Genomic DNA, 56,491 nt, shown 5'->3' on the forward strand with positions numbered 1-56,491 from the left:
CTTTCAACTTTCAACTCCTTCAGGCTTCGATGAACTGAAGCGTAACCGCTGTCGAAAACTGCGTAACTCTTTGTTTATCAAGGAGTTTTCCGTTTCGACTGCGCCGGAAGTGGGGCGAATTATAGACTTCCAGAATCTGCCGTCAACACTTAATTTGGTATTTCTATCAGAAATCGAAAAACGGCACTCGTTACGGGCTATATATAGAAGCGCCAACAAAGAGTGCGCAGTATATTGCTCAACACCTAGTAGCTAAGCATGATATGCCAGCCGTACACTCTCTCGCCTCTCACTTCGGACGACGCCACGCAATGAATGACCAGCCCCGCAGCCTTGCATCGACTCTGTTCCCGGTTGGCCTGCTATTAGTAGCCATGGCGTCGATCCAGTCTGGAGCCTCCCTGGCAAAAAGCATGTTCCCGATAGTCGGGGCGCAAGGGACGACCACCCTGCGACTGGTTTTCGCCAGCGTGATCATGTTGCTGCTACTGCGCCCCTGGAAGGCCAGGCTGACTGCCAAGTCGCTGCGCACCGTCATCGTCTACGGCATGGCGCTGGGTGGCATGAACTTCCTCTTCTATATGTCGCTCAGGACCGTCCCACTCGGAATTGCCGTTGCTCTGGAGTTCACGGGCCCGCTGGCAGTGGCCATTTATGCCTCACGCAAGGCGATCGACTTTCTGTGGATCGGTCTGGCTATCGTCGGTTTGTTGCTGCTAATACCTACAGACGCGGCAAACACGAGCATTGACTTCATAGGCGCCGGTTATGCACTGGGCGCCGGGGTGTGCTGGGCGCTGTACATCCTGTTCGGTCAGAAAGCCGGGGCTGATAATGGCGTCCAGACCGCCGCGCTGGGTGTCATGATTGCAGCACTCTTCGTTGCGCCTATTGGCATCGTCCATGCCGGATCCGCCTTGCTCACACCATCACTGATCCCCATCGCTATTGGCGTAGCCATTCTGTCCACTGCCCTTCCGTACACCCTGGAGATGATCGCCCTCACCCGAATGCCGGCGCGAACCTTCGGCACACTGATGAGCATCGAGCCAGCTTTCGGCGCATTGTCCGGGCTGCTGTTTCTGCACGAATACTTGTCCCTGGCACAGTGGATGGCAATCACTTGCATCATTCTGGCGTCCGTGGGCGCGACCATGACCATGCGCAGTGAGTCCAAGCCTTTGGTAGCGGTAGATTGATACGCGCTTTTACGAAGGTCTGGTATTTACCGCTCAATTGAGCCATGTTTAGCCACAACTCAATGTCAGACATGGACTTTTTCGGATAGGGATATCACTAACGATAAAAACGAAAGCACATGCTGCCAGACTCGGGCGCCAGACCCGAGACCGTAATAGGGATTGGAATGAAACGATTTTTGGTATTGCTTGTTGTACTGGCCATTACGGGTTGCGCTGCGACCTCCAGGACTGAGGTCAAGCGCGGAAAAAAAGGCCTGCACATTAACTGCTCAGGCCTCTCTTCTTCCTGGGACAAATGCTACGACAGCGCGGCCAACTCATGCGGGGCCAATGGCTACAAGGTGCTCGCCAAATCCGGAGACGCCGTGGAAGACCCGGGTGACTATCCGTTTGGTCTCAACCCTGCCGGCTATACCAGCCGTAGCATGATCGTCATCTGCAAGTAACCAGGCGCGCCCTTATTCAGCGCCTTGACCGCCGATGAGCTCGATAACCAGTCGGCCCTGCGCTTCACCCGCAGCTTGCAGGTCATAGGCGGCCTCGGCGGTTTGCAGCGTGAACCGCCGGGGATCGAGCAAAGGCTTCAACAACCCTGCTTCAATCAACTTCGCGGCCTCGCCAAGAATCTGCCCGTGCCGCTCGCGACCGTTGCCGGTCAGCAAAGGCAGCAACGTGAAGACACCCGAATAACTCGCCGCCCGAAACGACAATGGCGCCAGACTGTGTTGCCCCCAGCCGAGACAGCTCAACACGTGCCCCTGATAAGTGCGCACAGCCTTGAACGACGCATCCAGCGTCTCGCCTCCGACAGTGTCATAAACGATATCGAAACCCTCCCCCGCCGTATGTTGCTGTACGTACTGTTCAACCGATTGTTGGCGGTAGTCGATAAAGGTCGCGCCGAGACTTTCGATAATCGCCTGATGCCTCGCCGCCCCCGTGGCAAATACCTCCGCACCGAATGCCCGAGCCAACTGAACCGCCACATGCCCGACGCCACCAGCACCACCCTGGATCAATACCTTGTGGTCAGTCTGAACCCGGGCGCGATCCAGCAAGCCTTCCCACGCGGTGATCAATACCAGCGGCAGCGCTGCCGCCTCGGTCATGCTCAGATTGATCGGTTTGCGCGCCAGCAACCGCGCATCAACAGCTGCGAATTGCGCCAGTGAGCCTTGCTGACCGCCAATCCCGGTCGCCATGCCATACACCTGATCGCCGACCTGCCAATCGCTGACCCCGTCACCGAGCGCTTCGACAATTCCCGCCAGATCCATCCCCAACACCGCCGGTAATGGCTGACGGGCGTGAGCGGCCTCCCCGGCGCGGATTTTCCCATCCAATGGATTCACCCCACTGGCGAAGATTCTGACCAACACCTGCCCCGCTTCAGGCACGGGCTTAGGGATAGAGGCCAAACGAAGCGGTGCATTGGCCGAGTCGACGATCAGGGCGAGCATTTCAAGTGAGTCAGTCATTTCGCAATCTCATGTCAGTGGAGAGTTGCGTTGATCATCCGCCCGCCAATTCATGCCGATAAGACGCTATATAGCTATAGTGACCATGCCTATTTGGCATCAATGAGAAAACCCTTGGACAAACTCAATGCAATGGCGGTTTTCGTAAGAGTAGTCGAGCGCGGCAGTTTCTCTGCTGTCGCTCGGGAACTGCAGACCAGCCAACCGACCATCAGTAAAATCCTCCGGGCGCTGGAAACAGACCTTGGAGGCAAGCTGATTGCCCGCAGTACTCGCCAGCTGTCGCTGACCGACGAAGGCCAGCGTTACTACAACGAATGCCGACAGATTCTTGCGGCGGTCGACGCAGCCGAACACAGCTTTCAGTCCGGACGGGAAGCGGTCGCCGGGCCTTTGCGAGTGGGCTCCTCCGTCAGTTTCGGGCGATTGCAGATTGCTGCGCGACTGCCGGATTTTCTCGAGCGCTATCCACACGTAGAAATAGATTTACAGCTCAGCGATCAGAATCAGGATCTGGTGAGCGAAGGCCTGGACGTCACGTTACGCATTGGCGAGTTGAGCGATAGTGGTTTGATTGCCCGGCAGATCGGCACCACCCATCGAGTCACCGTTGCCARCCCCGACTATCTGGCTCGCCGTGGCCGACCACACACACCGGAAGAACTGAGCCAGCATAACTGCCTGCTGTTCAACCTGCTGAGCAGCCAGAATCAGTGGATCTACGAAAAAAACGCTCAGCGCTACAACGTGCGGATCAAAGGCAACGCCCAGAGCAACAGTTCGGAGGCCATACGCGAGATGGTATTGGGCGGGCTAGGCATTGCGCTGTCGCCGGTGTGGTTGTTCAGCGAAGATTTGAGGGGCGGTCGGGTGACCGCGATCTTGCAGGACTATCGCGCACAACCGTTGCCGATCCATGCAGTGTCCCCGGCCAATCGTCGCCAGTCGGCCAGGGTCAAGGCGTTCGTCGACTATATGAGCGAAGCACTCGCCCACGCACCCGAGCTTGCGCCGCCGTCCGAAGACTGACGGCGCACCAGCGACTCAGATCGCCGCGGTTCGGGTGTTCAACCACGCCAGTGCAGCACCATCGAGCAACGGACTCAAACGTTCACGAACTTGTGCGTGGTAAGCGTTAAGCCACTCGCGCTCGTCCTGAGTCAGCAACGAAGGCTCCAGACAACGGGTGTCGATCGGGCACAAGGTCAGGGTTTCGAACTTGAGAAACTCGCCAAACTCGCTGCTGCCGGCCTCGCGGTTCAACACCAGGTTCTCGATCCGCACGCCCCAGCGACCTGGACGATAAGTGCCCGGCTCGATCGAGGTGATCATCCCCGGCTGCATCGCGGTTTGCGGCGCCGGTGCGGCTTGGTAGGCAATCACTTGCGGGCCTTCGTGAACGTTCAGGAAGTAGCCGACGCCATGCCCTGTGCCGTGACCATAATCCACGCTCTCTGCCCAGATCGGCGCACGCGCGATAGCGTCGAGCAACGGCGAAAGAATGCCGCGCGGGAACTGCGCACGGGACAAGGCAATCACGCCCTTGAGGACGCGCGTACAGTCGCGTTTCTGCTCGGCGGTCGGCGTACCCACCGGCACCATCCGCGTAATGTCGGTGGTGCCGCCCAGGTACTGGCCGCCGGAGTCGATCAGCAACAAGCCATCACCCTCGATCACCGCGTGTTCTTCTTCGGTCGCGTGGTAGTGCGGCATCGCACCGTTGGCGTTGAAGGCGGCAATGGTGTTGAAACTCAGCGACACATAACCCGGGCGACGGGTACGGGCAGCGGTCAGGTGTTCGTCGATGGTCAGCTCGGTGATGCGTTCACGACCGAGGGCGCTGTCGAGCCAGGTAAAGAACTCGCAGAGCGCCGCGCCGTCCTGTTCCATGGCCTGACGGATGTGTTCGGCATCGGCGAGACTTTTCTGCGACTTGGCGAGGGTCGTCGGGTTCAGCCCTTCAATCAGCTTCACGCCACTGCCGAGGTTATTCAGCAAACCGCTAGTCACCCGCGCTGGGTCGACTTGCAGGCTGGCACCATTTGGCACGGCAGCCAGCGCCGGGGCCACTTCGCTGTAGTCGCGCAGGGTAACGCCGTCCTGCTCGAGGATCGCGCGCAATGGCGCATCGACCTTGCTCAGCGCGACAAACAAGGTTGCCTGCTGCTGGCTGATCAGGGCGAAGGACACGAATACCGGGTTGAACGACACGTCGCCGCCGCGCAGGTTGAACAGCCAGGCGATGTCGTCGAGGGTGGCGATGAAGTGCCAATCGGCACCGCGCGCTTTCAGGCTTTCACGCAATTTGGCGAGTTTCTCGCCACGGCTGACGGTGGCCTGCGGCGGCAAGTGCTGATAGATCGGTTGGTTCGGCAGGCTTGGGCGATCGCTCCAGACTTCGTTCAACAGATCGATATCGGTGCGCAGCCGTGCGCCCCGCTCCTCAAGCTTGCTGCTCAGTGAGCGTGCCGACGCTACGGCCATCACTGCGCCGTCGACCGCAACCACAGCCCCTTCCGGAGTTTGCTCGGCCAGCCAGTCCAGCGGGCCGGGTTGACCAGGCTGCAGTTTTACCAACTCGATGCCGCTGCCCTTGAGTTCCTTGGTCGCCTGTTCCCAGTAGCGACTGTCGGCCCAAACGCCCGCGAAGTCCTGGGTGACGATCAACGTGCCGACCGAGCCATGAAAGCCCGACAGCCATTGCCGCCCCTGCCAGTAACCCGGCAGGTACTCCGACAAATGCGGATCGGCCGACGGCACCAGCAGGGCGTGGATGCCCTCCCGGCTCATCAGCTCGCGGGTATGCGCCAGGCGCTGAGGAACCGTTCCATGGGTCAAAGGCTGCGTACTCATCATGTCTCCTGCTAACCACTTTAATTTTGTTATAGGGCGCTGACTTTTGGTCTGCGCATCAGGATTGGGCGGTAGCCCAGAACGCCGGTGCACTGGCGGTTGCTGCTTTAATCAACTGTGCGGCCTGATCGACGTCCTGCTCGGTGGTGAAACGCCCGAGACTCAAGCGAATGGTCCGCCCCGCTGCCCGCGCGTCATGCCCCAGGGCCAGCAGTACATGGGAAGGCGCATTGCTCGCGGAGTTGCAGGCCGACGTCGCCGAAAAGGCGATCGAAGCACTCAAGGCCTGGGAATTGAACTCACCCTCATTGAAGGTCAGGCTCAGGGTATGGGGAATGCGTTGGGTCGGACTGCCGTTCAAGCGTAGACCGGTAATACCGCTGAGTTGCCCAAGCAAGCGCTCGCGCAAGCGGGCAATAGTCGCCGCCTCTTCGGCAAAGTGTTCTGCGGCCAGCGCAAAGGCTGCACCCATGGCTGCGATCTGATGCGTGGCCAGGGTCCCGGAGCGTAAACCGCCTTCGTGCCCGCCGCCATGGATCTGCGCCTGCAAGCGCTGCTGGGCACGCGGGCCGACGTAGAGCGCACCGATCCCCTTGGGACCGTAGATCTTGTGTGCGGAAAACGACATCAGGTCCACCGGCCATTGGGCCAGATCAATCGCTACCTTGCCCGCGCCCTGTGCCGCGTCAACATGAAACAACGCACCGTGCTCACGCACCCGCTGACCGATGGCCGGGATGTCGTTGACGGTACCGAGTTCGTTGTTGACCAGCATCAGCGACACCAGAAAGGTGTCTTCGCGCAACGCCTCGCTGACCGCTTGGGCAGTGATCAGACCTTCGGCATCCGGCAGCAGATAAGTCACGGCGACCCCGGCATCCTGCAATTGCCTGGCGGTATCGAGGATCGCCTTGTGCTCGATCTGGCTGGTGATGATGTGCCCGCCGGACTGGCCGCGGGCCTGGGCCACGCCTTTGAGGGCGAGGTTGTTGGATTCGGTGGCGCCGGAAGTCCAGACGATCTGCTGCGCTTGCGCGCCCACCAGATCAGCGACTTGCTGGCGCGCCTGCTCGACCGAACGCCTGGCCTGCTGGCCATAAGCGTGGGAGCTGGAGGCCGGATTGCCGAAGTTACCGCTGAACCCCAGACAGTCGACCATCACCTGAATGACCCGCTCATCCACCGGAGTGGTGGCGGCGTAATCAAAATACAAAGGACGTTTATTCATAAAAAAGACTCGCAGAGCTTGTTCCGGGATCAGGTGTATTCGCTGAAAGCGCCGCACTGGAGGTGGTGTAAAAACTGCGGGAAATCAGCAATACCTGATCGGATGCCGTTAAAGAAGTACGACTTCATTTCAAAGTGCGTAGGAACGCTCCTGAAGTCGAGCTTAACAGGCATCGGACACCGGGTTGAAGCGCAAGTCAGCTAAAGCTTTCGTGCAGCATCGGATACAGCGAAGCGACCAGCAGCAGGGCCATGCCCCAGTTGAACACCCGCAACCAGCGCCGATCACGCAGGACATTGCGCAACAGGCTGCCGCAAGCCGCCCAGACACTGACGCTCGGCAGGTTGATGATGGCGAATACCGCCGCGATGACGATCACATTGGTGAAATAGCCCTGCAGCGGTGTGTAGGTGCTGATTGCACCAATTGCCATGATCCAGGCCTTGGGGTTGACCCACTGAAACGCCGCCGCGCCCCAGTAGCTGATGGGCATGGCGTGACCTTGTTCGGCTTCGGGGACAGGGCCCGAATGAGCGATTTTCCACGCCAGGTACAGCAGATAGGCCGCTCCGACATAGCGCAGCACGCTGTACAGCACAGGATAGGTTTGAAACACCGCGCCCAGGCCAAAACCGACGGCGAGCACAAGGACGAAGAAGCCGCAGCTGATGCCGAGCATATGAGGGATGGAGCGGTTGAAGCCGAAATTGACGCCCGAGGCCAGCAACATCGTGTTGTTGGGGCCGGGGGTGATCGAGGTCACCAGGGCGAACAAGGCAAAACCCAGCAGTAAATCCAGCGAGAGTGTCATGGGGCGAGTCCGTCAGGGTCAGTCAGGTGTTGACCCTATCGCAGCCCCCGTGTGAAACCCACGGACAGTTACGTGAAACTTCGAGCAGTACAGTCGCTTAGCTGGCGTGGCCGTGAACAGCCACAGCGCGCTCGGCGTTCATCTCGCCATCCTGGTCAAAACCAAAAGTTTTCTTCGACTGGCCAAGCAATTCGGCTTTTTTGGCCTGGTATTCATCAAACGACAAACCGCGACGATTCAGGGCTTCCATCGCCAGTTCCTGGGTTTCTTCGGCGGTGTACGGGCGCAATTCGGGGGCAGGATGACTGGCACAACCGGCGAGCACCGAGGCAACCAATAACAATGAGGTAGCAAGCAAATGGTTCATGGGGAGGCTTCCTGCGAGCTGGTCTTGGGCAATGGACACAGGCTACTCCCGCCCCCTGAACGACAAAAATCATCGCTCTCGATAGTCGCTATTGATCGATGCATGACCTGCCGCCCTTTTGAACGGGTCATCGAAACAAACCGCCGGTCCATCGTTGATGGCGCAACGGTGGCGATGCTGCAACCCGTCGGCCACTCGGTTGCCTTGATGGGGCTGACCTATAGTGAACCGACCGGAAATCGGCGAAGGATTTGCAACATCTACCCACAAGAATATGGAGAACGGTCATGAGCGTTAAACCCATTCCCGAGGGTTATCACAGCGTCACGCCCTACTTGGGAATCCAGAAGTCAGCCGAAGCAATCGACTTTTACAAGAAAGCCTTTGGCGCTACGGAAGTCATGCGTCTGGCGATGCCCGACGGCAGCATCGGCCATGCCGAACTGCGCATTGGCGACTGCGCCATCATGCTCGGTACACCGTGCGATCAAGGCCCGCTGAGCAACCCCGACAAATCACCGTCCGTGGGCTTGCATCTGTATGTCGAGGACGTGGACAAAAGCTACGCCCAGGCAATCAAGGCAGGTGGCACGGTGGTTTCGGAAGTGAAAGATCAGTTCTACGGCGACCGCTCTGGCACCTTGAAGGACCCCTTCGGCCATGTGTGGTTCCTGTCGTCGCGCAAGGAAAACCTGACTCAGGCGCAGATTGAAGCGCGGGCGAAGGAGATGTTCAAACAGCAGTAACCCCCTCCCCCCGCAGGACGCGGCGTCGCCCGCCCAAAAGCTTCCTCTGTGAAGCCACGGGCGATGCCGTCCGCGCTTACAAAAACCCTCAAGAAAACCTGAAGACCCGAGTGCTAGTCTGCCCAACGCACCCTAGGGATAGACAAGGAACAGGTCTTCAGCATGAGTGACTACATCAAACTGAACAAAGCCAACTGGGACGAACGCGCCCCGTTGCATGCCGCCTCAACCGAATATGGGACTCAGACTTTCATCGACGACGCCTATCACCTCTCCGACGTCGTGCGCTTCGACGTACCGTTGTTGGGGGATATCTCGGGCTTTCGCGGCGTGCATCTGCAATGCCACATCGGCACCGACACGCTCTCGCTGGCCCGCCTCGGTGCGCAAATGAGCGGGCTCGACTTCTCACCGGCCGCCATCGTCCAGGCACGCGCGTTGGCCGAGCGCAGCGGCGCGCTAATCGAGTATGTCGAATCCGAGGTTTACCACGCGGCTTCAGTATTGCCACCCGCCTCGTTCGATCTGGTGTACACCGGCATCGGCGCCTTGTGCTGGCTGCCGAGTATCGACACGTGGGCGCGCACGGTCAGCGACCTGCTCAAGCCGGGTGGACGTTTGTTCATCCGCGAGGGCCACCCGATGTTGTGGTCGATCAACGAAGGCCGCGAAGACGCCTTGTCCGTGGAGTTCCCGTATTTCGAGCGCGAAGAGCCTTTGGTCTGGGATGACGAAGGCACCTATGTCGAGACCGATGTACGGCTCAAGGCCTCCGTCACGCATGCATGGAACCACGGTCTGGGAGAAATCATCACCGCGCTGCTGACCCACGGGCTGGACATCACCGGGCTGGTGGAGCATCAAAGTATTCCCTGGAACGCCTTGCCCGGTCAGATGGTCTGCGATGACCACGGCGAATACCGTTTGAAAGAAGCCCCGTGGCGCCTGCCGCTGAGTTACACCTTGCAGGCGGTGAAACGCCGGGGCTGAGCACGGTGGCAGGTGCGCATTCCGGCCAGGGCGCGTACGTACTGGTTTACCTGCTCTGGAAACGCATCAGCGCTCCAAGGAGTTACACCGTTGGGTGGATGTTCATGAGGGTGGTGCCAGCGATTTCTCCATAGGGATCGCCGTAAGCCCGGCGATGCTGAAGGTTTGTGCACATTGCCGGAACCCAAGGTGCTGGAAAAAGTCCTCGCCGGTACGGGTGCTGTTCAGTCGTGCCTGAGTGAAGCCCTGGTCGAGCAGCCAGCCTTCCAGGCCCTGGATCAACGCCTGCCCGGCACCCCGGCGAAACCATTCGGGCAGAACATAACAAAAGGCAACTTTACCGCTGACAGCGGCCATGGCCACGCCAATCGGTTTGTCGTCCAGCAGCGCGAGGTTCAGGTACAGGCGTGGATCTGCCAGCCAGGGCTGTACATGCTCAACGGTTTTGTTGTGGGTCCAGGCCGCAACGACTTTCGGGTCATTGCGGTGATCTGCAGCGCACCCGACCTTGATCGAGCGCTCGACGATCCGGCTGATAATCCCCGCATCCGCGGGCCCGGCCTTGCAAATATGTACGGAAGCATCCATAGCGCTATCACCTCAATCCATTGAGTCAAAGCTGCGAGGGACGATAGCGCCGCAAGGGCCGGGTGGCTAATGGAGAGAAGTTACATTTGATGTGCGACATCGAACTCATGTGGGAGCGAGCCTGCTCGCGATAGCGGTCTGTCAGTCACATTGATGCTGGATGTGCCGCCGCCATCGCGAGCAGGCTCGCTCCCACAAGGGGGTCTGTGGTGTTTGTCAGGCTGACTGCAACGGCATTGTCAGTTCAACCCGCAAGCCGTCGGCACGACTGTCGAAATGCAACACGCAGCCGCAGCGCTGGACGATCGCCTGGACAATCGCCAGCCCAAGTCCGCAACCGGTGCTTGAGCCGTTGCGCCAGAATCGCTGGGTCAGGTGTTGCAGGTCATCGGCGGCAATGCCAGGGCCATGGTCGCGCACTTGAAAACGCACGCGATTACCCGTGGTTTCAAGGCTCAGTTCCACCGTCGCCTCCGCCGGGGTGTGACGCAAGGCGTTGTCCAACAGGTTGCGCAAGGCGGCAATCGACAGCACGGCGGGCATCTGCACCGGTGCCTGTGAGTAATTCGCCGGCAAGTGCAGTTTGATTCGCTGACGATCACCGCTGGCCGCGTCCTGAATCGCCAAACGAGCCACCTCTTCGGCGCTGCACTGCACGCCGTCGTCGAACGACAGACTGCCTTCAACCCGCGCCAGCAACAGCAATTGCTCAAGCGTGCGGTGCAAGCGATCGGCGCCTTCCTCGGCGCGGGCCAGGGACTGATCGCGGGCGGTGCCTTCGGTCATGCGCGCCACTTGCAGGTGTGTCTTGATCGCCGTCAACGGGCTACGCAGCTCATGAGCGGCATCGCCCGTCAGCCGTCGCTCACGCTCGATGGCCTTGCCGATTCGTTGGAACAGCTGATTCTGGGTTTCCAGCAACGGTTGCAGTTCGCTCGGCAGCGGATGGATTTGCAACGGCTCAAGGGAGTCGGCGCTGCGGCGCATCAAGGCATCGCGCATGCGATTCAGCGGTGCCAGGCCTTGGCCGATCCCCAGCCAGAGCAGCCACAGGCAACCGAGCAACGCAACGCCCACCGGCACCGACGCGGCCAGCAGCACCGACATGTTCAGTGCTTCGCGCTCGACTTGCCGGTCGGCCGTGGTGATGCGTACATCACCGCGAGCCAGGGTGAAACTGCGCCAGCGCGCACCGTCGATCATCTGGTCATGGAAGCCCATCTTTTCCGCTTCCAGGGTTTGCTCGGGAGTGCTGTGACTGCGGGCAAGAATCTCGCCCCGCAAGGAGCTGACCTGACAGGCCATGCCCCCCGGAATATTCAATTGCTCGGCACTGAAATGCGTGCCATCACCCTTGCTCGGCAGTGCCGGTAATTGCTCGAGCAACCCGGCGACCATGCGCGCGGATGCCACCAGCCGTTGGTCGAGGGAAAACATCATCTGATTGCGCAGGTCGCTGAGCATCCAGGCCGCGGCCAGGGCCCAGATCAGCGCGAAGGCCGCGCCGAGGGTCAGACTCAGGCGCAAACGCAAACTCATCACTTCGATTGCTCTCCGCCATCCGCCGGCCCGAGGCGATAACCCAGCCCGCGCACGGTTTCAACGATGCCGTTGCCGAGTTTACGTCGCAGGTGATGGATATGAACGTTGAGGGCGTTACTTTCCAGTTCATCGTTGAATCCGTAAACGCTGTCCTTGAGTTGCTCGGTCGACAGCACCCGGCCACGGTTGTGCAGCAAGGCTTGCAACAACGATTGCTCGCGGCGCGACAGGTCTACCGGTTGACCGGCAAGCAGCGTTTCGCGGCTGCTCGGGTCGTAAGTCAGGGCGCCATGCTCGATCAGATTGACGCTGCGCCCCGCCACCCGTCGCAACAAGGTGTGCAGACGCGCAGCCAATTCACGCAGGTCAAAGGGCTTGAGCAGATAGTCATCGGCGCCCGCTTGCAGGCCATCGACGCGGTCGGTCACCGAATCGCGTGCGGTCAGAATCAGCACCGGAATCTCCAGGCCGTGATGACGCAACTGCTGCAGCAGCTTCAGACCGTCTTCGTCCGGCAGGCCCAGGTCGAGCACCATCACGTCGAACTCGGCAACTTTGAGCATCGCCCGGGCGGCCGAGGCCGTGGCGACATGCTCCACCGTCAGGCCCTGGGCCGTGAGGCCGGCAACGATGCCGCTGGCGATCAGCTCATCGTCTTCGCAAACCAGTACGTGCATGCTGAACTCCATAAAAAGCACGATTCAAACAAGCCGACATTAAGTCGCGATTATGTCCGGGACCGCGGCGGGAGAGAAGCACGAATTCCCAGCCCCGCCTTCCCTGCATTGAAGGTCGAGTGCATGCCATCAACGCCAGGCCCACCCGACAACTAAACATCAATTCAACAGCACAACTAAACTCCTCTTCCAACATCGAAATAAATCCATATAAAAAACAAAACACGGTATCCAGATCTGACGGTAGTCTTAAAACAGAAACATCAAAACAAACACCCTACAGTTAAAGGATACTGAAAGTGCCAACACTAAAAAACTTTGTCGCCGTCGATTGGCGCGCCGGAAAAGACCTCATCTACTTTTTCTTCAAGGATACCAACACCTACTCCCGCTTCAACATTGGCGACAACAAAGTTCCGAATGGATACCCAACAGCGGTCAACGGCCGTTGGGGGGATTTCGACAAACATGTTAAAAACCTTCGCTTTGGATTCAACACCACCGGCATCATGTCAACAACCCCGGAAGCCGACAAAACTGACGCAGACATTTTATGGCTATTCTATTACGAGGGCGACACCCCAATGGTCTGTGAATACAATCAGGACACCGACAGTGTCAATAGCACACGGCGTGTACAAGACTCGCGATGGTGGCAACTGCTCCCTTATTTTGACCGCATTATCACCGGCACATGGTGGCAGCTATACGGTCGCCTTCCTTTATTTCGGTTCCTCATGAATGACGGACACTTCATCAACCTTGATTTTAGTAAAAACAAATTAACACACGAGGCGATTACGAACACAAGCTGGCCGGGACTCCAAGACTACAAAGATCGAATTATTACAGCCGCGCAAAACGATCGAACCTTTGCAGACAGTTATTACTATATTTTCCTGACCCATAATGAATACATAAGATACAACATCCACGAAAACCGGGCCGAGACCGGCCCGCGCGCAGTCGATGAAGAGTCCTGGCCAGGGCTATTGCGAAACTGAGAGTACGTCGGGACCCGCTGCTTGCCAGGCGGGCACTGCCCATGGGTGCGGTTAATCATCGGTTAATCGCCACCCATCATCGTGCACCCTACTTGCACCGCGATAAGGCTTACCCATGCGTCGTCTGTTCCTACTGTTTTTTCTTTTCATCGCAGGGCTGGCCCAGGCGGCGTCGAACCCGTTCGACACCAAACCGGATTTCCTGCCGGTCGGCAAAGCCTTTGTTTTTACCTCCGAACACCTTGAGTCAGGCGAAACCCAGCTCTTCTGGCAAATCGCCGACGGCTACTACCTGTATCAGCAACGGATGAAATTCGACGGTTTGCCCGACGCGCATAAACCGCCGCTGCCGGTGGGTGAAGCCCACAGCGACGAGTTTTTTGGTGATCAGCAGATTTATCGCCAGGGCCTGGAGTTGAAAATCCCGGCCGGCGCCAGTGGCCAGATCAAAGTGGGGTTTCAGGGCTGTGCCGATGCCGGCTTGTGTTATCCGCCGCAAACTCAGGTGATTGATCTGGGTGGCGGCGCAGCGGCGGTCAGCGCAAGTGAAGCACCGGATCAAGCCTTGGCCAACGGTCTGCAACAGCGCGCGTTAGGCTGGAGTTTGTTGGTGTTCTTCGGTCTGGGGCTGTTGCTGGCTTTCGCGCCTTGCTCGTTGCCGATGCTGCCGATTCTCGCCGGTTTGATCGTCGGCAGCGGCGCCAGTCCGAAGCGCGGTTTTGCTTTGGCCGGCAGCTACGTGGTCAGCATGGCGCTGGTGTACGCGGCGCTGGGCGTGCTGGCCTCATTGCTCGGTGCGAACTTGCAGGCATTGTTGCAGAACGTCTGGTTACTCGGCAGTTTCGCCGTGGTGTTTGTGTTGTTGTCATTACCGATGTTCGGTTTCTTCGAACTGCAACTGCCAGTCGCGCTGCGTGACCGTCTGGAAAACGCCAGTCGCAAGCAAGGCGGCGGCAGCCTGATCGGTGCCGGGGTGCTCGGCGCCTTGTCCGGTTTGCTGGTCGGCCCGTGCATGACCGCGCCCCTGGCCGGGGCCTTGCTGTACATCGCCCAAAGCGGCAACGCACTGCACGGCGGGCTGATCCTGTTCGCCATGGGCATCGGCATCGGTTTGCCGCTGTTGTTGCTGGTGACCGTCGGTAACCGCTTCCTGCCTAAACCCGGCACCTGGATGAACTTGCTCAAAGGCATCTTCGGCTTCCTGTTCCTCGGCACCGCGCTGGTGATGGTGCGGCCGGTGCTTGATGAATCACTGTGGATCGGCTTGTGGGGCGCGCTGTTGTTGATCATCGCCTACAGCGCCTGGCGCCAGACCGGCGGATTCGGCCGCGCCGCCCATGTGTTCGGTGGCATGGCGCTGCTTTCCGGGTTGTGGGGCAGCCTGCTGTTGATCGGTGCCGCGGGTGGCAGTGATGACCTGTTCAATCCGTTGCAGGTTTACAGTGCACAGGCGTCGACCCGCGTCGGCGGCACCGCGGCCGACGACGCCTTCATCACCGTCAAGGATCCCGTCGCGCTGCAACGCGAACTCGACGCTGCTCGCGCCCAAGGCCAATGGGTGCTGCTGGACTACTACGCCGACTGGTGCGTGTCGTGCAAGATCATGGAGAAACAGGTGTTCGGCAAACCCCAGGTAGTGGACGCGCTGAAAGATGTCCGCTTGCTGCGTCTGGACGTGACCGCCGACAATGCCGCCAGCCGTGAATTGCTCGGCCGTTATAAAGTGCCGGGGCCGCCAAGCCTGTTGTGGATCGGCACCGACGGCATCGAGCGCCGCAGCCAGCGCATCACCGGTGAGGTCGATGCTGCCGGTTTCCTCCAACGCTGGAACATGACTCGGGACGCTCGTTGATGCTGACCTTTACCCTCGGCACCTTTGCCATTGCGCTCAACCACCTGCTGCTGATCAGTGCCCTGGCACTGGCCACCCTGGTCGGCTGGCGGGTGGCCAAGCGCGGTGGCGAGAACCCCGAGTCGGTGCTATTCAGCCTGTTCCTGCTGGGTTTGCTCGCGGCCAGAGTGGGTTTCGTGCTGTCCTACTGGGCCCACTACCGTAATGACCCGTGGCAGATCATCGACCTGCGCGATGGCGGTTTCCTCGCCTGGCCCGGGGTGATTGCCCTGCTGCTGGCAACACTGTTGCGGGGCTGGCGCCGACCGGCGCTGCGCAAACCGTTGGGCTTTGGTGTCGGCAGCGGCCTGTTGTTCTGGTTGCTGGCGAGTTTCTCCCTGAGCCTTTACGAACAAGGTACGCGCCTGCCGGACATCGTCTTGCGCAATGCCGCCGGCGAAACCGTGCAACTGAGCGATTATCAGGGCGGTCCATTGGTGATCAACCTGTGGGCCACCTGGTGCCCGCCTTGCCGGCGTGAAATGCCGGTGCTGGAGATCGCCCAGCAACATCGGCCCGACCTGACCTTTCTGTTCGTCAATCAGGCCGAAAGCATGCAAAGCGTCAGTACCTTCCTCGCGACCCAGGGCCTGAGCCTTTCCAATGTGCTGTTCGATGGCGGCGGTCGCCTGAGTCAGGCCGTCGGCTCCATGGCGCTACCGACTACGCTGTTCTATAGCGCCGAAGGCCGAATGCTCGGCAGCCACCTGGGTGAATTATCGGAAGCCAGCCTGGCCCGCGCCCTGGAAAACTTCGACTCCCCAACTTCAGCCATACAGGCCACACCCTCAAGGAAACTGCCATGCCCCGCCTCCGCCACCTGCTGACGCTATCCCTGGGCGCAGCGCTGCTGCAAATCCCGATGCTGCAGGCCGAAGAACTGCCTGCGGCGATCCGCAAGATCGAAGAAAAAGGCGCGAAAATCATMGGCAGTTTCGATGCGCCTGACGGTCTGCGTGGTTATGCGGCGCAGTATCAGAATCGCGGCATGGCCTTGTACCTGACGCCCGATGGCCAGCATGTGCTGCTCGGCAACCTGTACGACGCCGATGGCAAGGACCTGAGTGCCGAGCCGCTGCAAAAACTGGTCTATGCGCCAATGGCCAAGGAAGTCTGGGCGAAGATGGAAGCCAGCAACTGGATCGCCGACGGCAGCAAGGATGCACCGCGCACCGTCTACCTGTTCAGCGACCCGAACTGCCCTTACTGCAACATGTTCTGGGAACAGGCCCGGCCGTGGGTGAAGGCCGGCAAAGTGCAGCTGCGGCACATCATGGTCGGGATCATCCGCGAAGACAGCCCCGGCAAATCCGCTGCCCTGTTGGCCAGCAAAGACCCGGGCAAGGCCCTGGAGGAACACGAAAAGGCCGGTAAGCAAAGCTCGCTGAAAGCGCTGACAAGCATTCCCGCCGCGATCCAGGCCAAACTCGACGCCAACATGAAGTTGATGGAAGAGCTCGAGTTGTCCGCCACTCCGGCCATCTTCTATATGGACGACAAGGGTGAGTTGCAACAACAGCAAGGCGCGCCGTCACCGGAAAAACTGGTGAAGATTCTTGGGCCGAAGTAGTTTTTTGCCGTCAGAGTGTTGGTGGTCTCACCGACGCCATCGCGAGCCTGCTCGCGATGGCATCTGGATGATCGACTAAGTTCTCTCAGCCAGAAACTTCAGCAGCGCCTCGGTGACAAACTCAGGATTCTCCAGGTTCGAAATGTGCCCTGCCTCCGGCACCAACAGATAAGGACAACCGATCAACTCGGCCATTTCCCTGGTTTCCGACGGTGGCCGCGGTTTGTCCTGATCACCGCACATCAGCAACGTGGTTTCAGGATTCAGTTCGCCCAGACGCGGCAACAGATCATCACGACCAAACGTAATACGGCCCATCGGCACAATGCTTTCACGCAAACGCTCAGGCGGCAGCGCAGCCAGCCTGGCACGGAAATCCTGATAGAGCGCCGACTGAGGGTCGATGCCCGGGCGGAAGAAAATCGGTACCACGATATCCAGTAACTGCGGCGAGATCACACCACTGTCTTCGATTTGCTTGAACAACGAGAAGTAGTACTGGCGAGTCGGTTCCGGCTCGACACCAACATAGGTGTCCATCAGCACCAGCCCGTTGAGGCGCTGCGGGGCCGACAGCGCCAGACGCACGCCCCACATGCCGCCGACCGAAAGACCGACCAGGCTGACGCGATCAATATCCAGATGATCAAGTAGCGCCAGCACCTGCCGCGCCTGATCATCCAGCGAAGTCATTCCCGCAGGTAGCGGCCCGGACTCCCCGTGCCCCCACAGGTCCAGGGCAATCACCCGAAAGTGTTGCGACAACGCTGCAATCTGCGGTGCCCACATGGCCTGGTCCCACAAATAACTGCCGGCCAACAGCACCGCAGGGCCAGTACCTTGGTCAACGTAGTGAAGCGCTTGTCCATCAATCGTAGCGAAGGGCATCAACTGCCTCCTTTCTGATATGGGTCCATCAAAAAACACGGGCAGCCTGAGCCGGTCAGTTTCTTCAGTCAATGCGCAAGGTATTGGCGATGCGGCGAATCCGCCACTGTTTCCGGGAGCCATTCACCCATGAGAACAGATGACGTAGAGAAATAGTTAGTTCGCTGACTGCTGCAAAACCGCGTTCCAGACCTGTGTGCGTGAGGCCACCAGCAAAAAACAGCCTGGAGGACAACTCCAACTCATTCTCAATTGACAATAATTACCATTAAGCCTAGCTTGTCACTCGATGCGTAGGACGGTTCCGCCCCCCCCTTGGTCGTCCTACTTTCTTTTTGCAGCAAGGTGATTTCCATGATGGAACCAGTAACCACAAGCAGGTGCGACTCACCCTTATTCCAGGCGTTCGTTGATAACCGACTGATTCTGGTCAAAATCGCTGCCCGCATTACCGGCTGCCGATCCCGCGCTGAAGATGTCGTTCAGGATGCGTTTTTCAGGCTGCAATCAGCACCGCAAATCAGCTCCCCATTCAAGGCTCAGCTCAGCTACCTGTTTCAGATCGTGCGCAACCTGGCGATTGACCACTACCGCAGACAGGCGCTGGAACAAAAGTATTCGGGCACCGAAGAAGAAGGCTTGAACGTGGTCATTCACAATGCCTCGCCAGAAACCTCGCACATCAACTTCTCGACCCTGGAAAACATCGCTGACGCCCTCGGCCAGTTACCGAGTCGCACCCGCTACGCCTTCGAGATGTATCGCCTGCACGGCGTGCCGCAAAAGGACATCGCCAAGGAGCTCGGCGTGTCGCCGACCCTGGTGAATTTCATGATCAGAGATGCTCTGGTGCATTGCCGCAAGGTTTCGGGCAAGCGCAGCGATACCTTCGCCCGCAGCTGAAAGATCGCAGCCTGTGTGTTGTGGTTCAGTTTTTTGGACCGTTCTGGAGATACCGCCTTGAACCTTACCGAGCAAGCGCAAGTTTCGGGTCAAAGGGTTGGCCTGACTTCAGCTTTTCGGCACCGGCACGATGGCAATTTTGTACGGATCGAAAATTTTCAACATCTGCCCGTTGTCCCGCAACCCCTGCAGCAACTTGCCGAAGGTTTCTGCGCTGATCGGCGCTTGTGGACGTAACAGCGCGTAATGGTGATAAACCTGATCGATGCGCTGGGATACCAGCAACTGCGGCCCGACCTTTTCATTGCGCAGCAGGTAATCGTAGAGGTACGAACGAGTGACCAGTGCGATGTCGGCACGATCACGAAGGATCATTAGAATATTGCTGTCGTGGGAAGTCGTGAGCGTCGCGTTGTAAGTATTCTTGAGAAATTGCGGGTCGTTATTGAAATTGGCGAATTCATAGTGATAACCGCTGTACAGCGCCAGACGCTTGCCTTTCAAATCGGCGAAGTAACTCTGCTGACGCTCCGGCTTGCTCTGTGCGACAAAGATTTCAGCATCTTCCAGCCCCATGTCGACGGTGCTGTGCGGGATATCCTTCCAACCCCACTCCGGGTTTTCGAAGATCGCCATGTCAGTCCGGCCATCCTGGAAATCACCGAATCGACGTTGCAGGGAGGTCGGCACGAGTTTGAACTCATAGTCGGTTTGCATCTTGTTCAGCGCCTCGACCAACTGCGGCAGCAGTCCGGTATCGTCGCCATTTTCCGGCCGAACGGTATAGGGAGGAAAATGCGCGGCGCCCACCTGCACCACTTGCGCGGCCGAAGCCGGCAGTACGGACAGCGCACCCAGCGCCATCAGCGAAATCCGTAAAGCCTTCCGAACTGGCGAAGACATCAAAACGAGCCCACCTCTAAAAATATATCGACACAACCAAACTAGGCGGTTTTATCCGCTTCGACAACTTGGTGATGGCTATTTAATCAGTTTTTGCGAAACGGTCACTTTTCTTCCAACACCAGAATCAAGGCTTCGTCGGCCAATTGATCGAGGCTCATGCTGCCATCCGCCCGAAACCAGGTGGTAGTCCAGGACAGCGCGCCAGTTAGAAAACGTCGGGTGATAAACACGTCGCCACGAATAAAACCGGCGTCTTTCGCTTCACCCAGCACTTGCAGCCAGATCTGCTCATAGATATCGCGCAGCGCCAGCACCTGGGTCTGACCTTCTTGCGAAAGCGAACGCCATTCGTAGACCAGCACCGCCATCGCTTCGCCGCTGCCGCCCATGATCGACTGCAACTCACAGCGGATCAGCGCCAGCACCCGCTCGCGCACGTTGGTCGCTTGCGCCAGGGAGGCGCGCATCAAGGCGGTGTTGTAGCGAATGGTTTCCTCCATCACCGCCCGCAGGATTTCGTCCTTGCTTTTGAAGTGATGAAAAATGCTTCCCGACTGAATCCCGACCGCACTGGCCAGGTCACGCACCGTGGTGCGCTCGTAGCCCTTGTTGCGAAACAGGTGAGCGGCCATTTGCAGCAGTTTTCCGCGAGCACTGTCGGGATCGGTCAGTTGCCCGTTGTCGACCAACTCGCGCATTACCAGCAGGGCTTTTTGCTCGTCCACCCGTTCTCTCCTACAGTCGCTCAATCAATTGTGCGATCACACCACGAATGCACTGGGTTTGCGCGGGCAATTTAAGCTGACCGGGGCAACCAAGCAAGCGCTTGGGAAGAAGATGTAATCAGCGTTTACAAACCAAGCGCTTGCTTGGTAGTCTCGAGCCACTTCTGTCGGAGGCTTGCAATGAACAAAACCGTTCGTATCGGCTGCGCCAGTGCCTTCTGGGGCGACACCTCGACCGCCGCTGCGCAGTTGGTTGAAGGTGCCCAACTGGACTATCTGGTGTTCGACTATCTGGCAGAAATCACTATGTCGCTGCTGGCCGGCGCGCGAATGAAAGATCCCCAGGCCGGTTACGCAACCGACTTCGTCGAAGTCCTCAGCCCGCTCCTCAAGCAACTTCGCGAACAGAACATCCGTGTGATCAGCAACGCCGGCGGGATCAACCCACTGGCCTGCGCAGCAGCGCTGCAAGCGGCGTGCGATAAAGCCGACGAGCCACTGAAGATCGCTGTGTTGCTCGGTGATGACCTGCAACCGCAGTTCAAACAATTGGCTACCAGCGGTGTGAAGGAAATGTTCAGCGGCGCACCCCTGCCGCCGATGTGCGTGTCGACCAACGCCTACCTGGGCGCCCCCGGCATCGTCGAGGCGCTACGCCTGGGTGCGGACATCGTTATCACAGGCCGGGTGGTCGACAGCGCCGTGGTCAGCGCGGCATTGGTGCATGAGTTCGGCTGGTCGTGGCAGGACTACGACAAACTGGCCCAGGCCGCGCTGGCCGGGCATCTCATTGAATGCGGCGCGCAGTGCACCGGCGGCAACTTCACCGATTGGCAAGAGGTGCCCGACTACGAACACATCGGTTTCCCCATCGTCGAGGTCAGCGCCAACGGCCAGTTCATCGTCAGCAAACCTGAAGGTACCGGCGGCTTGGTCTCACCGCTGAGCGTCGGCGAGCAACTGCTGTACGAAATCGGCAATCCTCGCGCCTATCTGCTGCCCGATGTGGTCTGCGATTTCAGCCTGGTCAAACTCCAGCAACACGGCAACAACGCCGTACACGTTCACGGCGCCAAAGGCTTGCCAGCGCCCCGCCAATACAAGGTCTGTGCGACCTGGCCGGACGGTTTTCGCTGCACCGCCAGTTGCCTGATCGCCGGGATCGACGCGGTGGCCAAGGCGCGCCGGGTGAGCCAGGCGATCATTGCCAAGACCTCGGAAATGTTCAGCCAACGCGGCTGGGCGCCCTACAGCGAAGTGAACATCGAGCTGCTCGGCAGCGAAGCGACCTATGGTCCACATGGCCAGCGCCAGGACAGCCGCGAAGTGGTGATCAAACTGGCGGTGCGGCACCCGGACAAACAAGCGCTGATCCTGTTTTCCCGGGAAATCGCTCAAGCCGCCACCGGTATGGCGCCGGGATTGACCGGAATCGTCGGCGGCCGGCCGAGCGTATACCCGTTGATCCGTCTGTTCTCGTTCCTGATCGACAAAAGTACCTGTGCACTGGAAATCGACCTGCAAGGCCAACGCCATCCCTGCACCCTGCCCGCCCTCGATCATCTTGACGTTGCCGACCTGCCGCTGCCCTTTGATCCGCCCAAACCCCATGGGCGAGCCGACGCCAGTGTGGCGTTGGTGAAACTTGCGGTGGCGCGCTCCGGCGACAAGGGCAATCACAGCAACATCGGCGTCATGGCCCGCGTCCCGGAATACCTGCCGTGGATCGCCGAAGCGCTGACACCTGAGGTGATCGTGGACTGGATGAGTCACGTGCTTGACCCGATCCACGGACGTGTCGAGCGCTGGTATTTGCCCGGCACCCACAGCCTGAACTTTCTCCTGGAAAACGCCCTCGGTGGCGGTGGCGTGGCCAGTTTGCGAATCGACCCGCAAGGCAAGGCGTTCGCCCAGCAGCTATTGGAAATCCAGATTCCGGTGCCGCAAGGCATCGCTGACCAAGTCAAGTAGAGGACGGTTGCCGTGGCCTTCGATTCGATATTCAAAGCCGATCTGTTTGCCGGCCAGACGATTATTATCACCGGCGGCGGCAGTGGCATCGGCCGTTGTACCGCCCACGAACTGGCGGCCCTCGGCGCGCATGTGCTGTTGGTCGGGCGCAAACCCGAGAAGCTGCAAAAGGTCGCGGCAGAAATCACCGAGGACGGTGGCAAGGCGGATTGGCAGGCCTGCGATATCCGCGAYGAGGACGCGGTTACGCAATTGGTCGGGCAACTGATCAAGGACCACGGGCCGATTCACGGCCTGGTCAACAATGCTGGCGGTCAATACCCGGCGCTCTTGGCCTCGATCAATCAGAAAGGTTTCGAAACCGTGCTGCGGACCAATCTGGTGGGCGGGTTCCTGATGGCCCGCGAAGTGTTCAATCAGTCGATGTGCAAGCACGGTGGCAGCATCGTCAACATGCTCGCCGACATGTGGGGCGGCATGCCCGGCATGGGCCATTCGGGCGCGGCACGTTCGGGAATGGACAACGTCACCAAGACCGCTGCGGTCGAATGGGGTTACGCCGGGGTGCGGGTCAATGCGGTCGCGCCCGGCTGGATTGCCTCCAGCGGCATGGACACCTACGAAGGTGCATTCAAGGCGCTGATCCCGACCCTGCGCGAACACGTGCCGCTCAAGCGGATTGGCAGCGAATCGGAAGTCAGCGCGGCGATCGTTTTCCTGCTGAGTCCGGCGGCGGCCTTTATCAGTGGCAGCACACTGCGGATCGACGGTGCGGCGAGCCTCGGCGGTCGCGCCTGGCCACTGCACAAGGCGCAGCACAGTGAATCCTTCAATGGCTTTCACCGCGCGGGCTTACCCGACGTACTCAAGGGCGAGGACTGAGCCATGCCGCAGATTGAATCGCAACTCGACATCCACAGCCCGCAGTTTGCCCAGAACCGCGAAGCGCTGTTGAGCAGCATCGAGCAGATCCGCCAGTTGGAACGCAACCTGCTGAGCAAGGCTGCCGAAGCGAAACCGAAATTCGACAAACGTGGGCAACTCCTGCCTCGCGAACGGCTGAATTTGCTGCTGGACCCCGGTGCACCGTTTCTCGAGCTGGCGAGCCTGGCCGGCTACAAACTGCACGACGACAAGGACGGCAGCCAGGCCGGTGGCGGGTTGATCGCCGGGATTGGCTACGTGTCCGGTGTGCGGGTGCTGGTGGTCGCCAACAACAGCGCGATCAAGGGCGGCACCATTTCCCCCAGCGGCCTGAAGAAGTCCCTGCGGCTGCAACAGATCGCCATGGAAAACAAACTGCCGGTAATCACCCTCGCCGAGAGCGGCGGCGCCAACCTTAATTACGCCGCGGAGATTTTCGTCGAGGGCGCGCGCAGTTTCGCCAATCAGGCGCGGATGTCGGCCATGGGCTTGCCGCAAATTACCGTGGTGCACGGTTCGGCCACCGCTGGCGGCGCGTATCAGCCAGGACTCTCGGATTACGTGGTGGTGGTGCGCGGCAAGGCCAAGCTGTTTCTCGCCGGCCCCCCGCTGCTCAAGGCCGCTACCGGCGAAGTCGCCACCGATGAAGCACTCGGCGGCGCCGAGATGCACGCGCAAATCGCCGGCACTGCCGAGTACCTGGCCGAGAACGATGCCGACGGTGTGCGCCTGGTACGCGAAATCGTCAGCCTGTTGCCGTGGAATGCGCAGTTAGCGCCACGCAGCACCGAACACTGGGACGAGCCGCTCTACCCCATCGACGAACTGCTGGGGCTGATTCCCGACGATCCGAAAAAGCCCTATGACGTGCGCGAGATCATTGCGCGCATCGCCGATGGCTCGCGCTTTCTCGAGTTCAAGGGCGAGTTCGATCAGCAAACGGTGTGCGGCCATTTGAAGATCCAGGGGCGGCCCTGCGGTTTTATCGGCAACAACGGCCCGATCACTCCGCAAGGTGCCAGCAAGGCCGCGCAGTTCATCCAGCTCTGCGACCAGAGCCAGACACCGTTGCTGTTTTTTCATAACACCACCGGTTTCATGGTCGGCACCGAGTCGGAACAGCAAGGGGTGATCAAACACGGCGCGAAGATGATTCAGGCAGTCGCCAATGCGCGGGTGCCGAAGCTGACCATCGTGGTCGGCGGCTCTTACGGTGCCGGCAACTATGCAATGTGCGGCCGCGGGCTCGACCCGCGTTTCATCTTCGCCTGGCCCAACAGCCGCACCGCCGTGATGGGCGGCGCCCAGGCCGGCAAGGTGCTGCGCATTGTCACCGAGGCCAGGCAGGCCAAGGACGGTTTGGCCCCGGACCCGAAAATGCTCGACACGCTGGAACAGGTCACCGCGCAAAAACTCGACAGCCAGTCCACCGCACTCTACGGCAGCGCCAACCTGTGGGATGACGGGCTGATTGATCCACGCGATACGCGCACCTTGCTTGGCTATCTGCTGGATATCTGCCACGAAGCCGAGGTTCGCCAGCTGCAACCGAACAGTTTTGGTATCGCACGTTTTTGAGGCTCTGATCACCACCAGGTTTAGGGAGAACAATAAAAATGATCTTCACCCAGGAACACGAAGAACTGCGCCGTACCGTACGCAATTTTGTCGACCGCGAAATCAACCCGTACGTCGATGAATGGGAAAAGGCCGGACGCTTTCCGATCCACGAGATTTTCCGCAAGGCCGGCGCACTCGGTCTGCTGGGGATTTCCAAACCGGAAAAATTCGGAGGCATGGGCCTGGACTACAGCTATTCGATTGTCGCCGCTGAAGAGTTCGGGACCATTCATTGCGGCGGGATTCCGATGGCGATTGGCGTGCAGACCGACATGTGCACCCCGGCCCTCGCCCGTTTCGGCTCCGATGAGCTGCGTGAAGAATTCCTCCGCCCGGCGATCACCGGTGAACAAGTCGGCTGCATCGGCGTCTCGGAAGTTGGTGCCGGCTCTGATGTTGCCGGGCTGAAAACCACCGCGCGCAAGGACGGCGGCGACTACGTGATCAACGGCAGCAAAATGTGGATCACCAACTCCCCAAGCGCCGACTTCATCTGCCTGCTGGCCAACACCTCGGACGACAAGGCGCACATCAACAAGTCGTTGATCATGGTGCCGATGAACAGCCCCGGCATCAGCCTCAGTTCGCCTCTGGACAAACTCGGCATGCGCAGCTCGGAAACCGCCCAGGTATTTTTCGACAACGTGCGCGTGCCGCAACGCAACCGCATCGGCCACGAAGGCGCAGGCTTCATGATGCAAATGCTGCAGTTCCAGGAGGAACGCCTGTTCGGTGCGGCGAACATGATCAAGGGCCTGGAATACTGCATCGACAGCACCATCGAGTATTGCAAGGAGCGCAAGACCTTTGGCACGGCACTGATCGACAATCAGGTGATTCACTTTCGCCTCGCCGAGCTTGCAACCGAAATCGAATGCCTGCGGGCGCTGGTCTATCAGGCCACCGAGCAATACGTCAAAGGCCAGGACGTCACGCGCCTGGCGTCCATGGCCAAACTCAAGGCCGGGCGACTGGGCCGGGAAGTCAGCGACAGTTGCCTGCAATACTGGGGCGGCATGGGCTATATGTGGGACAACCCGGTGGCCCGCGCCTACCGCGATGTGCGCCTGGTGTCGATCGGCGGCGGCGCCGACGAGATCATGCTGGGGATCATCTGCAAATTGATGGGCATCCTGCCCGGGAAGAAAAAATGACCACCTTGCCCGTTTGCCAGACCCTGCTGCTGGAACTGCACAACGGCGTTCTGCACATCACCTTGAACCGGCCAGACTGCCGCAACGCCATGAGCTTGCAGATGGTCGCCGAATTGCGCGCAGTACTTGCGGCGGTGCGCGATGACCGGGACATTCGCGCGTTGGTGCTCGGCGGTGCCGGCGGGCATTTTTCTGCCGGCGGCGATTTGAAAGACATGACCAATGCCCGCGCTCAAGGTCAGCAGGCCTACCGTGAGTTGAACCGCGCGTTTGGCGCCCTGCTCGAAGAAGCCCAGCACGCGCCGCAAGTGCTGATCACCGTGCTGCAGGGTGCAGTGCTCGGAGGCGGCTTCGGCCTGGTGTGTATCAGCGACATTGCACTGACCGATCACAATGCCCAGTTCGGCTTGCCGGAAACCAGCCTCGGCCTGCTGCCCGCGCAAATCGCACCGTTTGTGGTCCAGCGTATCGGTCTCACTCAGGCACGACGCCTGACACTGACCGCCGCGCGTTTTGACGGGCATGAAGCGCGACGTCTGGGGCTGGTGCATTTTGTCGAACACGATGCACAAGCCCTGGCTGAACGTCTGGATGCGGTGCTTGCCCATGTTCTGTGTTGCGCGCCTGGCGCCAATGCCGCGACCAAGGCCTTGTTGCTGGCCAGCACCGAACAGCCGCTCGGGCCGTTGCTCGACCAGGCGGCCGAGTGGTTCAGTGAAGCCGTGACCGGGGCGGAAGGTGTCGAAGGGACGATGGCCTTCGTACAGAAACGCAAACCGGGTTGGGCGCCTTGAAAGCATCGCGAGCAGGCTCGCTCCCACATTGGAAATACATTCCCCTATGGGAGCGAGCCTGCTCGCGATGACGGCCCGACAGGCAACACACAACAAAAGGAACAGCCCCATGCCCACCCTGCGCAAAATCCTCATCGCCAACCGCGGTGAAATCGCCTGTCGCATCCAGCGTACCGCCCAGGCGCTGGGTTATCGCACGGTGGCGGTGTTCAGCGACGCCGACGCCGACGCCCTGCACGTGCACATGGCCGATGAAGCGTTCAACATCGGCCCCGCTGCCGTTGCCCAGTCCTACCTGAACAGTGCGGCGATCATCGACGCTGCATTGCGTTGCGGCGCGGACGCGATCCATCCCGGCTACGGTTTCCTCTCGGAAAACGCTGAATTCGCCACCGCCTGTGCCCAGGCCGGCATCACTTTTATCGGTCCAAGTCCTGCGGCCATCGAACTGATGGGCAGTAAACGCCAGTCGAAAATCGCCATGCTCGCCGCTGGCGTGCCGTGCATCGGCGGTTACCAAGGGCTGGAACAGGATGACGCCACCCTCAGCCGCGAAGCCCAACGCATCGGCTATCCGCTGATGATCAAGGCCAGCGCCGGCGGCGGTGGGCGCGGCATGCGCCTGGTGCACAGTGCGGATGATTTGCTTGCGCAGATCCGCACCGCACGCTCCGAAGCCCTGCACGCGTTTGGCAGCGACGAGTTGATTCTCGAACAAGCGCTGATCGAACCGCGCCATGTCGAGATTCAGCTGTTCGGTGACCAGCATGGCAACCTGATCTACCTCGGCGAGCGCGACTGCTCGATCCAGCGTCGCCATCAAAAAGTCATCGAAGAAGCGCCGTGCCCGGTGATGACAACCGAACTGCGCCAGGCCATGGGCGAGGCGGCGCTGAAGGCCGGACGCGCGGTGAATTACGTCGGCGCCGGCACCGTGGAGTTCTTGCTCGATGCACAAGGGCAGTTCTATTTCCTGGAGATGAACACCCGCTTGCAGGTCGAGCACCCGGTGACCGAGATGATTACCGGCCTGGACCTGGTGGCCTGGCAACTGGATGTCGCAGCCAGGTTGCCACTTGCGCTGCGCCAGGAACAGGTCGAACTCAAGGGCCACGCGATGGAGGTACGTCTTTACGCCGAAGATCCGGCGCAGGGTTTCTTGCCCCAGACCGGGCGCATTATGCGCTGGGAGCCGGCCCTCGCGGACGGGGTGCGAATTGACCACGGCCTGCTTGAGGGCCAGCAGGTCAGTCCGTTTTACGACCCGCTGCTCGGCAAAATCATCGCCTACGGTGCCACCCGCGAAGAGGCTCGGCGCAAGTTGCTGCGGGCAGTCCAGGACAGTGCCTTGCTGGGTTTGCAGACCAATCAGCGTCTGCTTGCCGGTTTGCTGGAGCATCCGCAGTTCATCGCCGGGGACTTCAATACCGGATTCATCGCGCAACACTTCGCCGATCACCCCAGCCTTCATCCGCACGCGCCCACGACCGAAGAGTTGGCTATCGCCACGGCGCTGTTCTATCAACAGTCCGCTGGCGCTCATCCGCCAGGACTTGCCGGTTGGCGCAACAACGCCAACGCGCCGCTGTTGCAACAGATCGGCCTTAATAGTGATCGCTGGTCAACCGAAGTGACGGCCCTGCCCGACGGGCAACTGAGCATTCAAGTCGCCGGGGAAACGCTGCAACTGAAACTGCTCGATATCAACGCCCGCTCGGCCAACCTGGAAGTCAACGGCATTCGCCGCCGCTACGCCTATCAACTGGTCGCCGGACAATTGTGGTTGTTCACTCGCCCCGGCAGCTTGCTGCTGCAAGACCAGACATTGGCGCCCGTCAGTAGTCAGGTCGACACCGGCACCGGTACGCTGAAAGCCCCGATGGATGGTGCGATTGTCGACGTACTGGTCAGTGAAGGCTCATCGGTGAGCAAGGGGCAATTGTTGCTGGTACTGGAGGCAATGAAAATGGAACACCCGCTCAAGGCCGGCATCGACGGTGTGATCAAACGGTTGCAGGTCAGCCCTGGCGATCAGGTAAAAAATCGTCAGATTTTGTTGGAGGTTGAATAAGCCGCTAGGCGGATCTGCCGCATTTGGCTACGCTCAGCCTCATCAGGACGCGGACACCAGGAAACCTGCGATGCCTCATTGGCTGGTAATTGATCTCGAAGCGACAACTGATGACGGTGGCTGGCCGGTAACCGAGATGGAAATCATCGAAATCGGCGCCACCCTGGTCAATCGCGAAGGCCGCGAACTGGACTACTTCCAGCGCTTCGTTCGCCCACTGCGACGACCGTTGCTGACCCCTTTCTGTCGCGAGCTGACCCACATCACCCAAGCCAACATTGACGCTGCCCAGCCGCTGACCGAGGTCTGGCCGCTGTTCGAGCGCTGGCTCGGCCAACATCACACGCGCCTCGAAGGCTGGGCCAGTTGGGGCGATTACGACCGCAAACAACTGCTTCAGGAATGGCAACGCCTGCAACTCGACAGTGCCCTGAGCCGGGTCCCCCACATGAATCTGAAGCAGCGCTTTGCCAAGGCCCGCCGACTGGAGCGGCCGCTGGGGCTCAATGGCGCCCTGCAATTGGCGGGTATGCAATTTACCGGTCAACAGCACCGGGCGCTGGAAGATGCACGTAATACTGCGCGGTTGTTACCGCTGATTCTTCCAGTCTGATCCTTGAGGGCAACAGGTGACGGACGAAAAGGCCTTGTGCATACTGGCCAGCCTTTTTAGCCCATTTCGAGGAATCGCCCATGTTTAAAGTCAACGAGTACTTCGACGGCACCGTCAAGTCGATTGCCTTCGGCACTGCCGAAGGTCCGGCCACCATCGGCGTCATGGCACCGGGCGAATACGAATTCGGCACCAGCCAGCGTGAGATCATGCACGTGGTTTCCGGGGCCCTGACCGTCAAACTGCCTGACAGCAGTGACTGGGAAACCTTCGCCGCCGGCAGCCAGTTCAACGTACCGGCCAACAGCAAGTTCCAGCTGAAAGTCGCCGTCGACACCGCTTACCTGTGCGAATACCGCGGCTAAGCGTTTCACTGCGATAAAGAAATGCCCGTGTCGAAAGACACGGGCATTTTTCATTCGGGCATTACAGCGTCATTCGAGGATTTCTACCGGCATGCCGACTTCGAGTCGGCCATTGCCATCGTTGACCAGGTTCTGGCCAAACATCGCGCCTTCCTCTTGCGCACGGTATTTCTGCAGCGTAGCCAGGGGTTCGCGGTCGTCGCTGCGCTCACCGGTTTGCGGGTCGATGGTGGTGAGGATGCAGCGTGAACACGGCTTGACCACACGAAACTCGACATCGCCAATGCGAATGCGCTTCCAGCCGTCCTCGGCAAATGCCTCGCTGCCCTCGATCACCAGATTCGGTCGAAAACGCAACATATCCAGTGGACGGCCAACCCGTTGCGACAAGTCCTCAAGCGAAGCCTGACCAATCAACAACAGCGGAAAACCGTCGGCAAAGGCGACTTTATCGTCCTCCTTGCCGTAGCCGGCCTGAGTGGTGCGGGCCAGCGCCTCGGGCACCTGCACCAATCGGGTAGGTTTGCCAATGAATTCACTGACCCAGGCACCGGCAGCATCCCCCGCATCGGGAACCCGAAGGGTATCGCGCCAGATGGTCACGCCACGCAGTTCTGCGTCGCTGGCAGGCAGGGCAATATCGATCGACGAGTGACCGGGCGCACTGAGCGTCAGGCCACCGGAGGTATTCCACAACGCCGACAACTGGCTCATGCCCGATTCCGCACGTTGTGTCAGGAAACGTCCGCTGGCCTCGTCCACCAGCATCCAGCGTCGATCCCCCTCCAGCCCCAGTTTATCCAGGCTGGCCTGTTGCAGGGTTTCGCCCTTGCCGGACTTGAGTGGATAACGGTAAAGCGCGCTCAGACGCAACATGGCCAGCTCCCTGGTGGGCAAAAGCCCCACGATATACGAGCAGGCAGACGAATCAAAGAAGCACATCGCAGGCAGGCACCCTGCCTGCCCGCGATGCTCTGTCAGGCCGGGACTGCGTCGAGCATCAGGCGCTGGCGCACCACGTCGACCAGTTTGTCTGGCTGGAATTTAGAGAGGAAATTGTCACAACCGACCTTCTTCACCATCGAGTCGTTGAAGCTGCCGGACAGCGAGGTATGCAGGACGACGTACAAGCCGCGCAAGCGTGGATCGTTGCGAATCTCGGTGGTCAGGCGGTAACCATCCATCTCGGGCATTTCCGCGTCGGTGAAGATCATCAGCAGTTTGTCGGTCATGGACACACCCGTATCAGCCCAGGCCTTGAGCATGTTCAGTGCCTTCAGACCGTCTCTGGCGATGTGCATTTTCACCCCGAGCTGACCCAGGGTATCGCGCAACTGGGACAGGGCTACGTTGGAGTCGTCCACCAGCAGCACTTCACGACCGCGGGCGCGCTCCAGCACCGGGTCTTCGAGCTTGTCACGCGAAACCTTGGCGTTGTAAGGCACAATCTCGGCGAGTACTTTTTCGACGTCGATGATCTCCACCAGTTGGTCATCGACCTTGCTGATGGCCGTCAGGTAATGCTGGCGGCCGGCACTGGTTGGCGGCGGCAGAATGGCTTCCCAGTTCATGTTGACGATGCGATCGACGCCACCGACCAGGAAGGCCTGCACCGAGCGGTTGTACTCGGTCACGATGATGGTGCTGTTGGGCCCCGGCACCAGCGGCCGCATACCGATGGCCTGGGACAGGTCGATCACCGGCAACGTCTGGCCACGCAGATTGACCACACCACAGACAAACGGGTGACGCTGCGGCATCAAGGTCAGTTTTGGCAATTGCAGGACTTCCTGCACCTTGAAGACGTTGATGGCAAACAACTGCCGACCGGCCAGGCGAAACATGAGAATTTCCAGGCGATTCTCACCCACCAGCTGCGTGCGTTGATCTACTGTGTCGAGAATGCTGGCCATTGATGACTCCTGGGCTTTTCTGATGAATTCACTAAAGAAAGTTATCGGCGGATCTCACGCAATCTTGACCCGCAAACAAAATGCCACGCAAAGGAATTGATGTCACATTAACATCATGCTCTACTGAAGCGGCTATTTCATCCACCGCACAGCCCTGCGCGCGCCCCCTCTTTGCGTGTCAAGTTCCGCCGCATAAGGGAATCCCCTAGCCGCAATCGGGATCAGCCTGATATTCGCGATATCCAATAGCCATTAATGTGACGCCATTCTCACTGCATGAATGGAGTCAGGCTTTTGTTCGTGATCGAAGTACCGTCGCCGAGCTCTTTTTTCAGCCCGCCGGGTTACGCCGTTCATACCTCACGGCCAATGAGTTCGGCATCTCGCTACGCTGTCAATCAGCCTCGCTCCATCGGGGTATTCGCGTCGAACACAAGCAGACCGTTCATCGTCAGCAGCAAAAAATCAGAACTGCCCTACAGATTCCGGTCGTGGTCCGGCAGTACCTTACGCCCGTTCGCCATACGGCTTATTGCATCACCTGACTTGATGTCGTGGAGAAAAGCATGCTGAACGATCGTAAAAACTGGACTCAGCGACTGCCCGAATTCCTGATCGAGGCAGAAACCCTGCTGGCCAAATCCGAGGAATGCCTGAGCCACCTGCAACTGATCAGCAATGATCAGGACGCCATCGACTGCATGCTGAACACACTGTTCACCCTGGCCAACCGGGCCGATGCATTGGCACTGCGGGCGGTATCCGAGTTCTCGATGTGCATTCACGCCTTGCTCAACGGCGCACGCAATCAAATCGATCTGAACGACCAGGCACTGCGCGCCTTGAAAGAGTGCTTCACATTGATGGCCTGGCAACTTGAACTGGTCGACGTGACTACCGGCCAACTCAGCCTCGATGACGCCGAACAGATATCATTGATCGAAGCCTTCGCAATGGAAATTGGCCGTCCCCCGACGCGCCTGGCATTACCCTCCACGCCACTCGCTTGCGCCATGCTTTCGGCAAGACATGCCTGACCCGCATCAAATAATGCATGGCATCGTTTGATAGTTTTTAACACTTTCAGCAACAACGCTTCGCGTCGCAATTGAATTCTTCATATCTTTTAACGACAGAATCAAGTTAATAACCCAAGCATTAGTTGCCGACTTCCAACCTCCTGAGCTACCCATCCAGAGCGCTGCAAACTGATGAGTACGTAATGACTCACGCTGGACGCTCAGTCACCAGCCCATGACCGCCAACGCGGAGCAGATGTTCAGCAACGGCAAAATTCCTGACCATCTGGGCATATATAGCGAACGCGACCAACGGTATGTTAAGTGGTATTATGCGGCCCAATTAGTTGGTTCTACGCTATGGCACTCTGACTTCAGGCGGGCCTATCCCCTTGCACAGTGCAACATTCGATTTTGACAATCAGACTGCGCTAACTTGAACCCCACTATTCAATTACCAGCGTTTTTCATACAGAGGCCTGTCAGCCACCATGGCCGGTCTGCCCGCAGCGAACCTTCATTGGCTCCATCCGCTATGTACGCCAGCCTCAAGTCAGTCGCCTCTTGGCCACCCTCCCGAAAAAGCATTCGTCAGTTCACTCTGCTGCTGTGCCTGTGCTCAGCGGTCGGTAACCTGCTGGTTTACTGCCTGTCCAGCCAATTTCCAGTCGCACTGCTGATATTGAATCTTGCAGCGGCCACCAGCGTCTGGGTGCAGCATCGCACTTCGCGTAAATCGATCAGGTTCCAGCCTCAGGAACTGGCCGATCGTTTGCTGGAAGTACAGGAAAACGAACGCCATCGGCTCAGCCGTGAACTCCACGACGATATCGGCCAATTGCTGACGGCGGCAAAGCTGCAAAGTGAATGGCTCAAGCGACGTCAGCCCGAAGAACTGCAAAGCCATTGCACCCTGCTCTGCGACACGCTGGAAGAAACCCTGAACAAAGTTCGTGATGTCTCGGCCATTCTCAATCCAAGACAACTCACCAGCCTTGGCCTTGAAGCCAGTTTGCGTGCGCATCTGCTCAAGACGCTGGCCAATACTGCCGTGAACTGGAGCCTTGAATGCCAGCAGCGCCTGACCGGTATTCCGGAAGAAATGGCGGTGGCGGCGTTTCGGATTTCTCAGGAAGCCGTCACCAATATGCTGCGCCATGCCCAAGCCAATAACCTGCTGATTCGCCTGCAACGTCTGCCCCAAGGACTGGCGCTGTTTATCAGCGATGATGGACAGGGCTTTTCTCCTGCCACCCATCCTGGACGTGAAGGGCAACGCGGAATGGCCGGCATGTCGGAGCGGGTCGAACAACTGGGCGGCACCCTGAGTGTCATCAGCGAGCCCGGCAAGGGTACGCAGATCGAAGCACTTTTCCCCTGGGCACCCCGTGCGCTCGAACGAGCCAGTACGAATAAGGTTCAACATTGACTTGTAACTTGCTTCTGGTGGATGACCACTCGCTGATCAGAGCCGGCGTACGTGCGCTGGTTCTGGATATTCCCGGTTACGCCGTCATTGGTGAAGCCAATGATGGTGCACAACTGCTCGAAATGGTCGAGAAGCTGAGCCCCGACATCATCCTGCTGGATATATCCATGAAGGAAACCGGCGGGCTTGAGGCTCTGCAAAGACTCAAGGCCGTGCGCCCACAAAGTAAAGTGCTGATCCTCTCGATGCACACCGACCCGACGCTGATCATGCAAGCCCTGGAGTCAGGCGCTCACGGCTATCTGCTCAAGGACACCACCTCCACAGAGCTGGAACACGCGCTTGAAGCCTTGCGCAACAACGAACGCTACCTGAGCCCGGCCATCGCTCACACGGTGATCAACCAGGCGCTGGTGCGTGCCCAGAAAGGCCAGCCAGAACCCGTCGACACACATAACCTGACGGCTCGTCAGCTAGAGATTCTGCGCTTGATCGTGCGTGGCAAATCCACTCGCGAGATTGCCAATGGCTTGGGCCTGAGCATCAAAACGGTGGAAACCCACCGCTCTCAGATCATGAAGCGCTTGCAGATCTTCGATGTCGCGGGCCTGGTACTGTTTGCCGTGCGCGAACAAATCATCAGTCTCGACGATTAGGCCAGATGCAACGCCCTGCAGTGCCTATCCCTCAGGCACTCAGAAGAGTCCTACATGCCGACTTTTTTCTTACAAGTCATGATGAATATGCCCAATTGACGGTCATTTGGTATTGGTACACCTTGTGACTGCAGTTATCAGGCAACAGCAAAAAACACACAAGGATGTGCACGCAATATGACCAGGGTCTATCAGGCAGGGAGCCATGCACTTAATGCAAAGCCATGACTTCCGATTTCCAGCGAACCGGGGGGCGCCTCCAAACACCGGCCACATCGCTCACCCGACTGAATGCAATTGCACCGTCAACACACCTGGAGGGAGCGACATGGAACCGCGCGTTGTAGAGCTGGAGACCCACCTCAAGTACATCCGCAGAGATATGGAAGAGGTCCGAAACAACGTCAAGTCCATCAAACACAGGCTTGCCTACTCGGCAGGCGCTGCGGCGGTGATCATCAGCCTGCTCGGCTGGATCGCCAACAGTCGCTTCGATCAACTCGTGATGCTGCTTAACGCGTAACCCGCACCACGAAACGCCAGGCCCGACGTGATCCACGTCGGGCCTGGCGCTGGTGAGGCTGTAGTGTGCAACGATCTAGCCCAGCACTTCACTCAGCGGGATGAAGTTCACCCAGTCACCTTCAACCAAGGTGCGCTCTTCCAGCACTTCAACCAGCCCTTCGGCCCAAGCGGCACTGCGCAACACACCCGAGCTCTGATTCTTGTAGATAATTGCCCGCCCATGCTCCAGACGACCGCGCAGGTATTCCCGGCGATTACCGGCCTTGGACCAGACGAATCCTGCCGGAACCTGAAACTGCAGCGGCCGAACCTCTCTCACGCCTTGACGGCGTAACAGATAAGGGCGTGCCAACAAGGCGAAGGTCACCAGTGTCGACGCAGGATTGCCAGGCAGCCCAATCACCGGCACGCCTCGAAAATGCCCGAACGTCAGTGGTTTCCCTGGCTTGATGGCCAACTTCCACAAGGCCAGTTCGCCCTCTTCGCGCAGCGCAATACCCAGGAAATCCGCCTCGCCTACCGATACACCGCCCGTAGAAAGGATCAGGTCGACATCGCCCAGTTCAGCGAGCCGATTGCGAGTGACCTGCAAATCGTCCGGCAGAATCCCCGCATCGATCACTTCGCAGCCTAAACGCTGCAACCAGCTGCACAGCAATACCCGATTGCTGTTATAGATCTGCCCCGGGCCGAGGGCTTGCCCGGGCTCAACCAACTCGTCCCCGGTGGACAGCACCGCAACCCGTACCTTGCGCACGACTTCAAGCTCTGCACACCCCAGTGACGCGGCCAAACCTTGTTCGATGGGACCCAGGCGCGTACCGGCGGTCAATACCTGCTCACCCACCGTGGTTTCCTGACCTTGTGGGCGAATGTTTTGCCCTGCGCGCATCTGCTCGGTAAAACGTACCCGTTGGTCCGCCTGGACCTCGGCGTTTTCCTGCATTTCAACGCAATCTGCCCCCACTGGCACCGGGGCACCGGTGAAGATCCGAGCACATGTACCCGGTGCCAATGGCTCTGGAGCTTGCCCGGCAAAGACCCTCTGGCTGACCACCAGCGGCTCGCCAGTCCAATCGGCCAGGCGCAAGGCATAACCATCCATGGCGCTGTTGGGCCACGGCGGCAGATCAAGGGTCGATACCAGGTCTTCGGCAAGAACACGGCCCTGGGTCGCGGCCAACGGCAATCGTTCGCGCTCAAGGATTGGCGATGCCTCAGCCATTTCCAGCAAGCGTGCCAACGCCACTTCGACGGGCATCAAGCTGCCGGTCTTGCCCGGCTTACCCACGGGATTCACAGGGTGCCGCCTGTTTCAAGTGAGCGACGAAGTTGCACGGACGATGCCGCGAATCCAGTTGCTCCGCGAGAATCCCGTCCCAACCGGTTCGCACCGCATTGGTGGAGCCCGGCAGACAGCAGACCAGCGTGCCATTGGCCAACCCTGCCAATGCACGCGATTGCACCGTCGAGGTGCCGATGTCCGCCACCGAGATCTGCCGAAACAACTCACCAAACCCGTCAACCTGCTTATCCAGCAGGCAACTGACCGCTTCCGGTGTACTGTCACGACCGGTAAAACCCGTACCGCCAGTAATCAGCACCACTTGCACGACATCGTCAGCGATCCAGGTCGCGACTTGCGCACGAATTTTGTAGAGGTCATCTTTAAGCAGAATACGTGCGGCCAGGTTATGCCCGGCGGCACTGAGGCGGTCAACGAAGACCTGACCCGAGGTATCGGTTTCCAGCGTGCGGGTATCACTGACAGTCAGCACCGCAATGTTCAGCGGAGCGAAAGGTACATCAGCCTTGGCTTTCATAGGCTCGTCCAGTTGTAGGAGAAACAGCCCGGTGTTATATCACAGCGCCTCATTTTTTCACCGCACCGATGGAGATGCTGCATGACCTCGAACTTCCAGTTGCCGCCCTGCTCCATCCTGCTTCTGGCGGGGGGACGTGGCCAGCGCATGGGCGGTCAGGACAAGGGGCTACTGGTGTGGCAAGGCCAGCCTTTGATTGCACATCTGCACCACCAGACTCGCGGTTTGAGTGATGACCTGATCATTTCCTGCAACCGCAACCTGGAAAAATACGCGCTTTATGCCGACCAGTTGGTGCATGACGACAATAGCGACTTCCCGGGCCCATTGGCCGGGATTCGCGCCGGGTTGGCGGTCGCGCGACATCCCCATTTGATGGTACTGCCCTGCGACGTGCCGCGCATTGACGCCGAACTGCTCACGGCCATGCGAGAAGCCGCCTGCCAACAGCCGGACAAACCCTTGATGCTACGCCAGGGCGAGCATTGGGAACCGTTGCTGTGCATTATCCCCGTAGCACTGGCAGGCGAGTTTGAAAACGCCTGGAACGAGGGTGAACGCAGCCCCGGACGCATCATGCGCAACCTGGGTGCCGTCGCACTGCAATGCCCCGAAAACGATCGACGCCTGGCCAACCTGAATACACCTGAGCTGTTAAGCCTGCACAGCAACGTGCCAGAATGAGGCCAACCAAGGAACTTGCACGCCAGGCATACGTCTGAGCCCAGTACTCAAAAGAATTCATATTCGGAGAAAACACATGACTCATCGGACCCTCGCCACTCTCATGCTCGCACTGGGCCTCGCTACCCTCGCCGGTTGCTCATCGCCCGCGGTGATCACATTGAATGACGGTCGCGAGATCCAGTCGGTCGACACACCACAATTTGATTCCAAATCGGGTTTTTACGAATTCGAGCAACTGGATGGCAAGCACACCCGCATCAACAAAGATCAGATTCGTACCGTTAAAGACCTGTAAGCCTCACGGCGACAGCCAGGTACATAAAAAGCCCGCCAATGTGCGGGCTTTGTCATCTCTGGCAAAAGCAGACCTCACTTAGCCCAAGCCACTCACTGAATGCCGTGCTTAAGCAGTGCCATCACCACCGTAGGGGAATCACCACTGCAGGGTGATTTCGCTCTCAAAGCTTCGCTCCAGCCCGGTCACCGGATCGATAAAACGCAACCCTTTGGCCAGCAGTTTCAACGGATTGGCGTAATCATCTTCAACATCTTTCAATGCGTCGGGATAAAACGGGTCATTGCAGATACTCGCCCCCAACGCCGTCATGTGGACCCTTAACTGGTGCTTTTTGCCAGTCACCGGATACAACGCATAACGCCAGAGATCGGCATTCTTCTCCATGACTTCAATTGCCGTCTCGGTATTGCTCGCACCGGGCCCCTCTTGCATCCGAAAGAAGGGTTCGCCATCGACCAGGCGGCTCTTGTGCACCAGCGGAAACGACAATTCAGGCAAGGCGCGAGCAATTGCCTCGTAGCGTTTTTCGATCTGTCGAGTCGGAAACAATGACTGATAAGCCGAGCGACTCTGGGGGTTGGCCGAAAAAAGCACCAGCCCAGCCGTGTGTCGGTCTATACGGTGCAACGGCACCAGGTGCGGGTTATCCAGGCGACGGATCAAACGCCGCAGCAGCGTCTGCTCGACGTACTCGCCTGCTGGAGTAACCGGCAGAAAGTGTGGTTTGTCCGCGACTACCAGATGCTCGTCGGCATACAGAATCGTCTCGAGCACCGGGATCGTTTTCTCGTCAGGAACTTCCCGGAAATAGTGAATCCGCAGCCCTTCCTTGTAAGGCAGATCAACGGTAATCGCATGACCCTGGCCATCCAGCACGCGGCCACGGGCAATCCTGTCCAGCCATTGTTCGCGACCTATGGCGCTGAAGTGCTCGCACAGACAGTCGAGAACGGTCAACCAGGCGCCAGGCGGCAGGTACAGCGTGCTGGCCTGGTTCTGTGCGGCGGAAAAAGATGAGGTGGACATACGAAAGCTCTGGCCCTGATGCAGGCGTGCATTATCCAACAAGGACCCGGGCGATGTCGCCCTCATGATTATCACGCGGTCAGCGACGCTCGCTGCGCCGCCGCTTCGGTAAATTCCTTCAGCCAGCGCAATACATCGACAGCCTCCCAGCGGCCGGGATCATAAAGCGCATACAACAACCCTTGATAACCCACGACATCCAGTTGACGGTGGTAACCCGCGCGCTGAAACAAGGCTTCGATTTCAGCGAAGCACGTGTTGAAGTGCAATTTGTTGAATGGCGTTTTCCCTTCCGTAACCAGGCCATCCAGGCGCAACTCCAGTACTGCCTCATGGACCACATCAGCCGACATGCGATTCACGCTGGCTTTCAATTGTTCGACATTGACCATGCACTTCCCTCTAACGCGAATAACTGTATGCACATACAGTAAACGAATAATCGGGGTTACGCCAACGCATTACCTGAGGAGCACGACAGGCGGAACGGCTGTCGCTGAAAACGAGAAGGGGTTTAGCGCAGGAATGCCACGACCTGTTCGGCGTCGAAGGGCCAACCCAACTCGGCCCCTGTATCAACACGGCGCAGCACCGGAATGCGTAAACCGTAGGCTTCGAACAACGCTTCACTGTCGGCAATGTCGACCAGTTCCACCAACAACCCATGCTCGACCAGCGGCATCAGCTCTGCTTCTGCGAGTTCACAGAGATGGCAACCAAGGGTGCCGAACAACTGGCATTCAGGAGTCATGACAAACAGACCAACGAGGATTGGGTGACTATTCTAGGCCCGGGATGAAAAGTCGTCGAGCAACGGGATCCCAGTGACAACAGCCAATTTTAGCTGCCCGGTAAAACCCTGATGTAAATCATTCGGCCTCGGCTCCAACTGCGCGATGCTCGCGGCTTTTTTTGCCTCTACGCTGGGAATGTCCCGGCATCGAAACGGAGCATGTCGTGTTTGCCAATTTGTTGATCATCCTCGCCTCGTCATTAGTGGTGATTGCCCTGTTTCGGCGTCTTCAGCTGCCTCCCGTGCTGGGCTACCTGTGCGTCGGACTGCTGGTTGGGCCCCGCGCATTCGGCTGGGTGAATGACAATCAGGATCTACCTGATCTCGCCGAGTTGGGCGTAGTCTTTCTGCTGTTCTCCCTGGGGCTGGAGTTTTCCCTGTCGAAAATGTTTGCGCTGCGGCGTGTGGTATTTGGTCTCGGCAGCCTGCAAGTGCTGTGCTCGGGGGTACTGCTGGGCGGCTTGCTGATGTTGCTCGGCATGCCCGCCACCCCGGCCATGCTGCTCGGCGCCGGTCTGGCGCTTTCGTCCACGGCGATTGTCAGCAAGGAGTTGAGCAGCCTCGGCGAGATCTTCAGCCGTCACGGCCAGAATGCGATTGGCGTGCTGTTGTTTCAGGATGTCGTTGCGGTGCTGTTGCTGACGCTGGTCCCGGTGTTCGCTGGCAGCAGCGATCAAAGCTGGTACTGGGCGCTGCCGATCACACTGGGTAAAACCCTGCTGTTGTTTGTCGGTCTGTTGCTGACCAGTCGCTGGTTACTGCCACGTCTGTTCCACGAAGTCGCCGCCTCGCGCTCCGCCGAGCTGTTCGTCCTGCTGGCCCTGGTCATCGTATTGCTGACAGCGTGGCTGACTCATCTGCTCGGACTCTCCCCCGCCCTAGGTGCCTTCCTTGCCGGCATGTTGCTGGGCGAGAGCCATTACCGACATCAGATCGAAGCCGATATTCGCCCGTTCCGCGACATTCTGCTCGGGCTGTTTTTCGTCAGTATCGGCATGCTGATCGACCTGCAGCTGTTCGCCAGCCATGGCCTGTTGATTCTCGGCCTGACATTGGGGTTGCTGCTGATCAAGGGCAGCGTGGTCGCGGCACTGGTCAAATGGCGCGGCAGCGACGGCGAAACCGCCTGGCGCAGCGGCCTGGCATTGGCGCAAGGCGGTGAATTCTGCTTCGCGCTGATGGCACAGATGCAACAGAACAAACTGATGCCGGCCGAGCTCAGCGGTCTGTTACTGGCTGCAACATTCTGCTCGATGCTGCTGACACCACTGTTGCTGCGCGCAGCACCGGGCATTGCCGCACGCTTGCACCGCAAACCCGATAAGGAAGCGCAACTCGATCAGATCGCTGCATTGAACGCCGAGCTGCGCGGGCATGTAGTGATTTGCGGCTACGGCCGGGTGGGTCAGTCCATCGGGCGTTTTCTGCGCCGCGAAGGTCAACCCTTCGTTGCACTGGACGATGACCCGGTTCGTGTTCATCAAGCCGCGGCAGGTGAAAGCTGTGTGCACTATGGCGATTCCCGGCGTGTGGAACTGCTGGGTGCCGTAGGACTTGAACGCGCACGACTGTTGGTGATCGCTGTGGACAAGACCGATATAGCCATGACCGTGCTCAAGTCAGCACGCCGGGTAAACGCGCAGGTCCCGATACTGGTTCGAACCCGTGACGACAGCCAGTTGGCCGAACTGAAGGCGGCCGGAGCCAACGAGGTTGTCCCGGAACTGCTGGAATCGAGTCTGACGCTCGCTTCCCACGCGTTGCTGATGCTGGGTTTGCCCCATCCGCAGGTCCAGGAGCGTGTCGACGAAGTGCGACATGGGCGCTATCGCCTGCTGCACGGTTTCTATCACGGAGCGCAGAGCAACCTGCTGGACAGTCGTGGGCAGCCAAAAATATTGATGTATGCCGTCAACCTGACAATGGATGCCCATGCATGCGGCCGGCCCTTGAATGAGCTGGCACTCGAGGAGTTGGGGGTGGACCTGCAAGCCATTCAGCGCAATGGCGCTGATTTGATAGTTGAGGGCGCCACCTGTTTGCTGGCGGGCGATCGGGTGTTGATGTCAGGCACCTTGTCTGCCATCGAAGCCTGTGAAGCTCGGCTGTTGGCGGGATAATGAAGTGTGGTCGGGTTGCTCGCGCAGAACCGGAAAATTTCCTGCGCGTGCCCGACCATTTAGCTGAAGGCAATCAATCCAGGCTGACGGCACCGATCTTGTGGATCGACAGATCCGCACCGTAATACTCCTCTTCCTGGCTCAGCCGCAGCCCATGCAACAGCTTGTTGATCGTGCCATACACCGCAAAGCCTCCGATCAGTGCCACGGCCACCCCGAGTGCAGTGCCGATCACCTGGCTGATCAGGCTGACGCCACCGAGCCCGCCCAAGGCGCTCTGACCGAAAATCCCGCAGGCAACCCCGCCCCAAACGCCACAAAGACCATGCAACGGCCAAACACCGAGCACATCGTCGATCTTCCATTGGCTTTGCGCCGCAATGAAACACCAGACAAACAAGGCCCCGGCAATGGCTCCGGTCACCAGTGCGCCAACCGGATGCATCAGGTCGGAGCCGGCACAGATTGCCACCAGCCCTGCCAGTGGACCGTTGTGCAGGAACCCCGGATCGTTACGACCGACAATCAACGCGGCTACCGTGCCACCGACCATCGCCATCAACGAGTTGACCGCCACCAGACCGCTGACGCCTTGCAGGGTTTGCGCGCTCATCACGTTAAAGCCGAACCAGCCGACAATGAGAATCCACGAACCCAATGCCAGAAACGGAATGCTCGACGGCGCAAACGCCACCAGGCGCCCGTCTCTATACCGACCATTGCGCGGACCGAGCAGCAATACTGCCGCCAATGCCAGCCAACCGCCCATGGCATGCACTACCACAGAACCGGCAAAATCATGGAAGCCGGCACCAAAGCGAGCTAACAGCCAGGCTTGCAGACCGAAGTTTCCGTTCCAGACAACACCTTCAAAAAACGGATAAATGAACGCCACGATCAATGCCGTCGCACACAACTGCGGAACGAATCGGGCGCGCTCGGCAATCCCCCCGGAAATGATTGCCGGAATGGCGGCAGCAAAGGTCAGCAGGAAGAAAAATTTCACCAGCCCATAACCGTGATCAGCGCTGATTACCGCGGCCGGTTGCATGAAAGTGACACCGTAGGAAATCCAGTAGCCTATAAAGAAATAAGCCAGCGTTGAAATGGCAAAGTCACTGAGGATCTTCGATAACGCGTTGACCTGGTTTTTTTGCCGAACCGTGCCGACTTCCAGAAAAGCGAAACCGGCGTGCATGGCCAGAACCATGACAGCGCCGATCAGAATGAACAGCGTATTGGAGCTATGGACCAGGCTGTCCACAGCACTTTGCAAATTTTCCATGGAGTTGGCAGACCTTAAAGTCGCAAAAGCACCAAAGCGGTTCGTCGAGCCAATTTACGCACCAAGTTGACACCAGACTTGGCATTCATCCTTATTCCGGCGAACCGTTTTGGCGCAAAAAACTCATTGAGGTCGATCGTTGCTCGGGTGTTTGCGCGAGTTTCTATTATTTAGGTTAAGGTTTTCACGAAGCATGCCCAGTTTCAGTACAACAGCACTGGCTGACGCACCACGACATAGCAAAAGCTGTACCAGGCTTTAAGGGATGTTCTCAACACGGTGGGGAAACAAATTGAGAACGCCCCCTAGCACTGAACCTTCGAACAAGGCTCATACTCGAACATTTCACACACCAATAATGGAGATCATCATGGTCAGAAAAACGGAAAAGACTGCTCAAGAAATCCTCAGGGAAGATTTTCAAACATTGGTCAGCGACACCGAACGGTTGCTGGAACACACGGCGACACTGGCTGGTGATCAAGCCGATGAGTTGCGTAGCCAGATTCACGAAAGCCTGCAGCGGGCTCGCGAAACCCTGAAACTGACCGAAGACTCCTTGCGCCAACGCGGCCAGGAAGCTGTCACCGCCACCGAAGACTATGTTCAGGCCAACCCTTGGCAAGCGGTTGGCATTGCGGCCGGCGTAGGCTTTTTGATTGGCCTGCTGACGACGCGGCGCTGATATGGCTATCGGTGAATCCGGCTCGTCCGAAACAGGTACGGGGTCTTCATCGCAACGCCTGGGTGCCGCTTTTCTCGGGTTGCTGCACAGCCATGTCGAGTTGTTCGGCATCGAATTGCAGGAGCAAAAAGCCCGCACCGTAAGCCTGTTGCTGTTCGCAGGGCTGGCACTGGTTTTCGCTTTACTGCTGTTGATCGGGCTTTCGGCGCTGGTGTTGATTCTGCTGTGGGACACTTATCGCCTGGCAGGGATCATCGGCCTGTGCGTTTTCTATGCGCTCGCGGCACTCTTTTGTGGCATGCGCTTGAAAGCGGCGATCTTCGATGAAACTTCACCGTTCAATGCCACCCTTCAAGAGCTGGCGAACGACAGGGAGCGCCTGCTGCCATGAACCTGCCTGAAATCCCCAAAAACAGTTCCCGACAAGAGATGCGCAAGGCATTGATACGCCTGCGCATGGAAATGCATCGCCAGGAAATTCGCCACGAATCCCGGCAGTTGTTGGAACCCTTGCACCGCGTACGTGGGATGACGCACAGTTTTCAAGAGGGGCTGGGCATCAAGCACGCGCCACTCTGGGGCATCGCCGCCGTAACCTTGCTGGGCTTCCTCACCGCCAAGGGCGCCAAGGGCGGTGGCATCAGCGGTGTCACTCGGTTAGTCCAGCTAGGCACCAGCCTGTTGCCGCTGATCAAGCTGGTGCTGCGAGGCTCCTCGCGCAAAGACCCGTAGATCAACAGACCCCAATCAGCCTCCTGACGGAGAACCTGCCTTGGATTGGCATACCCTGCTTAATCGTGAACGCCTCGGAAAACCGCTACACAGCCCGGAAGAGCTCGGTCGCAGCCCTTTCCATAAAGACCACGACCGGGTCATTTTCTCCGGCGCCTTCCGCCGTCTTGGGCGCAAGACCCAGGTTCACCCGGTATCCAGCAATGACCATATCCACACGCGCCTGACCCACTCACTGGAAGTCAGTTGCGTGGGGCGCTCATTGGGCATGCGCGTCGGAGAAACCATCCGCAGCGCCCTGCCCGACTGGTGCGAGCCTAGCGATCTGGGCATGGTAGTGCAGTCAGCGTGCCTGGCCCACGACATTGGCAACCCACCCTTTGGCCACTCGGGTGAAGACGCCATCCGCTACTGGTTCCAACAAGCCGCGGGCAAAGGCTGGCTGGACGCCATGAGCGAAGTCGAACGCAACGATTTCCTCAACTTCGAAGGCAATGCCCAAGGCTTCCGGGTCCTGACCCAGCTGGAATACCACCAGTTTGACGGCGGTACACGGCTGACTTACGCAACACTGGGCACTTATCTGAAATACCCGTGGACCGCGCGCCATGCCGATTCGCTGGGTTACAAAAAACACAAGTTCGGCTGCTATCAGAGCGAACTCCCCCTGCTGGAGCAGATCGCCCAGAAACTCGGCCTGCCTCAACTCGAGGAGCAGCGCTGGGCCCGACATCCTCTGGTCTACCTGATGGAAGCCGCCGACGACATCTGCTACGCCTTGATCGACCTTGAAGACGGCCTGGAGATGGAGCTTCTGGAATATGCCGAGGTGGAGTCCCTGTTGCTCGGCCTGGTCGGTGATGATCTTCCGGAAACCTACCGTCAACTCGGCCCTGATGACTCGCGTCGCCGCAAACTGGCGATTCTGCGCGGCAAAGCCATCGAGCACCTGACCAACGCTGCGGCACGGGCATTCGTCGAGCAACAGGACGCGCTATTGGCCGGCACCCTTCACGGCGATCTGGTGGAACACATGCATGGGCCCGCCAAGCGCTGTGTGTTGAATGCCAAGGACATGGCGCGTAAAAAAATCTTCCAGGACAAGCGCAAAACCCTGCATGAAATCGGCGCTTACACCACGCTGGAAATTCTGTTGAATGGCTTTTGTGGGGCGGCACTGGAACAGCACGGCGGTCGTACGGCTTCATTCAAGAATCGTCGCATACTCGATCTGCTGGGAAATAATGCACCCGACCCGCAGGGTCCTTTGCATAACTCGTTTTTACGCATGATCGACTTCATCGCCGGAATGACCGACAGCTATGCCAGCGAAATGGCACTGGAAATGACCGGACGCTCCAGTCACCACTAAAAATAAATCGATCAGCCGCCCCGAAATATTCCGTGACGGCTGATCATCCCCCCAACACTTTGTAGTACCGGAAGAATCTCCCTACACCCTGTACAGAGCAAACTGATCGCTTGCTCTGTATACACACAAAATAATCACTCTATCCTGAACCACAGGATTGGAAGCCCTACAACCGATAGAACTCCAGCAACGGCAAACAAGACAGTACGGATTAAATCAACAAGATTATTTCTGACACCTACCGCAGTTCGACCACCCTCATGGAAAGCTATATGTTCAACTACGATTTGCGCATCATACTGGTGGAGGACCATCCTTTTCAGCTGAAAGCCACCCAATACCTGCTTGAGAGTTACGGCTTTACTCAGGTCACCGCCGTAGATAATGCCGAAAATGCATTACAGACGATGATACAAGTACAGCGCCCCTACGAAATACTACTGTGTGATCAATGCCTGCCAGACCTCTCCGGCCTTGATTTGATCGGCATTGCCAGTCACCAGGGCCTGATACGACAGGCAATCATCCTGAGCAGCCTTGACCCAACCGAACTGGACACCTTGAAAAAAAATGCACATGAACAACGACTGCCATTACTTGGTTATTTGGCAAAGCCACTGAAACAATCTGAATTTATAAACTTGTTGACCCTTCCCGACCTTTATAAATAAACACAATTAACGCCCCCCTCAGACACCTCACGACAAACAGAAAACCCTCAGCGCCATTACGCATCAGAAAACTGTGATTTGCTGCGTATTGCAAAAGCACATGTCGACCCTGAATAAACGCGCCTACATGCCCGGTTAATATTCTCGCTCTTCCTCCCAAACCTAGTTCATGCGTAGTCTGCTGCCTCTTTTAATGTAGGACATGTCCTATATTGCACCTACAGCCTCCTCAGTTCATGCGTCAACGCACTTATCTGAGCTAAGGTGCTCGCTTTATTTGCGCACGTATGGGACATGATTATGAACTCGATTTTTATTGTTGACGATCACCCCGTCATTCGCCTTGCGGTTCGTATGTTGCTTGAACATGAAGGTTACAAAGTAGTCGGTGAAGCCGATAACGGCGTCGATGCGATGCAGATGGTTCGCGAATGCATGCCCGACCTGATCATTCTTGACATCAGCATTCCCAAACTCGACGGACTGGAGGTTCTCTCCCGTTTCAATGCAATGAGCACCCCGCTGAAAACACTGGTGTTGACGGCCCAGAGCCCAACACTGTTCGCCATCCGCTGCATGCAGTCCGGGGCCTCCGGTTATGTCTGCAAGCAGGAAGATCTCAGCGAGCTGCTCAGTGCCATCAAAGCCGTGCTGTCCGGTTACAACTACTTCCCCAGCCAGGCCTTGAACCCGGTTCGCGGGGATGTAGCGCTCTGCGCTGAACTGGACTTGTTCAAGTCCGTCAACGATCGCGAACTGATGGTCCTGCAACTGTTCGCCCAGGGTCGTACCAACAAGGAAATCGCCAAGGGCATGTTCCTCAGTAACAAGACCGTCAGCACCTACAAAAAAAGACTCATGCAAAAACTCAAGGCCAAATCCCTGGTAGAACTTATCGAGATGGCAAAACGTAACGCGCTAGTGTGAGAGACCGGATGCCCAGGTGTTTAAAGGACTATTTATTGTATTTGAGTGCAGGTTTATGTCTGAGCACCTCTGTGTCAGGAGCAGACAGCGGAGTCGGAAATTTCGCGCTGCTCAGTCGCTCAACGGCAGGCTACATGGACGTCCAACTGGATAAATCACAACGATTGTGGCTGCAAAACAAGCGCGAACTGATCCTGGGGACCTCCGCGCCTGACTACCCTCCTTTCGATTTAACGATCAGCGGTCACGACTATGAGGGTTTCACCGCTGATTACGCAGGGGTTCTTGCACAATCCCTGGGCCTGCCGATCAAGGTCCGTCGTTACCTCTCCCGAGAGGCCGCCATCGAAGCACTCGAAAACGGCGACGTCGACCTGCTCGGAACGGCCAACAGCTTTGAAGGACGACGCTCCAGCATCGTCCTGTCTGCCCCCTACGCCATAGATCAACCGGTTCTGGTCACCCGGAACGCCGAAAACCGATCATTGACCGAAGGTCTCGCCGACATGCGATTAAGCATGGTCTATCACTATCTGCCGCTGGAAGAGGTAAAGGCGCAATATCCCAAGGCCATCATCACCTCTTACCCGTCCTACCAGAATGCGATCAATGCCGTCGCCTTCGACCAGGCAGATGTATTCCTTGGCGATACCATTTCCACCCATTTCATGATCAACAAGGGCTACCTAAAAAATGTACGGATGGCCAACTTCGGCAAACATGAGGCTTATGGTTTCAGCTTCGCGGTCAGCAAGGACAATCCAGACCTGCTGGCAATCATCAACGCAGTACTCAAGGAAGTGCCTGCGGGCGAGCGGGAAAATATTGCCAAACGCTGGAGCGCGGGCAGCGACATCCTTCTGACCGACCACAAACTGCAACTGACCAACCGCGAGGAACGCTGGCTTGCGCAGCACCCTGTCGTTCGCGTGGTCGTCAACGATACCTTCGCCCCACTGACATTCTTTGACGCCGACGAGAGCTTTCGGGGAATCACCGCCGACTTGCTCGAACTGATCAGGCTTCGAACCGGTTTACGCTTCGAGATTCACCGCAGCCAAAGTGACAGCGAGATGATCAGCCAGGTCAAAGGGAACCAGGCCGACCTGATCGCCGCGATGATTCCCAGCGCCGAGCGCGAGGCGCAACTGAGCTTCACCCGTCCCTATCTGGAAAATTCATTTGTACTACTGACCCGAAAGAGCACCTCCAGCCCAATCAGTCTTGAGCAATTGAATGGAAAGAGCCTTGCCATCACTCAAGGCAATCCGCTCCTCGACTACCTGCACCACGCATACCCGACGATCCAGCTGGTTGAAACGCCTGACAGTTTCAGCGCGGTGGAGTTACTCGCCAAAGGACAGGTCGAGGGCGCAGTCAACTCATTGGTGATTGCCAACTACTTCATTTCATCGCAAGTGTTCGAGGACGCATTGCAAATCAGCGCGACTGTCGGGACGCAGCAAGCCACGTTTTCACTGGCAACCGCGCGCGGTGCTACGGAACTGCACTCCATCCTCGACAAAGCCCTGCTCAGCATTGCGCCGGACGAACTGGGAATAATCAACAGCCGCTGGCGCGGCTACACGGGAACCGCCAATAGCACCTGGCGTAACTACCATCGCCTGTTCTATCAACTGGTCATTGGCAGCGGTCTTTTGTTACTGATTTCGCTGGCCTGGAATGCCCACATGCGCAGGCAGATCAAGCAACGCCAAAGAGCAGAGCGCGCACTCAACGACCAGTTCGAATTCATGCGCACGCTGGTCAACGGTACGCCTCACCCCATTTACGTACGGGACCGTGAAGGACTGCTGCAAAGTTGTAACGACAGCTATCTGGAGGCCTTTTGTGCCAAACGCGAGGACGTGATTGGCAAAAGCCTCATGCAGGGCGCCATGAGCAACGAGTTCGAGGCGAGGGAATACCTGGCCGACTACCAGCGAGTGGTGGCTGAAGGTGTCCCGTTGATTCTCGACCGCCCCCTGCACATAGGCCGGAAAAGGCTGACGATCTATCACTGGATTCTTCCCTATCGAGACTCGACGGGTGAGGTCCAGGGAATCATCGGAGGCTGGATCGACATCAGCGAACGACGGCAGCTTTTTGATGAACTCAGGTCAGCCAAGGAACAGGCGGACAAGGCCAATCGCGCCAAGAGCACCTTCCTGGCCACCATGAGTCATGAAATTCGCACACCGATGAATGCAGTGATCGGCATGCTCGAACTGACATTGAAACGGGCCGATCAGGGCCACCTGGATCGGCCGGCCATCGAAGTGGCCCATAGCTCAGCCAAGGACATGCTGGCGTTGATTGGCGACATACTCGATATTGCCCGAATCGAGTCTGGCCATTTAAGCCTGGCCCCAGAGCGGGTGAACCTTGGCGAGACGATTGAATCGGTCGTGCGGGTCTTCGATGGACTGGCCCGGCAAAAAAATCTCGCTCTGGTGCTGGAGTTCCCCACCAGCGCTGAACAGCCCGATGTATTGATAGACCCCCTGCGCTTCAAACAGATACTGTCCAACCTGATCAGTAATGCCATCAAGTTTACCGAGCACGGCCAGGTGGGGATCAAGGTCAATCTTCAACCAGCCCCGGAGCCCGACCATCTCCTGATGGAGTTGTGGGTCAATGACAGCGGAATCGGCATCAGCGAAGACGACCAGCGACGCTTGTTCGAGCCTTTCACTCAGGCCGATAACACCGGGCATTTGGCCAGAAGCGGTGCTGGATTGGGATTGGTGATCAGTCGCAACCTGTGCGAAATGATGGGCGGCTGCGTGCAACTGACCAGTTCGCCCGGGGTCGGCACTCAAGTCCGGATTTCATTGCCGATGGCCGCGCTGCCAGACACCGTGGTGCTGGACACCCCGCAACCGGTCATCGCGAACGCCTCGGTCACCCTGGACGTGCTGGTGGTCGACGACCACCCCGCGAATCGATTGCTCATGTGCCAGCAACTCGGTTTTCTGGGGCATCGATCCGTCACGGCCAACAACGGTGAAACAGGTTTCCAGGCATGGAAAGAAGGTCATTTCGACCTGGTGATTGCAGACTGCAACATGCCGGTGATGAATGGCTACGAACTCACCCGGGCCATCCGCCAGATCGAACACGATGAGCAGCGCCCGCCCTGCACGGTGCTTGGCTTCACCGCCAATGCTCAACCGGAGGAAAAACACCGATGCCGACAAGCCGGCATGAACGATTGCCTGTTCAAACCCATCAGCCTGACGACGCTGGGCCAACGACTGGAAGCACTCAAGCCGATCATCGAAAATCAAGCCTTTCACCTGGACGGCTTGCGGTTACTCACCGGCGGCGATCCGCAACTGGTTCAGCGTTTGCTCGCCGAACTGTTCAACAGCAATCGCCTCGACCGCCAGGAACTCCTCGCGCTGCCGCCTGCAAGCGGGCCGCAAGCCTTCATCGACATGGCGCACAAAATCAAAGGGGCGGCCCGTATTGTTCAGGCCTCAAGGCTTATCGACGGTTGCGAAGCGCTTGAGCGCGTATGTCATGAAAACTTCTGTCCGGACCAGCTCGAGGCCCGCTGCAAAGGCATAGAGCACGCCATGCTTGAGTTGGAGCAGGCGCTACAACGACAGATCCATCAGCACTCCAGCGTGTAAAACCTACCCCGAAGCAACCCGTAGCAGCCGCCTTCGGCAGCGGGGCTACGGGTGTGATCAGCATTCAGTCAAACGCAGGAAAATCTCCGCCAACCGCTCAATGCCGGCCTGATCATCAACGGTGAAACGCGCCAGCAAAGGACTGTCCAGATCCAGCACACCAATCAACCGGCCGTCCTTGACCAGCGGCACCACCAGTTCACTGTTCGAGGCACTGTCGCAGGCAATATGCCCGGCGAACGCATGCACATCTTCAACCCGTTGAGTGTGAAGGGTCGCCGCCGCTGCGCCGCAAACGCCACGACCGAACGGAATGCGCACACAGGCGATTTGCCCCTGGAACGGTCCGAGCACCAGTTCCTCGTTGCGATTGAGGTAAAACCCGGCCCAATTCAGGTCATCGAGCTGATTGAACAAGAACGCCGAAAACTGCGCGGCGTTGGCGATAAAGTCGCGCTCATCCGCCAGCAGCGACTCCAACTGCGCGCAGAGCAGACCATAGCCCTCAAGTCCTGCGCCGCTCTTCTGCAAATCGATCATGCCTTGTGCTCCAACAACTTCAGTCCGACCCAATACCGGGCAAATTGATACGCGCAACGGCCGTTGCGATTACCGCGTCCGGTAGCCCAGCGAACCGCAAGAATCTCGAGTTCTTCGTCACGCTTCCACTCAAGGCCGGCCTTGCTCGCCAATGCTCCCACCCAATGCTCGACCACATTGAGGAAGTGCTCCTGAGTAAAAGGATAAAACGACAGCCATAGGCCAAATCGATCCGACAGCGCGATCTTGTCTTCGACCGCCTCGTTGGGATGAAGCTCGCCGTCGACCATTTTCCAGTTTTCGTTATCGCTTTCTTTTTCCGGAACCAGGTGGCGACGGTTGGAGGTGGCGTACAGCAGTACGTTATCCGGTGCCTGTTCCAGCGAACCATCGAGCACACTTTTGAGTACCCGGTAATCGCCCTCACCGGCCTCGAACGACAGATCATCGCAAAACAGCACAAAGCGCTGGGGCAGCCTGGCGACTTGCTCGACAACGCGTGGCAGGTCTGCCAGGTGATCGCGCTCGATCTCGATCAGACGCAAACCGCTCTTGGCGTGCTCGGCCAGCAAGGCCCGTACCAGCGACGATTTACCGGTGCCGCGCGAACCCCACAGCAGCGCGTGGTTGGCAGGCATGCCGTCGAGAAACTGCCGGGTGTTTCGCCCCAACTGCTCCAACTGCTTGTCGACCCCGATCAGGTCGGACAGACGCATGTCCAGGCTGACCTCAAGCGGCAACAGAAATCCGCTGCGCCCCTCGCGCTGCCAGCGTGCCGCCAGGCACTGCGTMCAGTCGATGGCCGTGCGTTGTGCGGGCAGTAACGGCTCGATACGAGCCAGAACCGCATCGGCGCGTTCAAGAAATGCATTCAATCGGGAATCCACGACTTCTCCTCAGGCACGTTCACAGTAATGATGGGCGACAGAAAACCAAGTGCAGCGCGTAATGCCGGGATTATCGCAATAATGGCTTACCCGCCAGTCATGCCGAAATACACTGATGATCGGCTATGCTTCGCCCAGAAGGGAAACGAAAGTGGTTCAGCACACCATGGATATCAAGTTCACCAACCGCCTGTCTTACAAGCAAGCCAGGCTTACAGTGCTGGTCGGTTTCATTCTGGGAACCTTGCTCAGTCTGGTGCAAATAGGCATCGATTATGCCAGCGAAGACGCCTCCATCAACCGGGAAATACACTCGCTGCTGGAAATCAGCCATAACCCGGCCTCGCGGATCGCCTACAACATCGATGCCGAACTGGCCCAGGAACTGACCCTCGGCCTGCTGCGCTCGCCCGCAGTGATCAGTGCGCAACTGAGCGATAACAACAATACGATCCTCGCCAGCGTCAAACGCCCGGACACGCAAAACGGCAACTATCGGGTAATCAGCGACTTTCTGTTCGGCGCCAATCGACAGTTCAAGGACCGCCTGTTCCTCAACCACCTGCCCGATGAGTCCCTCGGCACCTTGCAACTGGATATTGATACCTACACGTTTGGCAGCCGTTTTCTGCGCCGGGCCGAAGTCACTCTGATCAACGGTTTTGTCCGCAGCCTGATACTGACCGGGATTTTGCTGGCGCTGTTCTACGTGATGCTCACCAAACCGCTGGTGCGGGTGATTCGCGAACTCAGCAAACGCGACCCACGCAGTGCCGAACAGGCACCGCTGGAGTGCCCTGTGGCACACGAAAACGATGAGATCGGCGTTCTGGTCACGGTGGCCAACCAGCAATTCGCAAGCATGACCACTGAAATCCAGCAACGCCGCAATGCCGAAAACCGCCTGACCGACTACCTCGGGCAACTGGAGAACATCGTCTCGGCGCGTACCGGTGAACTGAAAGCGATCAATAGCCGATTGACGGTATCGAACGAAGAACTGGAAATCGCGCGCCAGACCGCGCTGGACATGGCCCAGGCACGCTCCGTGTTTCTGGCCAACATGAGCCATGAAATCCGTACGCCACTCAATGGTTTGCTGGGGATGATCGCCCTCTCGCTGGACAGCCCGCTGAATGCCGAACAACGCCAGCAACTGTCGATTGCCCACGACTCCGGCAAAGTGCTCGTGGAGCTGCTCAACGATATTCTCGACCTGTCGAAGTTCGACGCCGGCCAGCTTGAGCTGGAGCGTATTCCGTTCGACCTCGGCTCACTGATCGAAGACACCGCCAACCTGCTGTCACAGAACGCCGCGCCCAGCGTCGAACTGACGTGTCTGATTGATCCGCAGTTCCCGTCGCAGGTACTTGGCGACCCGATGCGAGTGCGGCAGATTGTCAGCAACCTGCTCTCCAACGCCCTTAAATTTACCCGTTTTGGACGGGTGGACGTGCGCCTGAGCACCCACGAAGACGGCGTCAGAATCGAAGTCTGCGACACGGGTATCGGCATCGCACAGGATGATCAGCTCAAAATCTTCCAGCCATTTACCCAGGCAGGTGCCGGCATCACTCGTCAGTTCGGAGGTACCGGGCTGGGGCTGGCCCTGACCTTCAACCTGTGCGAAGCCATGCAAGGCCGACTCGGTATCAACTCGGAGCCCGGTTTCGGCAGCCAGTTCTGCGCTGATCTGCCGTTGCCGGCCCACACCCCGGCAATCGTTCCCGCGTCCCTGCAAGGCAAGGTATTGGCGATCACCGCCGCCAGCAGCGGCCTGTCCGAACTGTTAGGTAATCTGTTGCCCGGTTGGGGGCTGGAATACCAGCAGCGCACCATCGACGACTCCTTGATCGGGTTATCGCCCGATGTGCTGATCACCGACTGCCCGGAATGCCTGTTCGGATTACGTCCGGGCATGACCGCGCCGATTCTGCTGGTGACTGCCTATGGCAGTTTCATGCCCAGTGAAGAAGCGGCTGCCCTCGCCCCCCTGCAACAACAAGCCCGCCCACTGGCCCGCAACGCGCTCTACCAGACACTACGACGCACCTTGCAGGCCGACGAAGTCGCTCTCGTCACCGATGCTCAAGAGTCAAGCCTCATGCCCCAGCGGCGGGCGAGAATCCTGCTGGTGGAAGACAACCCGGTCAATCAGCTCGTGGCCAAAGGCATGCTCAGCAAGTTGGGTTGCAAGGTGGTGGTTGCCTCCCACGGCGCCGAAGCGCTCGACCAGCTGGAGCTCAAGCAGTTTGATATGGTGCTGATGGACTGCAACATGCCGGTGATGGACGGCTACGAGGCCAGCCGCCAGATCCGTCACAGTGGACGCTGGCCGGATCTGCCGATCGTTGCCCTGACCGCCAACGCCATGCCCGAGGAGCGTGAACGCTGCCGCGCGGCAGGCATGAGCGATTATCTGGCGAAACCGTTCCGTCGCGAGGAACTGGCCGCCCTGCTTGAGCAGTGGGTGCCGGCTACGATAGCGCCCTGATCTGCCCCAGCAGTTGATCAAGACCGTCGCGCAATTCACCCAAGCGCCCAAGATCGACACCGCTGTCGCACAACAGACGGGCCTTGAGCGGCCCGACCTGCTCGCGCAGGGCAACCCCGGCCGGCGACAGGCTCAAGTGCACTTCTCGCTCATCGCGCGCCGAGCGCTGGCGCTGGACCAGGTGTAACTGCTCAAGTCGCTTGAGCAACGGCGTGAGCGTCCCGGAATCCAGCGACAATCGCTCGCCAAGGGCTTTGACGGTTGGCTGCCCGGGCGCACTTTGTTGCCACTCCCATAGCACCAGCATCACCAGATATTGCGGATACGTCAGGCCCAGTTGATCGAGCATTGGCTTATAGCCGCGGATCACCGCTCGGGACGCGGCGTACAATTTGAAGCAGAGCTGACTGTCGAGCAGTAGCGAATCGGCTGACACATCGTTCATTTGAGCAGGGCTTCAATTTCGCGGGTCAGGTCCTGTGGTTTGGTCGCCGGCCCGAAACGCTTGACCAGCTTGCCATCCTGGCCGATCAGGAACTTGGTGAAATTCCACTTGATGCCCTGGGAACCCAGTAGACCGGGCGCACGTTTTTTCAGCTGAACAAACAGTGGGTGGGCGTTGCTACCATTGACCTCAATCTTTTTGAACAACGGAAAACTCACGCCGAAGTTCAGTTCGCAGAACTCGGAAATCGCCCCTTCATTGCCCGGCTCCTGTTTACCGAACTGGTTGCACGGAAAACCGAGCACCACCAGGCCTTGATCCTTATAAGTCCGCCACAACTCCTCCAGTCCTTTGTACTGCGGGGTAAAGCCGCATTTACTGGCGGTGTTGACCACCAATACCGCCTTGCCGGCGTAATCGGCCAGGGTCTTTTGCTCACCTTTGATGGTGGTGCAGGGAATACTCAGCAGGTTCTCGGTCATCACGCGTGCTCCGGTGGAAGATGAGAAAGGCTTAAACATAGCGAGCAATTAGATTGTGTGCAATTTAATAAATCAATAACCTGCCGACAAGGAGCTGCCGCAGGTCAGGACTCACATTATTCGCGCGGCACCAGGTCCAGGCACACCGAGTTGATGCAGTAAC

At 58.5% G+C, this 56,491-nt stretch carries 57 protein-coding genes (1 of these 57 cut by a window edge); 33 read left to right on the forward strand and 24 right to left on the reverse strand.

Annotated features, from left to right (window positions below):
* Positions 1–311: 311 nt before the first annotated feature.
* Together rhtA and AC1DIH_RS03000 are read left to right on the forward strand one after the other, a co-directional pair.
* Entirely contained in the window at positions 312–1,199 is an 888-nt protein-coding gene (rhtA, locus tag AC1DIH_RS02995) for a threonine/homoserine exporter RhtA (protein WP_477770530.1), read from the forward strand.
* A 167-nt stretch (positions 1,200–1,366) separates the two neighbouring features.
* Positions 1,367–1,648 carry a hypothetical protein gene (locus tag AC1DIH_RS03000; RefSeq protein WP_477770531.1) on the forward strand — a complete coding sequence of 94 codons (282 nt, stop codon included), beginning with the start codon at positions 1,367–1,369 and terminating at the stop codon, positions 1,646–1,648.
* A gap of 12 nt (positions 1,649–1,660) precedes the next feature.
* Here the strand turns inward: AC1DIH_RS03000 and AC1DIH_RS03005 are convergent, their stop codons facing one another.
* Positions 1,661–2,680, reverse strand: a complete 1,020-nt coding sequence (locus AC1DIH_RS03005) for a zinc-dependent alcohol dehydrogenase family protein (RefSeq protein WP_477770532.1) — start codon at positions 2,678–2,680, stop codon at positions 1,661–1,663.
* 102 nt (positions 2,681–2,782) lie between these two features.
* Between AC1DIH_RS03005 and AC1DIH_RS03010 the strand changes: the two genes are divergently transcribed.
* Positions 2,783–3,709, forward strand: coding sequence for a LysR family transcriptional regulator (locus AC1DIH_RS03010; protein WP_477770533.1), 927 nt, complete (start codon positions 2,783–2,785; stop codon positions 3,707–3,709).
* Positions 3,710–3,724: 15 nt separating this feature from the next.
* Here AC1DIH_RS03010 and AC1DIH_RS03015 read toward each other — a convergent pair whose 3' ends face one another.
* The 4 genes from AC1DIH_RS03015 to AC1DIH_RS03030 form a co-directional block, all read right to left on the reverse strand.
* The gene (locus AC1DIH_RS03015; protein WP_477770534.1) at positions 3,725–5,533 is read right to left on the reverse strand and encodes an aminopeptidase P family protein; all 1,809 of its coding nucleotides are present in this window, start codon (positions 5,531–5,533) and stop codon (positions 3,725–3,727) included.
* Positions 5,534–5,591: 58 nt separating this feature from the next.
* Positions 5,592–6,761, reverse strand: a complete 1,170-nt coding sequence (locus AC1DIH_RS03020; protein WP_477770535.1) for an aminotransferase class V-fold PLP-dependent enzyme — start codon at positions 6,759–6,761, stop codon at positions 5,592–5,594.
* A 196-nt stretch (positions 6,762–6,957) separates the two neighbouring features.
* Positions 6,958–7,572 carry a LysE family translocator gene (locus AC1DIH_RS03025; protein ID WP_477770536.1) on the reverse strand — a complete coding sequence of 205 codons (615 nt, stop codon included), beginning with the start codon at positions 7,570–7,572 and terminating at the stop codon, positions 6,958–6,960.
* Positions 7,573–7,669: 97 nt separating this feature from the next.
* Entirely contained in the window at positions 7,670–7,939 is a 270-nt protein-coding gene (locus AC1DIH_RS03030; protein WP_427532746.1) for a hypothetical protein, read from the reverse strand.
* A 287-nt stretch (positions 7,940–8,226) separates the two neighbouring features.
* Between AC1DIH_RS03030 and AC1DIH_RS03035 the strand changes: the two genes are divergently transcribed.
* Both AC1DIH_RS03035 and AC1DIH_RS03040 read left to right on the forward strand, forming a co-directional pair.
* Positions 8,227–8,685, forward strand: coding sequence for a VOC family protein (locus tag AC1DIH_RS03035; RefSeq protein WP_477770537.1), 459 nt, complete (start codon positions 8,227–8,229; stop codon positions 8,683–8,685).
* A 162-nt stretch (positions 8,686–8,847) separates the two neighbouring features.
* Entirely contained in the window at positions 8,848–9,675 is an 828-nt protein-coding gene (locus AC1DIH_RS03040; protein WP_477770538.1) for a class I SAM-dependent methyltransferase, read from the forward strand.
* Positions 9,676–9,777: 102 nt separating this feature from the next.
* Here AC1DIH_RS03040 and AC1DIH_RS03045 read toward each other — a convergent pair whose 3' ends face one another.
* The 3 genes from AC1DIH_RS03045 to AC1DIH_RS03055 all read right to left on the reverse strand — a co-directional run bounded on the left by AC1DIH_RS03045 (position 9,778) and on the right by AC1DIH_RS03055 (position 12,482).
* Positions 9,778–10,263, reverse strand: a complete 486-nt coding sequence (locus tag AC1DIH_RS03045) for a GNAT family N-acetyltransferase (protein ID WP_477770539.1) — start codon at positions 10,261–10,263, stop codon at positions 9,778–9,780.
* A 216-nt stretch (positions 10,264–10,479) separates the two neighbouring features.
* Positions 10,480–11,805, reverse strand: coding sequence for an ATP-binding protein (locus AC1DIH_RS03050; protein WP_477770540.1), 1,326 nt, complete (start codon positions 11,803–11,805; stop codon positions 10,480–10,482).
* Complete coding sequence (locus AC1DIH_RS03055) at positions 11,802–12,482, reverse strand: response regulator (RefSeq protein ID WP_123428850.1); 681 nt, start codon at positions 12,480–12,482, stop codon at positions 11,802–11,804. Before AC1DIH_RS03055 ends, AC1DIH_RS03050 begins: the two co-directional genes overlap by 4 nt.
* A gap of 299 nt (positions 12,483–12,781) precedes the next feature.
* Here AC1DIH_RS03055 and AC1DIH_RS03060 point away from each other — a divergent pair, with 299 nt between their 5' ends.
* The 4 genes from AC1DIH_RS03060 to dsbG all read left to right on the forward strand — a co-directional run bounded on the left by AC1DIH_RS03060 (position 12,782) and on the right by dsbG (position 16,947).
* Positions 12,782–13,486: a hypothetical protein gene (locus AC1DIH_RS03060; protein ID WP_477770541.1), complete on the forward strand. Its 705-nt coding sequence runs from the start codon at positions 12,782–12,784 to the stop codon at positions 13,484–13,486.
* A 115-nt stretch (positions 13,487–13,601) separates the two neighbouring features.
* The gene (dsbD, locus tag AC1DIH_RS03065) at positions 13,602–15,338 is read left to right on the forward strand and encodes a protein-disulfide reductase DsbD (RefSeq protein ID WP_477770542.1); all 1,737 of its coding nucleotides are present in this window, start codon (positions 13,602–13,604) and stop codon (positions 15,336–15,338) included.
* Positions 15,338–16,204, forward strand: coding sequence for a TlpA family protein disulfide reductase (locus AC1DIH_RS03070; RefSeq protein WP_477770543.1), 867 nt, complete (start codon positions 15,338–15,340; stop codon positions 16,202–16,204). The genes dsbD and AC1DIH_RS03070 overlap by 1 nt, the downstream gene beginning before the upstream one ends.
* Positions 16,180–16,947 carry a thiol:disulfide interchange protein DsbG gene (gene dsbG, locus AC1DIH_RS03075; protein ID WP_477770544.1) on the forward strand — a complete coding sequence of 256 codons (768 nt, stop codon included), beginning with the start codon at positions 16,180–16,182 and terminating at the stop codon, positions 16,945–16,947. Before AC1DIH_RS03070 ends, dsbG begins: the two co-directional genes overlap by 25 nt.
* A 75-nt stretch (positions 16,948–17,022) precedes the next feature.
* Here the strand turns inward: dsbG and AC1DIH_RS03080 are convergent, their stop codons facing one another.
* On the reverse strand, positions 17,023–17,835 hold the full coding sequence (locus AC1DIH_RS03080) for an alpha/beta fold hydrolase (RefSeq protein ID WP_477770545.1): 813 nt from the start codon (positions 17,833–17,835) through the stop codon (positions 17,023–17,025).
* A 354-nt stretch (positions 17,836–18,189) separates the two neighbouring features.
* Here AC1DIH_RS03080 and AC1DIH_RS03085 point away from each other — a divergent pair, with 354 nt between their 5' ends.
* Positions 18,190–18,738, forward strand: coding sequence for an RNA polymerase factor sigma-70 (locus AC1DIH_RS03085; RefSeq protein WP_477770546.1), 549 nt, complete (start codon positions 18,190–18,192; stop codon positions 18,736–18,738).
* Between the two features lie 108 nt (positions 18,739–18,846).
* Here the strand turns inward: AC1DIH_RS03085 and AC1DIH_RS03090 are convergent, their stop codons facing one another.
* Both AC1DIH_RS03090 and AC1DIH_RS03095 read right to left on the reverse strand, forming a co-directional pair.
* Positions 18,847–19,641 (reverse strand): substrate-binding periplasmic protein, encoded by a 795-nt coding sequence (locus AC1DIH_RS03090; RefSeq protein WP_477770547.1) that lies wholly within the window; start codon positions 19,639–19,641, stop codon positions 18,847–18,849.
* A 104-nt stretch (positions 19,642–19,745) separates the two neighbouring features.
* Entirely contained in the window at positions 19,746–20,369 is a 624-nt protein-coding gene (locus AC1DIH_RS03095) for a TetR/AcrR family transcriptional regulator (protein ID WP_477770548.1), read from the reverse strand.
* 180 nt (positions 20,370–20,549) lie between these two features.
* On the opposite strand from AC1DIH_RS03095, the gene AC1DIH_RS03100 reads away from it, so the two are divergent.
* From AC1DIH_RS03100 to ppnP, 8 genes are all read left to right on the forward strand, one after another.
* Positions 20,550–22,340 carry an acyclic terpene utilization AtuA family protein gene (locus AC1DIH_RS03100; RefSeq protein WP_477770549.1) on the forward strand — a complete coding sequence of 597 codons (1,791 nt, stop codon included), beginning with the start codon at positions 20,550–20,552 and terminating at the stop codon, positions 22,338–22,340.
* Between the two features lie 12 nt (positions 22,341–22,352).
* Positions 22,353–23,222, forward strand: coding sequence for an SDR family oxidoreductase (locus AC1DIH_RS03105; protein ID WP_477770550.1), 870 nt, complete (start codon positions 22,353–22,355; stop codon positions 23,220–23,222).
* A 3-nt stretch (positions 23,223–23,225) separates the two neighbouring features.
* A complete protein-coding gene (atuC, locus tag AC1DIH_RS03110; RefSeq protein WP_477770551.1) occupies positions 23,226–24,842 on the forward strand; it encodes a geranyl-CoA carboxylase subunit beta in 1,617 nt (538 codons plus the stop codon).
* A gap of 38 nt (positions 24,843–24,880) precedes the next feature.
* On the forward strand, positions 24,881–26,038 hold the full coding sequence (gene atuD, locus AC1DIH_RS03115) for a citronellyl-CoA dehydrogenase (RefSeq protein ID WP_477770552.1): 1,158 nt from the start codon (positions 24,881–24,883) through the stop codon (positions 26,036–26,038).
* Positions 26,035–26,832: an enoyl-CoA hydratase/isomerase family protein gene (locus tag AC1DIH_RS03120; RefSeq protein ID WP_477770553.1), complete on the forward strand. Its 798-nt coding sequence runs from the start codon at positions 26,035–26,037 to the stop codon at positions 26,830–26,832. Before atuD ends, AC1DIH_RS03120 begins: the two co-directional genes overlap by 4 nt.
* 109 nt (positions 26,833–26,941) lie before the next feature.
* A complete protein-coding gene (locus AC1DIH_RS03125) occupies positions 26,942–28,903 on the forward strand; it encodes an acetyl/propionyl/methylcrotonyl-CoA carboxylase subunit alpha (protein WP_477770554.1) in 1,962 nt (653 codons plus the stop codon).
* 70 nt (positions 28,904–28,973) lie between these two features.
* Positions 28,974–29,516, forward strand: coding sequence for a 3'-5' exonuclease (locus AC1DIH_RS03130; RefSeq protein ID WP_477770555.1), 543 nt, complete (start codon positions 28,974–28,976; stop codon positions 29,514–29,516).
* Between the two features lie 80 nt (positions 29,517–29,596).
* Positions 29,597–29,881, forward strand: a complete 285-nt coding sequence (gene ppnP / locus AC1DIH_RS03135; RefSeq protein ID WP_007940055.1) for a pyrimidine/purine nucleoside phosphorylase — start codon at positions 29,597–29,599, stop codon at positions 29,879–29,881.
* 69 nt (positions 29,882–29,950) lie between these two features.
* Here ppnP and AC1DIH_RS03140 read toward each other — a convergent pair whose 3' ends face one another.
* A complete protein-coding gene (locus AC1DIH_RS03140) occupies positions 29,951–30,757 on the reverse strand; it encodes an MOSC domain-containing protein (RefSeq protein WP_477770556.1) in 807 nt (268 codons plus the stop codon).
* A gap of 101 nt (positions 30,758–30,858) precedes the next feature.
* Positions 30,859–31,794 (reverse strand): chemotaxis protein CheV, encoded by a 936-nt coding sequence (locus AC1DIH_RS03145; protein WP_477770557.1) that lies wholly within the window; start codon positions 31,792–31,794, stop codon positions 30,859–30,861.
* Between the two features lie 566 nt (positions 31,795–32,360).
* Between AC1DIH_RS03145 and AC1DIH_RS03150 the strand changes: the two genes are divergently transcribed.
* The 4 genes from AC1DIH_RS03150 to AC1DIH_RS03165 all read left to right on the forward strand — a co-directional run bounded on the left by AC1DIH_RS03150 (position 32,361) and on the right by AC1DIH_RS03165 (position 35,421).
* Entirely contained in the window at positions 32,361–32,831 is a 471-nt protein-coding gene (locus AC1DIH_RS03150) for a hypothetical protein (protein WP_477770558.1), read from the forward strand.
* A 517-nt stretch (positions 32,832–33,348) separates the two neighbouring features.
* On the forward strand, positions 33,349–34,242 hold the full coding sequence (locus tag AC1DIH_RS03155) for a sensor histidine kinase (protein WP_477770811.1): 894 nt from the start codon (positions 33,349–33,351) through the stop codon (positions 34,240–34,242).
* Entirely contained in the window at positions 34,239–34,898 is a 660-nt protein-coding gene (locus AC1DIH_RS03160; protein WP_477770559.1) for a response regulator, read from the forward strand. Before AC1DIH_RS03155 ends, AC1DIH_RS03160 begins: the two co-directional genes overlap by 4 nt.
* Before the next feature lie 214 nt (positions 34,899–35,112).
* A complete protein-coding gene (locus AC1DIH_RS03165; protein WP_477770560.1) occupies positions 35,113–35,421 on the forward strand; it encodes a hypothetical protein in 309 nt (102 codons plus the stop codon).
* A 75-nt stretch (positions 35,422–35,496) separates the two neighbouring features.
* Here the strand turns inward: AC1DIH_RS03165 and AC1DIH_RS03170 are convergent, their stop codons facing one another.
* Together AC1DIH_RS03170 and moaB are read right to left on the reverse strand one after the other, a co-directional pair.
* Positions 35,497–36,684: a molybdopterin molybdotransferase MoeA gene (locus AC1DIH_RS03170; protein WP_477770812.1), complete on the reverse strand. Its 1,188-nt coding sequence runs from the start codon at positions 36,682–36,684 to the stop codon at positions 35,497–35,499.
* Between the two features lie 22 nt (positions 36,685–36,706).
* Entirely contained in the window at positions 36,707–37,246 is a 540-nt protein-coding gene (moaB, locus tag AC1DIH_RS03175) for a molybdenum cofactor biosynthesis protein B (protein ID WP_054596381.1), read from the reverse strand.
* A gap of 81 nt (positions 37,247–37,327) precedes the next feature.
* On the opposite strand from moaB, the gene mobA reads away from it, so the two are divergent.
* Together mobA and AC1DIH_RS03185 are read left to right on the forward strand one after the other, a co-directional pair.
* Positions 37,328–37,930 (forward strand): molybdenum cofactor guanylyltransferase MobA, encoded by a 603-nt coding sequence (gene mobA, locus AC1DIH_RS03180; protein ID WP_477770561.1) that lies wholly within the window; start codon positions 37,328–37,330, stop codon positions 37,928–37,930.
* 76 nt (positions 37,931–38,006) lie between these two features.
* Positions 38,007–38,228, forward strand: a complete 222-nt coding sequence (locus tag AC1DIH_RS03185; protein WP_145017075.1) for a YgdI/YgdR family lipoprotein — start codon at positions 38,007–38,009, stop codon at positions 38,226–38,228.
* A gap of 138 nt (positions 38,229–38,366) precedes the next feature.
* Here the strand turns inward: AC1DIH_RS03185 and AC1DIH_RS03190 are convergent, their stop codons facing one another.
* The 3 genes from AC1DIH_RS03190 to AC1DIH_RS03200 form a co-directional block, all read right to left on the reverse strand.
* Positions 38,367–39,257 carry a pseudouridine synthase gene (locus tag AC1DIH_RS03190; RefSeq protein ID WP_477770562.1) on the reverse strand — a complete coding sequence of 297 codons (891 nt, stop codon included), beginning with the start codon at positions 39,255–39,257 and terminating at the stop codon, positions 38,367–38,369.
* Between the two features lie 71 nt (positions 39,258–39,328).
* Positions 39,329–39,649, reverse strand: coding sequence for a transcriptional regulator (locus AC1DIH_RS03195; RefSeq protein WP_477770563.1), 321 nt, complete (start codon positions 39,647–39,649; stop codon positions 39,329–39,331).
* Between the two features lie 122 nt (positions 39,650–39,771).
* A complete protein-coding gene (locus tag AC1DIH_RS03200) occupies positions 39,772–40,008 on the reverse strand; it encodes a glutaredoxin family protein (protein WP_019692894.1) in 237 nt (78 codons plus the stop codon).
* A gap of 206 nt (positions 40,009–40,214) precedes the next feature.
* On the opposite strand from AC1DIH_RS03200, the gene AC1DIH_RS03205 reads away from it, so the two are divergent.
* Complete coding sequence (locus AC1DIH_RS03205) at positions 40,215–42,170, forward strand: monovalent cation:proton antiporter-2 (CPA2) family protein (RefSeq protein WP_477770564.1); 1,956 nt, start codon at positions 40,215–40,217, stop codon at positions 42,168–42,170.
* Between the two features lie 73 nt (positions 42,171–42,243).
* Here AC1DIH_RS03205 and AC1DIH_RS03210 read toward each other — a convergent pair whose 3' ends face one another.
* On the reverse strand, positions 42,244–43,455 hold the full coding sequence (locus tag AC1DIH_RS03210; RefSeq protein WP_477770565.1) for an ammonium transporter: 1,212 nt from the start codon (positions 43,453–43,455) through the stop codon (positions 42,244–42,246).
* Positions 43,456–43,825: 370 nt separating this feature from the next.
* Here AC1DIH_RS03210 and AC1DIH_RS03215 point away from each other — a divergent pair, with 370 nt between their 5' ends.
* From AC1DIH_RS03215 to AC1DIH_RS03245, 7 genes are all read left to right on the forward strand, one after another.
* A complete protein-coding gene (locus tag AC1DIH_RS03215) occupies positions 43,826–44,140 on the forward strand; it encodes an ElaB/YgaM/YqjD family protein (protein WP_477770566.1) in 315 nt (104 codons plus the stop codon).
* Position 44,141: 1 nt separating this feature from the next.
* Entirely contained in the window at positions 44,142–44,531 is a 390-nt protein-coding gene (locus AC1DIH_RS03220; protein WP_477770567.1) for a phage holin family protein, read from the forward strand.
* Positions 44,528–44,872, forward strand: coding sequence for a hypothetical protein (locus tag AC1DIH_RS03225; protein WP_477770568.1), 345 nt, complete (start codon positions 44,528–44,530; stop codon positions 44,870–44,872). Before AC1DIH_RS03220 ends, AC1DIH_RS03225 begins: the two co-directional genes overlap by 4 nt.
* 40 nt (positions 44,873–44,912) lie before the next feature.
* Entirely contained in the window at positions 44,913–46,244 is a 1,332-nt protein-coding gene (locus AC1DIH_RS03230; protein WP_477770569.1) for a deoxyguanosinetriphosphate triphosphohydrolase, read from the forward strand.
* 272 nt (positions 46,245–46,516) lie between these two features.
* Positions 46,517–46,915, forward strand: a complete 399-nt coding sequence (locus tag AC1DIH_RS03235) for a response regulator (protein ID WP_477770570.1) — start codon at positions 46,517–46,519, stop codon at positions 46,913–46,915.
* Positions 46,916–47,215: 300 nt separating this feature from the next.
* A complete protein-coding gene (locus AC1DIH_RS03240; RefSeq protein WP_477770571.1) occupies positions 47,216–47,842 on the forward strand; it encodes a response regulator in 627 nt (208 codons plus the stop codon).
* 8 nt (positions 47,843–47,850) lie between these two features.
* Positions 47,851–51,480, forward strand: coding sequence for a transporter substrate-binding domain-containing protein (locus tag AC1DIH_RS03245; protein ID WP_477770572.1), 3,630 nt, complete (start codon positions 47,851–47,853; stop codon positions 51,478–51,480).
* A gap of 57 nt (positions 51,481–51,537) precedes the next feature.
* Here the strand turns inward: AC1DIH_RS03245 and AC1DIH_RS03250 are convergent, their stop codons facing one another.
* Together AC1DIH_RS03250 and AC1DIH_RS03255 are read right to left on the reverse strand one after the other, a co-directional pair.
* Positions 51,538–52,020 carry a GAF domain-containing protein gene (locus AC1DIH_RS03250; protein ID WP_477770573.1) on the reverse strand — a complete coding sequence of 161 codons (483 nt, stop codon included), beginning with the start codon at positions 52,018–52,020 and terminating at the stop codon, positions 51,538–51,540.
* Complete coding sequence (locus tag AC1DIH_RS03255) at positions 52,017–52,907, reverse strand: ATP-binding protein (RefSeq protein WP_477770574.1); 891 nt, start codon at positions 52,905–52,907, stop codon at positions 52,017–52,019. Before AC1DIH_RS03255 ends, AC1DIH_RS03250 begins: the two co-directional genes overlap by 4 nt.
* A 166-nt stretch (positions 52,908–53,073) precedes the next feature.
* On the opposite strand from AC1DIH_RS03255, the gene AC1DIH_RS03260 reads away from it, so the two are divergent.
* A complete protein-coding gene (locus AC1DIH_RS03260) occupies positions 53,074–55,401 on the forward strand; it encodes a hybrid sensor histidine kinase/response regulator (protein ID WP_477770813.1) in 2,328 nt (775 codons plus the stop codon).
* Here the strand turns inward: AC1DIH_RS03260 and AC1DIH_RS03265 are convergent.
* From AC1DIH_RS03265 to msrB, 3 genes are all read right to left on the reverse strand, one after another.
* A complete protein-coding gene (locus AC1DIH_RS03265) occupies positions 55,385–55,846 on the reverse strand; it encodes a MarR family winged helix-turn-helix transcriptional regulator (protein ID WP_477770575.1) in 462 nt (153 codons plus the stop codon). The two genes, AC1DIH_RS03260 and AC1DIH_RS03265, sit on opposite strands and share 17 nt — an antisense overlap.
* Positions 55,843–56,328, reverse strand: coding sequence for a glutathione peroxidase (locus tag AC1DIH_RS03270; protein WP_477770576.1), 486 nt, complete (start codon positions 56,326–56,328; stop codon positions 55,843–55,845). The genes AC1DIH_RS03265 and AC1DIH_RS03270 overlap by 4 nt, the downstream gene beginning before the upstream one ends.
* Positions 56,329–56,444: 116 nt before the next feature.
* Positions 56,445–56,491, reverse strand: partial view of a peptide-methionine (R)-S-oxide reductase MsrB gene (gene msrB / locus AC1DIH_RS03275; protein ID WP_477770577.1) — the end only. 349 nt of this gene lie beyond the right edge of the window; the window shows 47 of its 396 coding nt (coding positions 350–396); the start codon falls outside the window, past its right edge; its stop codon occupies positions 56,445–56,447.

The sequence above is a fragment of the Pseudomonas sp. 05N36 genome, from assembly GCF_056397385.1.

Excerpts from the sequence above, each read along its gene's own strand:
- rhtA (WP_477770530.1), top strand. The coding sequence starts at position 312 with ATGAATGACCAGCCCCGCAGCCTTGCATCGACTCTGTTCCCGGTTGGC.
- AC1DIH_RS03195 (WP_477770563.1), bottom strand. The coding sequence starts at position 39,649 with ATGGTCAATGTCGAACAATTGAAAGCCAGCGTGAATCGCATGTCGGCT.
- AC1DIH_RS03005 (WP_477770532.1), bottom strand. The coding sequence starts at position 2,680 with ATGACTGACTCACTTGAAATGCTCGCCCTGATCGTCGACTCGGCCAAT.
- AC1DIH_RS03215 (WP_477770566.1), top strand. The coding sequence starts at position 43,826 with ATGGTCAGAAAAACGGAAAAGACTGCTCAAGAAATCCTCAGGGAAGAT.
- AC1DIH_RS03190 (WP_477770562.1), bottom strand. The coding sequence starts at position 39,257 with ATGTCCACCTCATCTTTTTCCGCCGCACAGAACCAGGCCAGCACGCTG.
- AC1DIH_RS03260 (WP_477770813.1), top strand. The coding sequence starts at position 53,074 with ATGGATATCAAGTTCACCAACCGCCTGTCTTACAAGCAAGCCAGGCTT.
- AC1DIH_RS03210 (WP_477770565.1), bottom strand. The coding sequence starts at position 43,455 with ATGGAAAATTTGCAAAGTGCTGTGGACAGCCTGGTCCATAGCTCCAAT.
- atuD (WP_477770552.1), top strand. The coding sequence starts at position 24,881 with ATGATCTTCACCCAGGAACACGAAGAACTGCGCCGTACCGTACGCAAT.
- AC1DIH_RS03265 (WP_477770575.1), bottom strand. The coding sequence starts at position 55,846 with ATGAACGATGTGTCAGCCGATTCGCTACTGCTCGACAGTCAGCTCTGC.
- dsbD (WP_477770542.1), top strand. The coding sequence starts at position 13,602 with ATGCGTCGTCTGTTCCTACTGTTTTTTCTTTTCATCGCAGGGCTGGCC.
- AC1DIH_RS03100 (WP_477770549.1), top strand. The coding sequence starts at position 20,550 with ATGAACAAAACCGTTCGTATCGGCTGCGCCAGTGCCTTCTGGGGCGAC.
- AC1DIH_RS03030 (WP_427532746.1), bottom strand. The coding sequence starts at position 7,939 with ATGAACCATTTGCTTGCTACCTCATTGTTATTGGTTGCCTCGGTGCTC.
- AC1DIH_RS03080 (WP_477770545.1), bottom strand. The coding sequence starts at position 17,835 with ATGCCCTTCGCTACGATTGATGGACAAGCGCTTCACTACGTTGACCAA.
- AC1DIH_RS03035 (WP_477770537.1), top strand. The coding sequence starts at position 8,227 with ATGAGCGTTAAACCCATTCCCGAGGGTTATCACAGCGTCACGCCCTAC.
- AC1DIH_RS03090 (WP_477770547.1), bottom strand. The coding sequence starts at position 19,641 with ATGTCTTCGCCAGTTCGGAAGGCTTTACGGATTTCGCTGATGGCGCTG.
- AC1DIH_RS03085 (WP_477770546.1), top strand. The coding sequence starts at position 18,190 with ATGATGGAACCAGTAACCACAAGCAGGTGCGACTCACCCTTATTCCAG.
- AC1DIH_RS03130 (WP_477770555.1), top strand. The coding sequence starts at position 28,974 with ATGCCTCATTGGCTGGTAATTGATCTCGAAGCGACAACTGATGACGGT.
- AC1DIH_RS03070 (WP_477770543.1), top strand. The coding sequence starts at position 15,338 with ATGCTGACCTTTACCCTCGGCACCTTTGCCATTGCGCTCAACCACCTG.
- AC1DIH_RS03170 (WP_477770812.1), bottom strand. The coding sequence starts at position 36,684 with ATGCCCGTCGAAGTGGCGTTGGCACGCTTGCTGGAAATGGCTGAGGCA.
- AC1DIH_RS03165 (WP_477770560.1), top strand. The coding sequence starts at position 35,113 with ATGCAAAGCCATGACTTCCGATTTCCAGCGAACCGGGGGGCGCCTCCA.
- AC1DIH_RS03125 (WP_477770554.1), top strand. The coding sequence starts at position 26,942 with ATGCCCACCCTGCGCAAAATCCTCATCGCCAACCGCGGTGAAATCGCC.
- AC1DIH_RS03000 (WP_477770531.1), top strand. The coding sequence starts at position 1,367 with ATGAAACGATTTTTGGTATTGCTTGTTGTACTGGCCATTACGGGTTGC.
- AC1DIH_RS03040 (WP_477770538.1), top strand. The coding sequence starts at position 8,848 with ATGAGTGACTACATCAAACTGAACAAAGCCAACTGGGACGAACGCGCC.
- AC1DIH_RS03120 (WP_477770553.1), top strand. The coding sequence starts at position 26,035 with ATGACCACCTTGCCCGTTTGCCAGACCCTGCTGCTGGAACTGCACAAC.
- AC1DIH_RS03015 (WP_477770534.1), bottom strand. The coding sequence starts at position 5,533 with ATGAGTACGCAGCCTTTGACCCATGGAACGGTTCCTCAGCGCCTGGCG.
- AC1DIH_RS03270 (WP_477770576.1), bottom strand. The coding sequence starts at position 56,328 with ATGACCGAGAACCTGCTGAGTATTCCCTGCACCACCATCAAAGGTGAG.
- AC1DIH_RS03200 (WP_019692894.1), bottom strand. The coding sequence starts at position 40,008 with ATGACTCCTGAATGCCAGTTGTTCGGCACCCTTGGTTGCCATCTCTGT.
- AC1DIH_RS03020 (WP_477770535.1), bottom strand. The coding sequence starts at position 6,761 with ATGAATAAACGTCCTTTGTATTTTGATTACGCCGCCACCACTCCGGTG.
- mobA (WP_477770561.1), top strand. The coding sequence starts at position 37,328 with ATGACCTCGAACTTCCAGTTGCCGCCCTGCTCCATCCTGCTTCTGGCG.
- AC1DIH_RS03145 (WP_477770557.1), bottom strand. The coding sequence starts at position 31,794 with ATGGCCAGCATTCTCGACACAGTAGATCAACGCACGCAGCTGGTGGGT.
- AC1DIH_RS03240 (WP_477770571.1), top strand. The coding sequence starts at position 47,216 with ATGAACTCGATTTTTATTGTTGACGATCACCCCGTCATTCGCCTTGCG.
- AC1DIH_RS03245 (WP_477770572.1), top strand. The coding sequence starts at position 47,851 with ATGCCCAGGTGTTTAAAGGACTATTTATTGTATTTGAGTGCAGGTTTA.
- ppnP (WP_007940055.1), top strand. The coding sequence starts at position 29,597 with ATGTTTAAAGTCAACGAGTACTTCGACGGCACCGTCAAGTCGATTGCC.
- AC1DIH_RS03045 (WP_477770539.1), bottom strand. The coding sequence starts at position 10,263 with ATGGATGCTTCCGTACATATTTGCAAGGCCGGGCCCGCGGATGCGGGG.
- AC1DIH_RS03250 (WP_477770573.1), bottom strand. The coding sequence starts at position 52,020 with ATGATCGATTTGCAGAAGAGCGGCGCAGGACTTGAGGGCTATGGTCTG.
- atuC (WP_477770551.1), top strand. The coding sequence starts at position 23,226 with ATGCCGCAGATTGAATCGCAACTCGACATCCACAGCCCGCAGTTTGCC.
- AC1DIH_RS03155 (WP_477770811.1), top strand. The coding sequence starts at position 33,349 with ATGTACGCCAGCCTCAAGTCAGTCGCCTCTTGGCCACCCTCCCGAAAA.
- AC1DIH_RS03225 (WP_477770568.1), top strand. The coding sequence starts at position 44,528 with ATGAACCTGCCTGAAATCCCCAAAAACAGTTCCCGACAAGAGATGCGC.
- AC1DIH_RS03235 (WP_477770570.1), top strand. The coding sequence starts at position 46,517 with ATGTTCAACTACGATTTGCGCATCATACTGGTGGAGGACCATCCTTTT.
- AC1DIH_RS03150 (WP_477770558.1), top strand. The coding sequence starts at position 32,361 with ATGCTGAACGATCGTAAAAACTGGACTCAGCGACTGCCCGAATTCCTG.
- AC1DIH_RS03185 (WP_145017075.1), top strand. The coding sequence starts at position 38,007 with ATGACTCATCGGACCCTCGCCACTCTCATGCTCGCACTGGGCCTCGCT.
- AC1DIH_RS03055 (WP_123428850.1), bottom strand. The coding sequence starts at position 12,482 with ATGCACGTACTGGTTTGCGAAGACGATGAGCTGATCGCCAGCGGCATC.
- moaB (WP_054596381.1), bottom strand. The coding sequence starts at position 37,246 with ATGAAAGCCAAGGCTGATGTACCTTTCGCTCCGCTGAACATTGCGGTG.
- AC1DIH_RS03220 (WP_477770567.1), top strand. The coding sequence starts at position 44,142 with ATGGCTATCGGTGAATCCGGCTCGTCCGAAACAGGTACGGGGTCTTCA.
- AC1DIH_RS03025 (WP_477770536.1), bottom strand. The coding sequence starts at position 7,572 with ATGACACTCTCGCTGGATTTACTGCTGGGTTTTGCCTTGTTCGCCCTG.
- AC1DIH_RS03140 (WP_477770556.1), bottom strand. The coding sequence starts at position 30,757 with ATGTTGCGTCTGAGCGCGCTTTACCGTTATCCACTCAAGTCCGGCAAG.